This window comes from Rubrobacter tropicus, from assembly GCF_011492945.1.
GTDB classification, from domain to species: Bacteria; Actinomycetota; Rubrobacteria; order Rubrobacterales; family Rubrobacteraceae; genus Rubrobacter_D; species Rubrobacter_D tropicus.
The window spans coordinates 112,687-168,913 of sequence record NZ_CP045120.1 but is presented as its reverse complement, the minus strand read 5'-3'; the positions used below and the strand labels follow the sequence as shown (position 1 = coordinate 168,913).

At 70.6% G+C, this 56,227-nt stretch carries 59 protein-coding genes (2 of these 59 running past the window's edge); 16 read left to right on the top strand and 43 right to left on the bottom strand.

The window, feature by feature from the left end; all coding sequences use genetic code 11:
* The 5 genes from GBA63_RS22870 to GBA63_RS22850 all read right to left on the bottom strand — a co-directional run.
* On the bottom strand, window positions 1-170 hold the 5' portion of the coding sequence (locus tag GBA63_RS22870) for a hypothetical protein (RefSeq protein ID WP_166180835.1). Its footprint begins 88 nt before the window's first position; only the first 170 of its 258 coding nucleotides appear in the window; it begins with the start codon at window positions 168-170; its stop codon lies beyond the left edge, outside the window.
* Window positions 171-255: 85 nt separating this feature from the next.
* On the bottom strand, window positions 256-4,065 hold the full coding sequence (locus GBA63_RS22865) for a DEAD/DEAH box helicase (protein ID WP_166180833.1): 3,810 nt from the start codon (window positions 4,063-4,065) through the stop codon (window positions 256-258).
* 340 nt (window positions 4,066-4,405) lie between these two features.
* Window positions 4,406-5,515 (bottom strand): DUF6744 family protein, encoded by a 1,110-nt coding sequence (locus GBA63_RS22860; RefSeq protein WP_166180831.1) that lies wholly within the window; start codon window positions 5,513-5,515, stop codon window positions 4,406-4,408.
* 103 nt (window positions 5,516-5,618) lie between these two features.
* Window positions 5,619-7,286, bottom strand: a complete 1,668-nt coding sequence (locus GBA63_RS22855) for a hypothetical protein (protein WP_166180830.1) — start codon at window positions 7,284-7,286, stop codon at window positions 5,619-5,621.
* Window positions 7,271-8,512, bottom strand: coding sequence for an AAA family ATPase (locus tag GBA63_RS22850; protein WP_166180828.1), 1,242 nt, complete (start codon window positions 8,510-8,512; stop codon window positions 7,271-7,273). The genes GBA63_RS22855 and GBA63_RS22850 overlap by 16 nt, the downstream gene beginning before the upstream one ends.
* Before the next feature lie 212 nt (window positions 8,513-8,724).
* Between GBA63_RS22850 and GBA63_RS22845 the strand changes: the two genes are divergently transcribed.
* Window positions 8,725-9,609, top strand: coding sequence for a hypothetical protein (locus GBA63_RS22845; RefSeq protein WP_166180826.1), 885 nt, complete (start codon window positions 8,725-8,727; stop codon window positions 9,607-9,609).
* 5 nt (window positions 9,610-9,614) lie between these two features.
* On the opposite strand, the gene GBA63_RS22840 is transcribed toward GBA63_RS22845, so the two are convergent.
* The 24 genes from GBA63_RS22840 to GBA63_RS22725 form a co-directional block, all read right to left on the bottom strand.
* On the bottom strand, window positions 9,615-10,121 hold the full coding sequence (locus tag GBA63_RS22840) for a hypothetical protein (protein ID WP_166180824.1): 507 nt from the start codon (window positions 10,119-10,121) through the stop codon (window positions 9,615-9,617).
* A 14-nt stretch (window positions 10,122-10,135) separates the two neighbouring features.
* A complete protein-coding gene (locus tag GBA63_RS22835) occupies window positions 10,136-10,372 on the bottom strand; it encodes a hypothetical protein (protein ID WP_166180822.1) in 237 nt (78 codons plus the stop codon).
* A gap of 89 nt (window positions 10,373-10,461) precedes the next feature.
* A complete protein-coding gene (locus GBA63_RS22830) occupies window positions 10,462-10,824 on the bottom strand; it encodes a hypothetical protein (protein ID WP_166180820.1) in 363 nt (120 codons plus the stop codon).
* Complete coding sequence (locus tag GBA63_RS22825; protein WP_166180818.1) at window positions 10,824-11,498, bottom strand: hypothetical protein; 675 nt, start codon at window positions 11,496-11,498, stop codon at window positions 10,824-10,826. The genes GBA63_RS22830 and GBA63_RS22825 overlap by 1 nt, the downstream gene beginning before the upstream one ends.
* Entirely contained in the window at window positions 11,495-12,115 is a 621-nt protein-coding gene (locus tag GBA63_RS22820) for a hypothetical protein (RefSeq protein ID WP_166180816.1), read from the bottom strand. The genes GBA63_RS22825 and GBA63_RS22820 overlap by 4 nt, the downstream gene beginning before the upstream one ends.
* The gene (locus GBA63_RS22815; RefSeq protein WP_166180814.1) at window positions 12,112-12,348 is read right to left on the bottom strand and encodes a hypothetical protein; all 237 of its coding nucleotides are present in this window, start codon (window positions 12,346-12,348) and stop codon (window positions 12,112-12,114) included. The genes GBA63_RS22820 and GBA63_RS22815 overlap by 4 nt, the downstream gene beginning before the upstream one ends.
* An 18-nt stretch (window positions 12,349-12,366) precedes the next feature.
* Window positions 12,367-12,576 (bottom strand): hypothetical protein, encoded by a 210-nt coding sequence (locus GBA63_RS22810; RefSeq protein WP_166180812.1) that lies wholly within the window; start codon window positions 12,574-12,576, stop codon window positions 12,367-12,369.
* Window positions 12,570-13,277, bottom strand: a complete 708-nt coding sequence (locus tag GBA63_RS22805; RefSeq protein ID WP_166180810.1) for a hypothetical protein — start codon at window positions 13,275-13,277, stop codon at window positions 12,570-12,572. The genes GBA63_RS22810 and GBA63_RS22805 overlap by 7 nt, the downstream gene beginning before the upstream one ends.
* Window positions 13,274-13,855 (bottom strand): hypothetical protein, encoded by a 582-nt coding sequence (locus tag GBA63_RS22800; protein ID WP_166180808.1) that lies wholly within the window; start codon window positions 13,853-13,855, stop codon window positions 13,274-13,276. The genes GBA63_RS22805 and GBA63_RS22800 overlap by 4 nt, the downstream gene beginning before the upstream one ends.
* Before the next feature lie 51 nt (window positions 13,856-13,906).
* The gene (locus GBA63_RS22795; RefSeq protein WP_166180806.1) at window positions 13,907-14,422 is read right to left on the bottom strand and encodes a hypothetical protein; all 516 of its coding nucleotides are present in this window, start codon (window positions 14,420-14,422) and stop codon (window positions 13,907-13,909) included.
* A gap of 42 nt (window positions 14,423-14,464) precedes the next feature.
* On the bottom strand, window positions 14,465-15,736 hold the full coding sequence (gene dnaN, locus GBA63_RS22790; RefSeq protein WP_166180804.1) for a DNA polymerase III subunit beta: 1,272 nt from the start codon (window positions 15,734-15,736) through the stop codon (window positions 14,465-14,467).
* 97 nt (window positions 15,737-15,833) lie between these two features.
* Entirely contained in the window at window positions 15,834-16,106 is a 273-nt protein-coding gene (locus GBA63_RS22785) for a hypothetical protein (protein ID WP_166180802.1), read from the bottom strand.
* Entirely contained in the window at window positions 16,073-16,261 is a 189-nt protein-coding gene (locus GBA63_RS22780; protein ID WP_166180800.1) for a hypothetical protein, read from the bottom strand. Before GBA63_RS22780 ends, GBA63_RS22785 begins: the two co-directional genes overlap by 34 nt.
* Window positions 16,258-16,509, bottom strand: coding sequence for a hypothetical protein (locus tag GBA63_RS22775; RefSeq protein WP_166180798.1), 252 nt, complete (start codon window positions 16,507-16,509; stop codon window positions 16,258-16,260). The genes GBA63_RS22780 and GBA63_RS22775 overlap by 4 nt, the downstream gene beginning before the upstream one ends.
* Window positions 16,510-16,551: 42 nt before the next feature.
* The gene (locus GBA63_RS22770; protein WP_166180796.1) at window positions 16,552-16,884 is read right to left on the bottom strand and encodes a hypothetical protein; all 333 of its coding nucleotides are present in this window, start codon (window positions 16,882-16,884) and stop codon (window positions 16,552-16,554) included.
* Window positions 16,881-17,336 (bottom strand): hypothetical protein, encoded by a 456-nt coding sequence (locus GBA63_RS22765; RefSeq protein WP_166180794.1) that lies wholly within the window; start codon window positions 17,334-17,336, stop codon window positions 16,881-16,883. Before GBA63_RS22765 ends, GBA63_RS22770 begins: the two co-directional genes overlap by 4 nt.
* Before the next feature lie 35 nt (window positions 17,337-17,371).
* A complete protein-coding gene (locus GBA63_RS22760) occupies window positions 17,372-17,566 on the bottom strand; it encodes a hypothetical protein (protein WP_166180793.1) in 195 nt (64 codons plus the stop codon).
* A complete protein-coding gene (locus GBA63_RS22755; RefSeq protein ID WP_166180791.1) occupies window positions 17,563-17,817 on the bottom strand; it encodes a hypothetical protein in 255 nt (84 codons plus the stop codon). The genes GBA63_RS22760 and GBA63_RS22755 overlap by 4 nt, the downstream gene beginning before the upstream one ends.
* Window positions 17,818-17,986: 169 nt before the next feature.
* Complete coding sequence (locus GBA63_RS22750) at window positions 17,987-18,868, bottom strand: hypothetical protein (protein WP_166180789.1); 882 nt, start codon at window positions 18,866-18,868, stop codon at window positions 17,987-17,989.
* Window positions 18,869-18,906: 38 nt separating this feature from the next.
* Window positions 18,907-19,836, bottom strand: coding sequence for a hypothetical protein (locus GBA63_RS22745; RefSeq protein WP_166180787.1), 930 nt, complete (start codon window positions 19,834-19,836; stop codon window positions 18,907-18,909).
* Window positions 19,833-20,189: a hypothetical protein gene (locus tag GBA63_RS22740; protein ID WP_166180785.1), complete on the bottom strand. Its 357-nt coding sequence runs from the start codon at window positions 20,187-20,189 to the stop codon at window positions 19,833-19,835. Before GBA63_RS22740 ends, GBA63_RS22745 begins: the two co-directional genes overlap by 4 nt.
* A gap of 105 nt (window positions 20,190-20,294) precedes the next feature.
* A complete protein-coding gene (locus GBA63_RS22735; RefSeq protein WP_166180783.1) occupies window positions 20,295-20,813 on the bottom strand; it encodes a hypothetical protein in 519 nt (172 codons plus the stop codon).
* A gap of 222 nt (window positions 20,814-21,035) precedes the next feature.
* A complete protein-coding gene (locus GBA63_RS22730; RefSeq protein WP_166180781.1) occupies window positions 21,036-21,338 on the bottom strand; it encodes an MJ0042-type zinc finger domain-containing protein in 303 nt (100 codons plus the stop codon).
* Window positions 21,339-21,421: 83 nt separating this feature from the next.
* A complete protein-coding gene (locus GBA63_RS22725) occupies window positions 21,422-21,841 on the bottom strand; it encodes a hypothetical protein (protein WP_166180779.1) in 420 nt (139 codons plus the stop codon).
* A 302-nt stretch (window positions 21,842-22,143) separates the two neighbouring features.
* Here GBA63_RS22725 and GBA63_RS22720 point away from each other — a divergent pair, with 302 nt between their 5' ends.
* Window positions 22,144-23,469, top strand: a complete 1,326-nt coding sequence (locus GBA63_RS22720; RefSeq protein WP_166180777.1) for an AlbA family DNA-binding domain-containing protein — start codon at window positions 22,144-22,146, stop codon at window positions 23,467-23,469.
* A gap of 106 nt (window positions 23,470-23,575) precedes the next feature.
* Here GBA63_RS22720 and GBA63_RS22715 read toward each other — a convergent pair whose 3' ends face one another.
* From GBA63_RS22715 to radC, 6 genes are read right to left on the bottom strand one after another with little or no spacing between them, the layout of a single operon-like run.
* Entirely contained in the window at window positions 23,576-24,046 is a 471-nt protein-coding gene (locus GBA63_RS22715) for a hypothetical protein (protein WP_166180775.1), read from the bottom strand.
* A 26-nt stretch (window positions 24,047-24,072) separates the two neighbouring features.
* Window positions 24,073-24,396 (bottom strand): hypothetical protein, encoded by a 324-nt coding sequence (locus GBA63_RS22710; protein WP_166180773.1) that lies wholly within the window; start codon window positions 24,394-24,396, stop codon window positions 24,073-24,075.
* 10 nt (window positions 24,397-24,406) lie between these two features.
* The gene (locus GBA63_RS22705) at window positions 24,407-24,814 is read right to left on the bottom strand and encodes a hypothetical protein (protein WP_166180771.1); all 408 of its coding nucleotides are present in this window, start codon (window positions 24,812-24,814) and stop codon (window positions 24,407-24,409) included.
* Between the two features lie 49 nt (window positions 24,815-24,863).
* Window positions 24,864-25,361, bottom strand: coding sequence for a hypothetical protein (locus tag GBA63_RS22700; RefSeq protein WP_166180769.1), 498 nt, complete (start codon window positions 25,359-25,361; stop codon window positions 24,864-24,866).
* An 11-nt stretch (window positions 25,362-25,372) separates the two neighbouring features.
* Window positions 25,373-25,693 carry a hypothetical protein gene (locus tag GBA63_RS22695; RefSeq protein WP_166180767.1) on the bottom strand — a complete coding sequence of 107 codons (321 nt, stop codon included), beginning with the start codon at window positions 25,691-25,693 and terminating at the stop codon, window positions 25,373-25,375.
* Window positions 25,694-25,737: 44 nt separating this feature from the next.
* A complete protein-coding gene (radC, locus tag GBA63_RS22690; RefSeq protein WP_407690865.1) occupies window positions 25,738-26,424 on the bottom strand; it encodes a RadC family protein in 687 nt (228 codons plus the stop codon).
* Window positions 26,425-26,608: 184 nt separating this feature from the next.
* On the opposite strand from radC, the gene GBA63_RS23485 reads away from it, so the two are divergent.
* The 6 genes from GBA63_RS23485 (at window position 26,609) to GBA63_RS22665 (ending at window position 33,026) form a co-directional block, all read left to right on the top strand.
* Window positions 26,609-26,788: a hypothetical protein gene (locus tag GBA63_RS23485; RefSeq protein ID WP_207957268.1), complete on the top strand. Its 180-nt coding sequence runs from the start codon at window positions 26,609-26,611 to the stop codon at window positions 26,786-26,788.
* 188 nt (window positions 26,789-26,976) lie between these two features.
* The gene (locus tag GBA63_RS22685) at window positions 26,977-29,325 is read left to right on the top strand and encodes a Stk1 family PASTA domain-containing Ser/Thr kinase (protein WP_166180762.1); all 2,349 of its coding nucleotides are present in this window, start codon (window positions 26,977-26,979) and stop codon (window positions 29,323-29,325) included.
* 67 nt (window positions 29,326-29,392) lie between these two features.
* Window positions 29,393-31,198 (top strand): hypothetical protein, encoded by a 1,806-nt coding sequence (locus tag GBA63_RS22680; protein WP_166180760.1) that lies wholly within the window; start codon window positions 29,393-29,395, stop codon window positions 31,196-31,198.
* Between the two features lie 78 nt (window positions 31,199-31,276).
* Complete coding sequence (locus tag GBA63_RS22675; RefSeq protein WP_166180758.1) at window positions 31,277-31,606, top strand: hypothetical protein; 330 nt, start codon at window positions 31,277-31,279, stop codon at window positions 31,604-31,606.
* Window positions 31,607-31,923: 317 nt separating this feature from the next.
* Window positions 31,924-32,658: a DUF4417 domain-containing protein gene (locus GBA63_RS22670; RefSeq protein WP_166180756.1), complete on the top strand. Its 735-nt coding sequence runs from the start codon at window positions 31,924-31,926 to the stop codon at window positions 32,656-32,658.
* On the top strand, window positions 32,655-33,026 hold the full coding sequence (locus GBA63_RS22665; RefSeq protein ID WP_166180754.1) for a PadR family transcriptional regulator: 372 nt from the start codon (window positions 32,655-32,657) through the stop codon (window positions 33,024-33,026). Before GBA63_RS22670 ends, GBA63_RS22665 begins: the two co-directional genes overlap by 4 nt.
* A gap of 12 nt (window positions 33,027-33,038) precedes the next feature.
* Here GBA63_RS22665 and GBA63_RS22660 read toward each other — a convergent pair whose 3' ends face one another.
* Complete coding sequence (locus GBA63_RS22660; protein WP_166180752.1) at window positions 33,039-36,404, bottom strand: DNA polymerase III subunit alpha; 3,366 nt, start codon at window positions 36,402-36,404, stop codon at window positions 33,039-33,041.
* Window positions 36,401-36,844, bottom strand: coding sequence for a hypothetical protein (locus GBA63_RS22655; RefSeq protein ID WP_166180751.1), 444 nt, complete (start codon window positions 36,842-36,844; stop codon window positions 36,401-36,403). Before GBA63_RS22655 ends, GBA63_RS22660 begins: the two co-directional genes overlap by 4 nt.
* Before the next feature lie 313 nt (window positions 36,845-37,157).
* On the opposite strand from GBA63_RS22655, the gene lexA reads away from it, so the two are divergent.
* From lexA to GBA63_RS22640, 3 genes are all read left to right on the top strand, one after another.
* Entirely contained in the window at window positions 37,158-37,775 is a 618-nt protein-coding gene (lexA, locus tag GBA63_RS22650; RefSeq protein ID WP_166180749.1) for a transcriptional repressor LexA, read from the top strand.
* Window positions 37,776-37,888: 113 nt separating this feature from the next.
* Window positions 37,889-38,188 (top strand): hypothetical protein, encoded by a 300-nt coding sequence (locus GBA63_RS22645; protein ID WP_166180747.1) that lies wholly within the window; start codon window positions 37,889-37,891, stop codon window positions 38,186-38,188.
* 114 nt (window positions 38,189-38,302) lie between these two features.
* Complete coding sequence (locus tag GBA63_RS22640) at window positions 38,303-39,511, top strand: hypothetical protein (protein WP_166180745.1); 1,209 nt, start codon at window positions 38,303-38,305, stop codon at window positions 39,509-39,511.
* Window positions 39,512-39,539: 28 nt separating this feature from the next.
* On the opposite strand, the gene GBA63_RS22635 is transcribed toward GBA63_RS22640, so the two are convergent.
* Complete coding sequence (locus tag GBA63_RS22635; RefSeq protein WP_166180743.1) at window positions 39,540-39,896, bottom strand: hypothetical protein; 357 nt, start codon at window positions 39,894-39,896, stop codon at window positions 39,540-39,542.
* Between the two features lie 232 nt (window positions 39,897-40,128).
* Between GBA63_RS22635 and GBA63_RS22630 the strand changes: the two genes are divergently transcribed.
* Genes GBA63_RS22630 through GBA63_RS22610 form a run of 5 tightly spaced genes read left to right on the top strand, consistent with a single transcriptional unit; the run spans window position 40,129 to window position 51,302 of the window.
* A complete protein-coding gene (locus GBA63_RS22630; RefSeq protein ID WP_166180741.1) occupies window positions 40,129-42,066 on the top strand; it encodes a hypothetical protein in 1,938 nt (645 codons plus the stop codon).
* Between the two features lie 23 nt (window positions 42,067-42,089).
* Window positions 42,090-44,609, top strand: a complete 2,520-nt coding sequence (locus GBA63_RS22625; RefSeq protein ID WP_166180740.1) for a hypothetical protein — start codon at window positions 42,090-42,092, stop codon at window positions 44,607-44,609.
* A 19-nt stretch (window positions 44,610-44,628) separates the two neighbouring features.
* Complete coding sequence (locus GBA63_RS22620; protein ID WP_166180738.1) at window positions 44,629-48,390, top strand: helicase-related protein; 3,762 nt, start codon at window positions 44,629-44,631, stop codon at window positions 48,388-48,390.
* A 32-nt stretch (window positions 48,391-48,422) separates the two neighbouring features.
* Window positions 48,423-50,342 (top strand): hypothetical protein, encoded by a 1,920-nt coding sequence (locus GBA63_RS22615; protein WP_166180736.1) that lies wholly within the window; start codon window positions 48,423-48,425, stop codon window positions 50,340-50,342.
* 12 nt (window positions 50,343-50,354) lie between these two features.
* Complete coding sequence (locus tag GBA63_RS22610; protein WP_166180734.1) at window positions 50,355-51,302, top strand: phospholipase D-like domain-containing protein; 948 nt, start codon at window positions 50,355-50,357, stop codon at window positions 51,300-51,302.
* Here the strand turns inward: GBA63_RS22610 and GBA63_RS22605 are convergent.
* The 5 genes from GBA63_RS22605 to GBA63_RS22585 form a co-directional block, all read right to left on the bottom strand.
* Complete coding sequence (locus GBA63_RS22605; RefSeq protein WP_166180732.1) at window positions 51,297-52,322, bottom strand: site-specific integrase; 1,026 nt, start codon at window positions 52,320-52,322, stop codon at window positions 51,297-51,299. The genes GBA63_RS22610 and GBA63_RS22605 overlap by 6 nt on opposite strands.
* Before the next feature lie 2 nt (window positions 52,323-52,324).
* The gene (locus tag GBA63_RS22600; RefSeq protein WP_166180730.1) at window positions 52,325-52,891 is read right to left on the bottom strand and encodes a hypothetical protein; all 567 of its coding nucleotides are present in this window, start codon (window positions 52,889-52,891) and stop codon (window positions 52,325-52,327) included.
* A gap of 135 nt (window positions 52,892-53,026) precedes the next feature.
* The gene (locus GBA63_RS22595; protein ID WP_166180728.1) at window positions 53,027-53,587 is read right to left on the bottom strand and encodes an RES family NAD+ phosphorylase; all 561 of its coding nucleotides are present in this window, start codon (window positions 53,585-53,587) and stop codon (window positions 53,027-53,029) included.
* A gap of 35 nt (window positions 53,588-53,622) precedes the next feature.
* Window positions 53,623-54,282, bottom strand: a complete 660-nt coding sequence (locus GBA63_RS22590) for a hypothetical protein (RefSeq protein ID WP_166180726.1) — start codon at window positions 54,280-54,282, stop codon at window positions 53,623-53,625.
* A 481-nt stretch (window positions 54,283-54,763) separates the two neighbouring features.
* Window positions 54,764-56,227, bottom strand: partial view of an MMPL family transporter gene (locus tag GBA63_RS22585; protein WP_166180724.1) — the 3' portion only. Its footprint extends 927 nt past the window's final position; only the last 1,464 of its 2,391 coding nucleotides appear in the window; its start codon lies off the right edge, out of view; it ends in the stop codon at window positions 54,764-54,766.

Genomic DNA, 56,227 nt, shown 5'->3' with positions numbered 1-56,227 from the left:
CCGAGTTCGCGGAGGCCCTCGTAGAGCCGGTCGAGGGCTTCCTCGGGGTTGTGGTCGCTTCCGCCCTCGATCACGATCAGGCTCTTGAGGTTCTGGGGGGCGCAGTTCGCGACGTAGCGGTAGTCGTCGGGGCGGGCGAGGTCGGGCTCGCTGAGGTAGACGTCTGTCATCGAGGTGCTCCTTTGGTCGGCGGACTTGCCGGCGTCCGGGGCCCCGGACGCCCCGCAGGGCGTAGGCGTCCGGGGCTATTCGTCGTCAGGCGGAGAGGTCGAAGAGCGAGGGCTGGCCGTAGACCGGCTGGGGACCCGGGAGCAGGCCGGAGGAGCCGGGTGGGCGCTGCCGGATGCGGCGCGGAGGCATCGCCGGTCGCAGGGGCGCGACCTCGCGCCAGGCGGCCTCGACCTCCGATTCGGGGACCTCGTTGCCGGCGGCCTGGATGCCCCTCGCCTTCATGTTGCGCAGGACCTCGTTCCAGTCGATGGCCTCCTCGGGCTGGACGCTCAGCTCCCCGTCGAACGCCAGGTCGGAGGCCCCGCCCTTGTCCTTCAAGAGCTCCCACTTGTCCACGGCCAGGGAGCCGTTGGGGATCACGACGTAGACGGAGACGGGCTTCGGGGAGCTCAGGCGGTGTACGCGGGCGAGGAACTGGTCGAGGGCCATGAAGCTGTAGGGGAGGCCCAGCACTATCACGGTCGAGGCCGCGTGGAGGTCGTGGCCGAGCTTCATGGCTCCGACTCCCGCGCAAAGGACCTGGGCCTTGCCCCTGGCGAAGGCCTCCACCTCGCGGGCGCGCTTTCGGGGGTTTTTGGTGCCGACCTTGCCGGCGCGCTCCTCCGTTATGTGGACGGAGTTGACGCCCTTCTCCTGCAACCGCTCGGAGAGGAAGAGTCCGGTCCGGACGAGGTCGCTGCCGATCAGGACCTTCTCGCCGTTCTCGGCGTGGCTCATGGCGATCTCCAGCACCTTGAGCGTCGCCGGCGTGAAGTTGGAGAGCTCGGTGAGCTCGCCGGCGGCGTCGGGGTAGTGGCGCGAGGGCTCGTCGGCGGCCGGGAGGGTCGAGGCGTGCTCTAGCCTCCAGAGCAGGCCCAAAGTGGCGGCGTACTTCTCCACCAGGCCCTTCTTCACGAAGGCGTGGTGGGGGTCCTTCCAGCGGAAATACTCCGGGAAGTTGTCCATCCAGTAGGCGTGCATCTCCTGCTGGGCGACCCCCATCGGGACCCGGATCGGGTAGTACGTCCTCTCGACGAGGGGCTCGCCGGTCTGTTCCTTTCTGCACCTGCTGATCGAGGGTTGCGCCAGGCGCCAGAACTGGGAGACGTTCGTGATCTGGGGGAGGATCTTGCGGGACTTCTTGACGTTCTCCTCGTCGTCCTCCTCGCGGCCGTGCATGTGCTCGATCGTGCAGAAGTCCGACTCGAACTTGGAGCGCCCGCGGGCGTGGTCGTAGGGGAACTGCGGGGTCCCGAAGCCCAGGGACCAACCGATCGGGTAGTAGCTGTCCGCGAGGAAGTTCGAGAGCGGGGTTCCGGTCGCGCCGAACTTGTGAGGGCCCCGCCCGAGGGCGCGGACGGACTTCGAGCGCAGGGAGTCCTCGCCGCGGATCTCCGAGATCTCGTCGACGCAGGTCACGCCGTCCTCGAAGGCGGTCGTGATGTGGGAGTAGGCGCTCTTGACGTAGACGGAGCGGTGGACGTAGCCGCAGCCCCTGAAGACGCAGCCGATCCCGTCCTCCGGGCAGCGGCCGGAGTCGTGGGTCACGCAGCGCTTCGGGGCGTGGCAGACCTCGCCGGTCCAGCCGGCGGCGGTGTCGGCGCCGCACTCGGGGCAGGCGTCTCGGGTGCTGGGCCCGTGGGGGATCGCCTTGGGCAGGTAGTCGTCGTAGGGGTCGGGACCGGTGTTCTCGGCCTGGGCCGTCAACGTCCTCACTTCGGAGGCCGTGATCGCGGCCCGGCTCTTCTTCGCCCGCTTGTAGGTAAGGAGCCTCCGCTGGAGATCTTCGGCGGGCCTGAGGGGCGTGTGGGGCAGCAGCTCCTTCTTGCGGCCGACAATGCTCAGGGCCTCGAAGTAGGTCCACCACCACCCCGCCTCGCCGGCCTCGACGCGGTCCGCGACCCGCCGCGCCTCGCCGGGGGTGCGTATGACCTCCAGGCGGCGGTTAAAGAAGCGCTTGGATTCCCTCGCCCACTGGGCGCCGAGGTCCTGCGGCGAGACGAAGAGCGAGTAGGGGGCGGCACCGAGGTAGCGCAAGGCCTCGGCGAGCGCCATGAGCATGAGAGTCTTTCCGAGACCCTGCTCGTGGGCCAGCAGCCCGCGCCCCCTGACGAGGAGGCGGGAGAGGTGGTCTATCTGGAAGAGCTTGAACTCGAAGTTGTTCTTGCGCTCTATGTGCCTGAGGAGGGCGCGGCGGTCGCTTACGAGCTCGGGGAAGCGGCTCGCCACGCAACCTGGGTCCGGGAAGTCGAAGTGGTCGGTGAGGAACTGTATGTTCTCGTTGCCCTCGTCGAAGGTGTGGGAGCCGACGCGGACCTCCAGGAGCTTGCGTTCGGTGGTAAAGCGCCTGAGCTCGTGCTCGCCGCGGCGGTTCTCCACGACGCGCTCCTGGGTCTCGGAGGCGACCTTCGAGCGGGTGGAAAGCTCGTAGGACTCGCCGGCGACGAAGCCGTACTTGGGGTCGCCGCTGGTGCAGGCGATCCGGTCGAGATCCGCGAGCCAACCCAGTCGCATCTGCTTTTTCAGGGGAAACAGGGGCGTGCTTAGGGCCTCCGCCTCCTCGACGGCTTTCGTGGCCGCGCCGCGCAGGGCGGGGGAGATGGAGACCAGGCCGTCGGCTTCGAGCGTCTGGAGCTGGCGCCAGCCGCGCTTGTTCTGCGAGAAATAGCTGACGTGGTTGTTCGCGAGGAGCTGCACCTCGCGCAGGCGCGTCACGTTGGAGAGGGCGAGTTGGGTGTAGGCCGACAGTCCCACGGAGACCTTGCTGCCGCGCAGGTCGAGGTCGAAGTCCTGGGCGGCCTTCTTGGACCGGGCGGCCTTCAGGCGCCGGCCGTGCTCGCGCTCTACGGCGCGGAAGCCGTCGACCAGCTCGTCGAGGCGGGCGTGTGTCGAGACGTAGTTGGCGCGCGCGTCGCGGGCGGCCGTCACGGAGTCGGCGAGACCGGGCAGGCTCTCGCGCCGGGCGGTGAAGTGGGCCGGGGGGACCGCCGGCAGGCCGGTTTCGCCGCGCCGGGGCAGCACGGAGATCCCGTCCGAGAGGTCGTCGGGACGGACGAAGAAGGCTATGGAGGTGGGGAGCGCGACGCCCGGAAAGAGCGGGCCCTCCACGTCCACGACGGCGTAGACGCCGCGGCCCTCGGGGCGGGAGAGGACCTCCTTGGCGAGCCGGTCGGTGCCGCAGATCATGGCGCCCTGCCCGAACTGCTTGAGCAGGTCGAGCGCCCACAGGTAGGCGAGGGCGGTGGAGTTGATCTGCTTCTCGGCCCTGCCGCCCGCGTGGACGGCGTCGCGCCAGTCGAGCCCGAACGGGGGGTTGAGGACGATCGCGGGGAAGCGCACGCCGGCGGCGCGCAGCATGGGGATAACCCTCTGGGCGTCGCCGCCTATGCCGCGGTAGGAGACGCGCCCGTCGAGGCCGTCCTGGGCGGGCTCTGCGGTGCCGGTGTCGGGGACGTGGTCGGCGTCTATCTCTATGCCGAAGCGCTTGCCGGCGGGGTAGGGTTCCAGGAGCGCGCCCGCGCCGGCGGTGGGGTCGAGTACGGCGCCGGGGGTGTCCCAGCGGTCGCTCATCACGCCGGCGATGAGGTTGGCCGCCTCGGGCGGGGAGAACCACTGCTGGAGCCCGATGGTGGCGTTCTTGTTGCCGCGGGACTTGTGCAGCACGCGGCGGCTGGATGCGAGCGCCTCCTCGGTGAGGGCGCCGCCGACCAGGGAGCCGCGCTTCTGCGGGGAGCCGTTTACGGAGCCGTTGGCCGCGCCGTTCTCAGCATCCTCGCGGGGACCGCTCACGGGGACGCCTGGGGCGTCGGTCGGGGTGGCGGGGAAGAGGTTGGGGTCCGGTGTGGTCTGCGTCACGGTGCGGCTGGCCTCCTTCTCTTCGGGACGACCCCGTCGGGCGTTTCGCCAATGAGACGACGGGGGCGCGGGATCGGGTCGCGCGCATTAGGCGCGCGGCGCGACCCGATCCCAGAAGGGGAGTCCTGCTACCCGCTGATGGAGAAGCGGGCCGCCCGCGAACCACGTCTGCACCGTTGCAGGCGGTTGAAGCTGGCGACGGAGCATACGGGGCGGGTACGGCGAGCCTGGGCGGGAACGGAGAAGACGTGTGGCCCCGCGAGCCAGAACTCGGCGCCGGAGCGGTCGTCGCCGAGGTAGCGGGCGGTGCGGGGGATTTCCCGGGGGACGGCGGTCGGGTTCATGGCTCGATGCGCTGGAGGAGGGCCCTGGCCTCGCGGGTGGCGATGTCGAGCTTGGCGCGGGCCTCCGTGGCCTGCATCTGCAGGAGCTCCTCGTACTCGGAGACGTTCTCCTTGAGCTTTCTCACGCGCTCGACGAAGCCCCGGCCGCGTTTGCCGGAGACGGTCTTTCCGCCCTTCACCAGCGAGGCCATCTCCTTGATGAGGCTCTCGGCCTCCTTCTTCACGAAGAACTCGACGCTCTCTGCGAGGACCTCGCGGTACTCCTCCCGGTCGACGAGCGGGACCTTCATCGCCATCGAGGGGCGGGCTACTCGCGTGGGGGCGTTCTCCGCGCGGAGACGGACTTCCTCGACGAAGAGGAGGATCTTGCGGGCGAACTCGGCGTGGGCCTCGGGGACGAAGTACATGCCGCCGGAGTTCCTCAAGGGGACAGCGTTGGCCTCGAAGAGCACCCGCCCGAGCACCCGCCGGGCGGCCTCGCCGTCGTGGCGGTCCTTCTCGAAGGCATAGTGGGTCCGGAGGTCGGTTATGGTGTCCACCTCGGCCTCGAAGAGCTCCGCGTCGGGCACGTCGCCGCCTTCGGCGTCGCGCTCGACGGCGACGGTGCCGTCGGGCTTGCCGTTCTCGTAGCCCGGGGAGACCTTCGCCACGGGGCGGTACGAGAGGCGGGAGTTCGCGGCGTCGAGGACCTCGGTGACGAGCTGCTTGACGCCGCGGGAGGCGGTCCGGAGCAGCACGCTCACGTAGAGCTCCTCCTGGACGTCGTTGCCCGCGCGGTCCTTGGTGAGCTTGCGCCGCTTCACCTCCGCGGCCTCCGCGGCGCGGCTGAGGGCCGAGGTGGGGGAGGGCAGGCGCGGCACCAGGCGCTCCGCGTCGAGCGAGGCCGCCTCGAGGACGGCGGTGAGCGTCTCGGGCACGAGCCTGACGGCGTCGGAGACGGAGAACCAGACGAGCTCGCCGAGCAGGACGTCGTCGGATGCCGAGCCGGGGCCGTCGCCGTCCTTCAGGCCCCTACGGGCGTTGGGCCCGAGGGCGGTGATCCCGGAGTCCTTATCCGGGTCCGAGCTGTTCTCGAAGAGGTCGAAGGCGGCCTGGGCTGCTAACACGGGGAAGCTCCTTTCGTGGGTTGGGGCACGCACCGTTCGGGTGTATCGACGGGGCCGCGCGGGGCGCTTACGCTGCTGAGTGGAGGCGCCCCGCGCGGGAGGGCTAGAGGCTGTCGAAGAGGGCGCCGGCGGCGTCGCGAGCCCCGCTCGCGCGGGAGAGGTCCTGGGCCCGGATCACCTTGTCGCTGAAGGGCTCGACGGATCCGGCCCGGGCGTCGTCCCCGACGAGGACGGCGACGAGTTTGAAGCCGCGGGAACGTTTGTGTTCGCGCAGCTCCTCGGTATCGTCCTCGGGCAGCCTGCAGATCCCGTCCGTGACGAGCAGGAGGTCGGGCGTGCCCTCGGGCGTGTTCGGCGACTCGGAGATCAGGTCGCGGGCCCGCGAGATGGGGGGTTCGTACTTCGTCCCGCCGGCGGCGTCCACGGTGCCCACGGCGAGGAACTTCCTGACGTCCTTCTCGCCGGGGGCGAGTTCGACGTCGAGGACGATCCGGGCGTTGAAGAAGACGGCGTGGACGCGGCGGGCGCCGGTACCCGGTGATCCGCCGCCGGCCGCGGCGTGGGCGAGCGCGAGGGCGATGGCCGAGGCCCACTCCATGGGGGCTCCGGTCATGGACCACGAGGAGTCGATCATCGCGATCACCGGCCCCCGACCCACCGGTTCCTCCGTGCGGCGGGCGTAGGAGAGGACCTTCCGCTGGGAGAGGCGGCGGTAGAAGTCGAGCCTGCGGAGGGGGTTGCCCGACCCGAAGGCGCCGGCCCTCTCGGAGGGGAGGGAGCGGGCGATGTCGCCGGAGGTTTCGACGTCGTAGACCTCGTCGCGGTTCGCCTTTACCTTGCGGCGCTCGGAGGCGCGGCGGTGGTTGCGCATCCTGCCGAGGAGGTCCGCGAGGTCTCGCATCCGCTTCGTGCGAAGCTTGCGGGCGAGCTCGAGGCGCTCGGAGACGGGGACGGTCCTGAGGTCTGCGGGCTTCAAGCCCCAAGCGCGGAGTGCCGCGGCGTGCGCGGCGGCCTCGGCGGAACCCGCGGTGGAGGCGGCCCTGATTATCGCCCGCAGGTCGCCGGCGAAGTTGTCCGGGAAGTCGTCCTGGACGTCCACTGCCGGCGGATCGTCGGAGAACTGTTCCGGCTCGAGTTGAGGCGGAACGGCCCCCTCGCCGGCGTCAGGAGCTGGGGGGTCGTCCCGACCGGGCGCTTCGTCGACCTCTGCGGGCTCCTCTCGAGGCTCTTCTCCGGCCCGGTCGTCGGGAAGCCCGGCGTCTGGGGGCGCGGTCGGTGTCGCGGGGTCGTCGGGCCGGGGTTCGGCCTGGTGGTCCATCCAATCCCGGAGGGCCGGTCGGCGGAGGAGTTCCCGCAGAAAGCGCCTGGCGGCCTCGATCGTGGCGAGGGCGCTGGCGACCTCGTCTCTGGCGGTCGAGAGGCGAGCGATCAGGGTCTCCTCGTCCTCCCGCAATCTCTCGATAAAGGGCCGGTTCGCCCGGAGGTGAGGCGGGTCCACCGCGCCCTCCGCCACGAGCGCCGGGACCATCTTGTAGAAGGAGACGAAGAGGTCCAAGACGAGCGCGGCGAAGGTCGTCGGGGCGTCTTCGCCGGCGCGGTCCACGAGAGCCCGGAGCTCGGGTTCGGCGTCCAGGACGTCGCGGAAGAGGCCGGCCTCGAAGCGGTCCAGTTCGACGTTGTTCTTGACGAAGCCGCCCGAGAGGCGGCGCTCAGAGAGGATCGCCCGGAGCCTGTCGAGCTCGTCGCTGGGGCCGCTCATATCCCGAGGCACTTGCTGGTCACCTCCTCGTTCATCTCCAAGACCTTCTTCAGGAGGCCGTCGATCAGGCCGGTGTCGGCGCCGGCCGTCTTGGCGGCGTCGCGCAGCTCCAGGAGCTTGTCGGTGGTCTGCTTGAGGGCCACGTTCGCGTTCATGCCGGCGTCGGACTCGGCCCGCTGGAGCGCCTCGTCGCCGGGGTTACGGGCGGCCTCGCGGTGGGCGCGCATGGCGTTGTTGTAGGAGTCCGTGGCACGGTCGAAGCGGTCCCGGGCCTCGGCGGCGTGGGGGTTCGCCTGGCGCAGCACGACCTCGGCGACGGCGCGTATCTGGTCGCCGTCGGGGTCCTCCCAGAGCGCGTGGGCGAGGATGTCGAGGTCCGCCCTGGTGGCCGCCGTTCGGCCGTTCATGTAGGCCTGCGCCTTGACGAGGTGGACGAGGGCCTCGCGGCGCCGGTCGGACGGGACGATCTCGCGGTCGGCGAGCTCGGCGAGGATCTCGTCGATGGCGTCGAAGACGGGGGAGACGTCCACCTTTCGCGCCTCCTGGATGGCGGCGTCCACGTCCCTCTCGGTGAGGATCGGGGAGACTGCCTCTCGGGCGGCAGCTTCGCTGGAGTTGGCGCGCTCCATCATCTTGCGGACGTTCCTGCGGTCCTGGAGGTAGTCGACCTGGTAGCGCAGCAGGAAGCGGTCGTGGAAGGCGTCGAGGTTCTCGTCGCGGTCGGCGGGCACGTCGTTGGAGGTGGCGATCAGGAGGCGCAGGGGGACGCGCTCCTCGGGCAGGGTGCCGTTCTTGAAGAGGCCCTCGTTCATTATGGTGAGCAGCGACTTCAGGAGGGAGCCGGCGGTGTAGAGCTCCTCGAGGACCGCCAGCTTCGCCCGCGGGACCATGCCGGTGGTGTTGCGGCGGAAGGTGTCGTCCTCGAAGCCGGCGTTGGAGACGGGGCCGTAGATCTCGTCCTCGGTGGAGGCCGGGCGCAGCTGGGTGCGGAAGTAGGGGTCCTGGCCCTCGGGGACGCCGTCCCAGGCGATGAGGTCGCAGTAGAGGCGCGAGAGGGCGCTCTTGGCGCAGCCCTTCGGGCCGAGGAGGAGCACGTGGGCGCGGGCGAGGATGCCGACCGATAGTCCCCGGATGTGGACCTCGCGTTCGAAGACGCGTTCGGAGACGGAGCGCTCCGCGCGGAGCAGTTTCTCGCGGGGGCTCTCGTTCTGTTGGGGTGTGTTCTCGGCTGCTTGCATGCGGCGCTCCTCCTGGTTCTCTTCGGGCCAACTGAGATCGAAGGCCCGCCCGGAGCGCTCGACGAAGGGAATGGTGGTGATGAAGGGGTGAAAGGAGGGGAAAGCCCTTCGGGGTGCGAGCGTCCGGGCGGACGCCCAACGGGGCGGCCGGCGCTCGCGCCCTGCTGGGAAGCGCGGGTGCGAAGATGCGACGTTTGTTAGGCTGCCCGGCTATGGCCGCTGACCTCAAGGGGTTCTTCTCGAACTGCTTTATAGCGGGGGAGATCGGCGCGGCCGAACGGGACGGCCGCGCCTACCGGGACACCATCGAACTGTCGCTCGGCGGGCGCCGCGTGAAGCTGATCCAGCGGCCCGCGATCTTGGGTGAAAATCCGCGGGACTACAGGGGAGAGTTCGTCGAGACGACCACCGTGGTGGTCGCGGACGTGAGCGCGGAGGAGAGGGACGAGGTCCGGGAGATGCTTCTGGGCCTGTCGTTCCTGCTGTCTTTCGCCACGAGCTCCGACGTGGGCTTCTACCGGTGGCGCCACGAGCAGGAGCCGCGCCTGAGCGAGGGTTGGGCGACGGTGGCGCAGACCGGCTTCTTCCGGCCCGCCTTCGACCTTTCGGGCGGCAAGAGGGTGAGGGAGTTCCTGGAGGGGAGTTGGGACGGGTACCGGAGGCACGAGGAGGGCAGGCAGCTGCGGGCGGCCATACACCTGTACGTGATAGCCGAAACCAGGCTCTTGCCCGACGAGCTCAAGGCGGCGACGATGTTCATTTTGCTGGAGAACCTGAAGTCCACGTACGCCGCCGAGCGGGGCATCCCGTTCGTGGACGGGTACTACCGGAAGCCGAACGGTAAGAGCTGGCCGTTCAAGAACCTGTTGTACGAGATGTTCAAGGGCGTCGGGATGGCGCAGCCGGACCTGAAAAGGGCGGTCCTGCTACGCAACGAGATTGTTCACGCGGGGATAAGCCGGATGTCAGGTTCCCAACAGGAGGAGGTCTACGATCAGGTCCAGGACCTCGCGCGTGAGTACCTTCTGCGGTTGATGGGTTACCGTGGCGACTTCCGCCTCTATTCCGGGCGGGGCATGACGACCAAGCGGATCTGAGGGCGTCAGCGGTAGACGACCGAGACGGTCCAGTCGGAGTCGCCCAGTGTGACCTCCTGCCTGTTGGGGAAGGTCTCGGGGATGGCGGTCAGGTAGCAACCGTCGGCCGTCGGGTCGCGCAGGAGCGGGACGTGGTGGTAGCCCATAGCCTCAAGCGCCTCGCGGGCGCGGGCGGGGAGCGCTCCGTCGCCCGAGTTCGAGGAGACTATCTCTACGCAGTGGGGCGGGTCCTCAGCTTCGCTGGAGGCCCACTCGCACTCAAGGTCGTAGCCGTGGGCGCGCAGGCGCTTCAAGACGAGGCTTATCCTTTGCTCCTCGGTGCCGGAGATCACCAGGTCCACGTAGTCGCCCTCCGAGTTCGCGTCCTTCTCGTAGTGGAAGGTGAGCGCCTCGGGGTTCTTGGGGTCAGCGTGCTCGCGGGCGATCTGCTGGGCCACGGCCTGGCGGGTGGCCTGCTCTACGACGTAGAGCGGGTCGTAGGATTCGGTGCGGGTGAGGGTTATGGAGAGCACGGCTCGTCGCCTCCTTACTTAGAGCGTGGACATTCGGCGTGGGCCTCATCGTCTATCTCCTCGGGGCCATCTTCTCCTGTGACGAGGCCGCCGCAGCGGACGCAGAAGACGGCGTGGACGCCGTGCTGCTCGGAGATGTCGTGCAGGACGTCGCGGAGATGCTCCAGGGCCTCACCGCCCTGCCGGCCCTCGTCTAGGAAGCCCTCGTCGAGGAGTTCCGGGCCGCGGGTCTGCATGAGGGAGAGGGCCACGACGCCCTCGCTGGCTTCGCCTCTTCGCGTAGCGCTCCTCGGCGCTCATGGGCAGGCTCATCGGACCTCCTCGGGGATCGTCGAGCCGGCTAGGACTCGGATTGCAGCTCCCGCCTGGCCTCCTCGCCCCGGTCGAGGATCTCGCGCATGAGGCGCTCGGCCGCCTCGTGGCGCGACTTGTGGTACTCGCCGCCCGGCAGCGAGCGGCCGTGGGTGCGGAGGCCGCCGGGGGTGCGGCAGTCGTGCTCGCCCCCGCGCTTCACGGAGCGAAACGGGGGCGCCCCGCAGTGGGGACACGGGACGTCGCGGACGCGCAGCAGCCCCTCCCTGCGGACGCGGTCGGCGCGGGCCACGTCGCGCTTGAGGCGTTTTCGGCGCTTGCGGGCCTTCGAGGCGGCGCCGAGGAAGTCCAACTCGGGCTGGACGGCGGGCTCGGGGCGGCGCGCCGGCATCAGTCGGTGGGGGGCGCCGCCGCGGCGGCCTCCTCTTCGGTGATTAGGCCCTTCTCCTTGAGGAGGTCGAGCACGGCATCGCCGCGGGCGCCGGCGAGGGACTCGCCCAAAAACGATTCCTGCGGGACGGCGGAGAGGAGGGCGCGCCCGGCCTGGAGCGCGACGGATTCGATGGCGGGCGGGGAGACGCCGATGCGCTGGGAGAGGCGATGATAGGCCAGGGCGTCGCCGGCGAAGCGCGCCGCGAGCCCGTCCTCGTAGTTCTCCCCTTCGCGCTCGAAGGCCTCGTGCATGTATGCCTTCGCCGTGGCTTCGACGATCATCTGCCCGGCGGTCCCGTAGACGTCGCGCGCCGAGTATGAGCTCTGGGACGCGAAGAGCGGGGGTTGGCTGGCGTCGGAGGAGACCTCCTCGGGCTCGGGCAGCTCGTGGCCGTAGCGGAGCATGACGGTTTCCGCGAGGTCGGTCAGGTGAACGGGGTCCGGGGCCACCAGCACGAGGCGTACCTCGCCCTCCTCGATGCTCGTGGTGGCCGTGACGGGGCCGAAGGGTCCGAACATTTCGTTGGCAACGGAGAAGACCTGGGCCTGGAGGATCGCCCCCTGGGCGTCTTCGAGGAAGTTTAGGGAGGGCTGGCGGGATACGGTGGTGCGGTACAAGACGGGCTCGCTCACGGGGTTTCCTCCTGATATTCGTCGGGCTTGGCGGCGCCGGTCGAGACCTCGGGGCCCAAAGCCGGTGCGGCGGAGGCGCGCAGCGCGGCGGCCGTCTCTCGCAGCTCGACGGCGTGGGATCGGTAGCCCTCCACGGCCTCGGCTTCGTGGGGGAAGCTCTCGAGCTCGCGGGCGTCGTCGGAGAGGCGGCGGGCCGAGTCCTCCAGCTCGCCGGCGGCTTCCGAGAGCAGGCCCCCGTTCGCGACGGCGCGGCCGTCGAGGTGGTGCCAGAGGTCGTCGAGGGCGGCCGTCAGGTCGGAGGTGGATGCGCCCGCGTCGTTCACCGCGGTGATCTCGCGGTCTATGGCCTCAAGGCGGCGGCCGAGGTCCGGGGCGGGGGCCCCGATCACGGCGGGCGGGATCTCCATGTCCCAGATCTCGTAGCCGTCCGGCTCAAAGGCGGTGTTGGCCCACGCGACGAGCTCGTCCTCGTCGTTGACGGTGATCTTGGGATCGCCAGGTTCGTGCGAGGCGTAGTCCGTGAGGGTCATGGGGAACGAGACGAACTCGATCCAGGTCCCGCAAAGGGGGTCCGAGAGGTTGACGTCGCGGACGCCCGCGATCACTCGCACCTTCAAGCCGTTACCTCCTTGCGCTCGAGGAGGAACTCTTTCTCCTCCTCGGTGAGCTGCTCCGGGGTCATGGCGAGCCGTCCGCACGTGGAGCACGTCACGTCGCCTACGGTGCCGCCCAGCGGCTCGATCTTGGCGGCGTCGGGGGCGTCCTCGATCACGAACTCGTAGTGGTTCTTTACGGCGACCTCGAAGCGCTCGCCGCCGCACCTCTTGCAGGGGTGCATCTCGGTTATCATCGTCGCCTCCGGGTATCGCTAGCGGTCGTGGACGTCGTGGCCGCCGCAGGAGAGGCAGCGGTATGTTCTCGCGGCACCTAGCGGGTCGGTGATGATGCCCTCGTCGTCCTTGGGTTCGTCGGCCCTATCCACGAGGATCTCCCGGCGGACGTACTCCCGCCGCTCGAAGCCGGCGCCGGGGTCGTCCGGGCCGTTGGAGGGGCACTCGGAGTTCGCGCACGTCAACACGACGGGGCCTCCGGTTCGTCCTCCTCCTTCTTCGGGTGATCTCCTAGGGCTTGGAGGTCCTCCAGGGTGAGGTCGCCGAGGTCCGTGCCGCAGGCCCCGCAGCGGACCTCGCGGTAGCCCTCGTCGGAGACGGAGACGTCCTTCCAGGTCCGGAGGTCGCCGGTGGGGGAGAGGTGGGCGGTCGCCAGGGAGTCTGCGGTGGCGGTGAAGTAGATGTCGGGGTCGCCAGGGCCGCAATTTGCGTTCGGGCAGACGATGCGGCCGTCCCTGATCGGGACCCGGGCCTCCAGCTTCTCCCGGTCGTAGGCGCTGTCGGCCACGGCGTGGACCGCGCGGACCGCGCGGTCGAGGCCTTCGAGCGCCTCACTGTCGCGCTCGTCGGCCGCGCCGCCCTCACCGGCCAGGAGCTCGGGCAGCCTTCCGGCGGCGAGGTGAAGGTGGTGGAGGACGTCTTCGGCGCCGATCCTCCTGCGCCCCTCCGCCTGGGCGGCCTCCAGGGTGTCGAAGACCAGGACGGTGGGGTCGTAGCCGAGACGCCGCACCGCGCCTTCGAGCGCGGCGACGGCGGCTTCGGGGGTGGGTCCCTCCTCGACGCCGGTGAGGAAGGGCATGGCGCCCCAGACGACGCCGGCGGAGTAGGTGGGCGGCTGCTGGTCGCTGCGCTTCTGCACGAGCACGCCGAAGGTTCTGCGCTTGCTCATCCTCGTCCCTCCCAACTCTCGCCGGCGCGCATGGCGCGCGCGAAGAAGGCGATCACATCGCTCTCGGGGTTTTCGTCCTCCAGACGGTCGAGCGAGATCTCCAGAACCTCCGCGTCGGAGGGGACCTCGAAACCGAAGGCCTCCGCGTAGGAGCGGAGTGCCGCCTCCTCGCCGGCGCGGTGGTCGGAGTTCGGGGTGCCGTCGAATTTGTCCCCGAAGAGGACCTCCCTGTGCGAGGCGACGCGGGCAGCGATGATTCGCTCGCGGAGTTGCCGCGCCTGCCTGTAGCGTTCGGCGCCGGGGATTTCCCCGTCGCGCGGCGCTTCGGGCACCGTGGGGTTCTCGGCGCGGTAAGGGGCGTGTTCGTCCACCTCTTCGGGGAAGACGTGGGTCTCGAAGCCGTCGGCGAAGCGAACGAGAAAAGTGAGCGGGGCGTCCCGGTCGAGGTCGAGGTCGTAGCCGACGACGGCGCAGGCGTGGCCACGGCGGTCGGAGTGGACGTGGTCGCGCCCGACCGGCAGGAAGACGCCGGTGAAGCGGTACTCCGTGGGCCTGAGCGGATTGTTGATTACGGTCATGGTCGCCTCCTCGGCTTGCGGCGGGCCGGGATCGGTGGAAAGGCGGGCGCGTCAGTCGCCGGAGAGCCTCACGGAGAGGGAGGTGATCCGGCCGGCCTCGACGCCGGGCAGTTGCTGGCCGTCTTCGTCCAGCGCCTTCTTCGCGAGGGCCTTGGCCCGGGAGTTGTTGAGCTTGAGGTCGAAGAGGGAGTCGCGCCGGTCCGGGGGCACGGCGGCCACGAACGCCTCCTGGTCGGCGATCTTCACCGTGGTGCGCGCGGTGGTGGTGGCGGTACCGATGCCGGGGACGTTGAACTTCTTCCCGCCGTTGTGCTCGGTGAGGAAGGTGAGCATGGAGGAGCGGAGCCTCTCCAGATCCTCTTCGGCGTTGGCGAGGTCCGCCTTGATCTCCTCCTCGACCTGCTTGAGGTAGGCGGCGCCCCGCTCCTTACGCACTTCGAGGTCGGCCTTCGCCTCCCTGTACGAGCGCATGGCGGCTATCATGGCGGCGTCGTCGACGGGGGCTTCGACGGCCTCCGCGGGGGCCTGGGCGTCGAGGGCGTGCCGAACGGGGTCTTGGGTCTCCAACGTGGTCTCCTTTCCGGTTGGCGGGGGCAGAGAAGCAGAAGGCTACGAGCCGTTCCGGGACGGATCGCGCATGGGCATGATGAGGTGGAGGTAGCCGTCCGGCGGTCCCTCGGGGTCTGTGCCGGCCGATCCGTTCGTGGCCTCGGCCGCCAGTTCCGCGGCGGGCCTCAAGACGGCGGGCTTGAGGGACTCGTTGAGGCGCAGGGCCACGGTCTCGTCCGAGATCGAGGAGACGGCCTCGGCGAGGTAGTGCGGGTTGAAGCAGATCTCGAACGCCTTGCCCTCGGGCACGTCGGCGGAGAGGACCTCGGTGGCAGCACCCGTGTCGGCGGCCAGGGAGATGGCTACCTCCCCGCCTCCCAACGTGCCCTCCTCGTGGGAAAACGCCAGCTTGAGGGGGGGCGGGGGCGTCTGCTTGCCGGCGACGATCCGCGCCCGCCCGATGGCGGTGAGCAGGTCGTCTCGCTTCACGGAGAAGGTCTCCTCGAAGCCGTCCGGGAGGAGCCGCCCGTACTCGGGGTAGTTGCCGTCTATGAGACGCGTGGCGAGGGTGAGGCCGGCTTCGCCCGCGCGGAACATGGCCTGGTTCTCGGTGATGGCGACCTCTATGCGTCCGTCCTCGCCGGCCAGCGACGTCAGGCGCACGGCCTCCTTGAGGGCGCGGGCGGGCAGGATAGCGGTGGGCGCGCCCTCGACGGCGCCGTCGAGCTTCTGGCTGTTGAGGCCGAGGCGGTAGGAGTCGGTCGCGGCGAGCGTGGCCGAGCCCTCCGAGAAGGCGACGAGCACGCCCATGAGGACCGCGCGGCTCTCGTCCTTGCTGGCGAACGGGAGGACCTTCGAGACGGCCTCCGAGAGCGCCGCGGCGTCCACGGAGAAGGCCGCCGCGGTCGCGGTCCCGTCGGCGTCGGCGGAGCCGTCGGCCTCGCCGTCGGAGGGTTCGGGAAACTCGGGGAGGGTGGGGAAGTCGTCGGGCGCGTAGCAGTTCAGGGAGACGGAGGACCCACCGCAGGAGAGGGTGGCGTTGGCCCCCGACTCGTCGGTCTCGAGTTCGGCCTCTCCCTCGGGCAGGCTCTTGGCGTACTGCAGGAGCATCTTCGCCGGGATGGCGACCTTCCCGCCCTCCTCGACGGGGGTCTCGGCGGTCAGGGAGATGGATATCTCCATGTCCGTGGCCTTCATGGTGAGGAGGTTGGCGTCCTCGTCGGCCTCGAAGAGAACGGCCGAAAGGAGCTGGATGTGCGAGCGCGCGGAGACGGCCCTGGCGACCATCTCCAGAAGGCCCGAGAGCATGCCGGACGTGGAACGGATCTTCACTGCGGTACTCCTCCCTGTGGGGGAATTGTTTGTCGATGAGCGGTCGCGGCACCCGGCCCTCGCGCTGCGGGGCGGAGGGCCGGCTTCGGGCGCCGCGTCAGTCTTCGTCGGGGCGCATGATGGTGGCCGCCGGGCCCTGTCCTTCGTCGGCCACCACCACGACGGCCTCGTAGGGGCGGCGTCGGGCGGGGCCGGAGCGGAGAACGAGGGCGATCGGAACGCGCTCCCCGTAGCGCTGCAGGGCCCGGCCGAGGGCGGGCTTGCCCGCACGGAGGAGGTCGCGCAGCCGCTCGTCGGCATCCGCGCCGCCGGCGAACTCCTCGGGCATGGGTTCGGTCAGGTCGGCGTGTACGCCGTTGGTGACGGCCACGGGGACGGTGCAGCCGGCCTCGCCGGCGAGGTGCAGCCGGCCTCGCCGGCGAGCCCGCTGACGTCGACCAGGACGCCGTCGTCTATGGCGTCCTCGCGGGTGTAGGCGTCGATGATGGGCAGATCGTCCCAGAAAGGGTTACGGGGATCGCTCAAGAGTTCTCTCCCTCGCGGGCCGCGTCGTCGGGGTCGGCGTCCAGGTAGTTGTAGGCGTCGTCGATCTCCGCCCCGGAGGGGTCGAAGCCGAGCTCCTCGAGCCCGCTCTTGAGGTCGGCCAGGGCGTGCGCGGCCGTCGGCCCGTAGGCGACCAGGTGAACGGGCCTCTCGGTCCCGAGGCCGGTTGCCTCCGCCTTGTACTCGGAGTCGGGCTCGATGGAGTAGTGCTGCATGAGGTAGATCTTCACGCTGCGGGGTCCTTTCGGTCGGCGAGGAGGGCGCGGGGACGCTCAGTCGAGACCCAGCACCATGCCGGCCACCCGGTCGAGCTCCAGCAGGTCGTCCTCGAAGACGGCCGGGTCGCAGGTCTCGGAGACGTAGCTCACGCGGTCGTAGCCTTGGAGTTGCTCGCCGGCGATGCGGTGGACGGCCTCCCACGAGGATCCGGACCAGCGCTCCACGACGCCGGAGGACTGGAACCGGTAAGCGTTGTAGCGGACGGTGTAGCGCAGGTTCGTCCGGCCGTTCGTGCCCGCGGCGTCGTGGTGGTCGATGGCGATGACCTCGCGCCACCAGCTCTGATGGGCGTTGTAGGTCCTGTCGGAGACGATTTCGCCCCTCACGAGGAACCTTCCCGCTCGCTTCGGTCGGCCCGCCCGGTGGAGCCCGGAAGTTTCATCCAGGCGGTGAGGATGGGCAGGGAGAGGCCGAGGTCTTCGAGGCCTTGCTGGACGCGGGCCGTCGTCCGGTCCAGGACCTCCTCCTGGCGGGCGGAGTTGCGCCGTTCGTCCTCGGCGGGCGGGGACATCTCGAAGCCGTCGGCTGTGACGTAGGTGAGGGTGACGAGGTCCCGGCCGTGGGCGAACGCGGCTTGGACGCGCCTGGTGATTATCGGGATGCCCTCCTCCGTGGTGCGGGCGTGGCGGAGGGGCGCCACGAAAACGGCGCGGCGGGGGACGGTCTCGTCCTCGGAGGGGATGCGCTCGTCCTCGCGCCGGGAGAGGAGGTCGAGGAAGCTCTCCATCGTCCCGGCCTCTATCTCGAAGCGGCCGGGGTCCGTTGCGTCGGGGTTCATCGGGGGTCCTTTCTTGGGCTTGGGGACGGGACGAATCAGGGGCGCGGGCCGGGCAAGGGGACGCCGCAGCGCTCTTCCGAGCAGGAAGGGAGCATGGGCGGTTCCTTGGCGGAGCCGCCGCAACTCATACAGGTCTCGTCGAGGCGGTCAGGCTCGTGGCCCGTGCCGAAGCAGTCCGCGCAGGTGTCGTTGGCGCAGCAGACGGCGCAGATCTCGGGGTCGTGGGTCACCGGAGGCCTCCCGCGGTAGATTCGTCGGGCTCCGGCCGGTCGAGTTGGTCCTCCGCGCAGAGGGCGTGGACGAGGTCGAAGCCTCCGGGGTCGCCGTCGTTGTAGAAACGGCGCTCGTAGCCGATCTCCCCGTTGCATAAGGGGCAGACGGCGGCGGCCATGCGGCGGGTGTGGGCGCAGTCGGTGTGCGGGCAGGGTTCGGCGCAGGGGCCGTACTTGGTGCCGGGCGCCGCCAGGGTTGAAGCGGCCATGCGACCTCCCGGGTTGGTTGACGCTGCAAGGAGGAACGCCGGTCCGGGACGGGCGCCCTCGCGGGCGAGGGGCGCGCGGACCGGGCCGCGGACGTTTTTGGGTGAGGAGGGTCTAGACCCTACGCCCGGCCGCGAGAACGCGGGTGTGGAGGCGCTGGAGATCGGCGCGCTACGGACCGCCCGACAGGCGGGGGCTGCGCGTCTCTTCTTCGCGCAGCCCGTCGAGGGTGAGTCGGCGGCGGACGCCCTTTCTCTGGCGGCGCAGCACGGTGACGTCCTTGCCGAGGTTCTCGCGGAGGCGGCGCTCCTCGGAGGCGTGGTAGTCGTAGACGTCGGGCATCGTCTCCAGGAGCATGCGCCACTGGCCCTGACCGGCCTTGACACAGGCCCCGGAGCAGTTGGCGTGCTCGAAGCCTAGCTTGTAGAGCTCCTGGCGCTCGACGCCTCGCTCCTCGCCGAGCCGGTGCATCTCCTCTTTGGAGATCTCGGGCTCGTCGCACAGGGGGGAGAGGACCTCGTAGGGCCGCCAGCGCGCCCAGGCGCCGAGGTGGCGGTGGGCCTCCGTGCGGTCTATGCCGAGCACGAGCCGGCAGTCGTCGGGGGAGTAATTCTCCGTGATGTGCCGCTTGAGCAGCTCCCTCTTGAGGACGCGGGAGCAGGGGTCGATCCGGGAGTTGCCGATGAAGCGCTCCTTCTCGAAGACCTCCCAGACTGCGAGGCCTCGTGAGAGCCAGAGGAGGTTCGGGATCTCGCGGGCGGCTGCGCCAGAAAGCTCGGCGAGGGCCGCCTTGCGGTGGGGCAGGGTCTCGCGCGAGAGCGGGAGGAGATCGAGGGCCGCCCGGGCGAGCGGGGCTACCGCGCGCAGCGGGACGCCGGCGAGGTCGGCCGCGGCCTCGATCAGGAACCGGTAGGAGTCCGGGTGCTCGCCGAGGACGTCGGCGAACATGAGCACGAGGTCGTCTCTGGGGACCCCGCCGTCGAGGAGGCGCCGGGCGGCGGCGTAGGAGCCCACGCCGCCGGAGAGCTGGATCAGGTAGCGCGGACGTCGCACGGTGCCCCCTTCCTGCACAGCTGCGCGGGCGGAACGCTCTACCCTTCGGGTGTGGACGCGGCGCCGTCGAGGGCCTCGAGGATCCCCTCGCGCTGGCGCCTCTCGCGGGTGAGCGTGAGGTCCAGGGCAAACTGGTCCACGTGCCGGTAGACGGCGTCGCGGACCACCTCCTGGAGGAGGTCCGGCGGCATCGCCTCGGCCTGCGTGGTCTCCCCGGCCCAGCGCTTGCTGCGCGAGTCGGTGCTCTTGGGCGGGGCGGTGTCGAGGTCGTACTCCTCGACCTGGGAGCGGGTGAGGGCGACGCGCTCGGGGTGGAAGAAGCCCTCGACGCGGCCGTCGGCGGGGTCGGAGAGCGCCCCGACGAGCTCGGCGACGAAGGCGCCGGCGTCCTGGGCCATCGAGACAAAGATGGACTGCCCGCTCGGGTCGTGGTCGCCGACGTGGAGAAAGGCCGTCGGCGCGTCGGCGCGCGCCACCCGTTGGGCGATCTCGTGGGTGACGGTTACCGAGCTGAACCCGCCCGTCGAGTACACGGGGACGTGCCACTCGGAGACCATCCGCGCCAGCATCCCGGCCATCATCTGCGCCTCGCACCAGAGCTCGACCGTCTCGGGCTGGCCGTCCTGGTGGGAGAGCTCGAAGTTCTCCGCGGCGGAGCGGACGCTGCGCCAGAAGGACTCCGGGGAGGACCAGCCGCCCCCTCCCAGGGTCGTCGTGCCGTCGTCGCGGATGGCGTGGAAGGGGATCAGGCCCGCCCTGCGGGCCCTGACGAGGTGCTCGCAGAGCCTCTTGTAGGCCTTCTCGCTCTTCGGGAAGCCGTGCTGGCCGACCAGGCGGTAGAAGACCTGGCGGGCGGTCATGGCGCCGTAGCGGGCGTACTCCTCGAGGACCTCGCGGACCTGGGCGAGCACGATGAGGGTCTCGGGGGCAGGGTTCCACGGGGCGTAGCCCTTCGGCCGGCCGCTCAAGTCGGATCGAGGGGCGGGACGAGCGAGCCCTTGTAGCCCACGAGCACGCCGCACAGAGGCAGGGATTCGAGGTAGCGGCGCTCCTCCGGGCTCTCGAACTCGAAGAAGAACGACTGCGACGCCCCGTAGGCGTCGAGAGCGAGCAGGAGGCCCGAGAAGAGGCGCCGCCCGTCGGGACCTTCGGCTTCGAGGACCAGGAAGAGGCCGGGCTCTTCGTCGGCCGGTTGCATCCTCCTGTGGGGCACGCCGTCTTCGGCGGCCAGGTGTTCGGCCAGCTCCAGGCGCGCCAGCCGGAAGGCGCGGTCGTAGGGATCTTTCTCGCCGGGGTCGTAGTACAGATGGGCTCGGATCATCTCGTGCCTCCTCGGTCAGTCGTTGAGGGCAAGCGCTACCCGCCCAGGATGCAAACGTGGGGATCTCTCGACCCTTTGGTGTTCTCCGTCTTCCCGACCTCGTCCTCACGACATCGCCTCAAAAAGCGACGGTTGGGAGGGGGTAGCCGGGGAGCCCGCGGCCCTTGCCAACTCCCGCAACTCGCCGCTCCCGACCTGCAGGCCGCTCCCCGAATCGTCCAAGCCCGGCCTGACGGGCTTCCCTTTTTTGTCGCGCGGCCAGGCGTCGCGGAGCGCCGGCGGCAGGTCCCTGACCGAGATCCTTTTCGCCTCGACGTCGCGGTCTTGGGAGGAGATGTCGAACTCTTCGCCCGTGAGGAGGTCCAGGAGTTGCGTGGCGGCCGTGTAGGGCGGGTGGGCCCGTCCGTCCCCTTTGTGTGGGTGTGATGTCCCGGAGGAACCTGTGTAGAGGCCCGAGAGCATGGCGCAGATCCTCTCCGTGCCCGAGTCCCACCGAAGGCGGTAGAGGGTGTAAAGTCCGCCGCCGGCGTTGTCGGTCGCGGTCCTCGGGACTTGCTTTAGTGGAGGACGGTCGGGGTGGTCTTGGTGCCACTCGATGCCGTTGCCACGGTGCCAGCCTCTCACGCTAAACTCGCCCTTCTCAGTCGTTCGGAGCGCCCGTCAGCCTCGGCGAGTCGCTCGGCGACGTGGTCGGGCATCGGGTGGCCGCAGCGCCTATGGAACTCCGCGCTCGCTTTGAACACCTTCCAGTGGAGATCTTCGACGGCTTTGGGCCGCTCACAACCTCTCCTCGTCTATCTTGTCGACGAGCATGAGCCCGGCACGTGATGCGTTGCTGCGGAGGCGTCAGCGGATCGGGGGCGGCCAGCCGGGATCGACGTGGCCGGCCTCGAAGGCCCTCGCGTACCGGGGATCGTCGCGCTTGACGAAGACGCCGACGGTCGGGGGTTGGGTGGTGTCGAAGACGAAGTAATCGTCCGGGGCCTCAAAGTGGCCGGTCTTCGGCCCGTGCCGACCTCCGTCGACCCTGAAAAGGTGCCCACAACGGGACCCGCCGGCGAGCCCGGAGCCGCCCTCGACCACGCGGATGCGGGCGGCGCAGTAGGGGCAAACGAAGTGATCGTCGTGGGTGGTTATCGTCTGTGCCACGCGCACGGTCTCCTTTCGGCCGAAGTTCTGGGGAGGGAACCGGTCGGGGCGGGTCCCTCGCAAGGGCGGGGACCCGCCCCGGCTCAGATCAAACCGGAGTTGCCGCACACCGGGCAGGAGGGATGGCCTGTGTCGGGATCTTCGGAGAAGGAGCAGACGTGGCCGGTGAGCTCCTCGAGTTCTTCCAGGCCACGCCGCATGGCCTCTCCGAGGCGCTCGGCGGTGGAGCGGAAGGCCGGGTCGTCTTCTTTGGGGTCGTAGCCAGTGATCCGGACGTTCTGCTCGTGGCGCCTCGCCTCGTCCAGGAGGTCGTCGATGGCGTGCTCGGCCTTGTCGGCGAAGGAGGTATAGAGCACGTCTTGTATCTCTCCCTCGGCACCTTGCAGCGCCTCGCGGATCGCCGGCGCGCCGTGGGTCCGGAGGGCGGGCTTGGAGGAGAGGCGTCGGCGGACGATGGAGAGTACGGTGCTTGCCGCGTTCCGGCAGCGGGTTGCACGGTCCATGGTGTTTATCTCCTTTGTGTGTATCGGACGAGGGGTGCGCGGCCGTTCACCGGCGGAGTTTTCGGCGGGCTTGCGCACGACTGAGACTCCTTTCCTTTGGCGGGCGGCGGGGCTTCCCCCTCTGGGGGCCCGACGGCTCCACGCCGCCCGAACGCGGTTTGCGCGGCGGAGACGGGCGCGGGCCGTTTCCGGGTGAAGCGGCGGCGGGCGTGCGGGATAATCGGTGTCCGCTCGCGCGATTGTTGAGTCCCGGGGTGGGCGGCGAGCTTGACGGGAAAGTTGGCGGAAAGGCGGCTGGTATTTTGCTCGACGGCAGACCCCTCTCCCGGCAGATCCTAGCGGACGTCGAGGCGTTTTTGGCCCAGGGCCGTGCGGAGGACCTGACCCTGGACTACAAGCGCGAGCTAGGGAGCTCGAAAGGCGAGCGGGCCGAGATGTGCAAGGACGTCTCCGCCCTCGCCAACTCCGAGGGCGGGATGATCGTCTACGGGGTTGACGAAAACCCCGACCGGACGCCGAAGCTACCGGCCGTGGGGACGGCCCGCGCTTTCGGGCGTCAGAACGTCGAGGAGTGGGTGGCGCAGGTACTGCAGGGCGGGGTGCAGCCGCGCATGGACCTCGACGTCCAGGCGTTCCCGCTTTCGGGCGACCCGAGCCGGTGCTTGCTCGTAGTTAGGGCTCAGCCGAGCCGTTCCGCGCCTCACATGGTCACCCTCAACGGCGACAACCGCTACTACGGCAGGTTCTACAGGCGGGGCAACTTCGGGAACAGGATCGCCGAGGAGTACGAGGTGAGGGAGATGATGGAGAGGGCCCGCAGGCTGTACCTGGGACTGGAGGAGGAGCTAACGCGCAGGGGGTACGGCGACCCAACATCGGGAACCTTCGGGGACAGCCCCTACAACCGCCGCCTCTCGGCCCGCTCCCCGGACGGGGGCGTGGAGGCGGCGACGCAGTGGGCCAGTTTTCTCCTGCTGCCGACGTCGCCCGCCGAACCGGCCTTCGCCGACCGCGCGAGCCTCGTGGACTGGTTGGATCCGAATAAGCGTAGGTACGAGCCCGATCGGGCGCGATCGTACCTCCCCACGGCCGTACCGAGGCCCGTGCTCGGCGGGGTGGCGACGCTGGGCGTCGCCTACCAGGACGGGAGGCCGGTCGACGGCCGGGTGAAAGACTACGTGCGGGTGGGGTTCGACGGGTCCGTGGAATACGGGTTCGCGCCGGCGAGCGTGACGGGGTTGCCGGACGGGACGGAGGTACCGTACTTCATCGGGACCAGGATCGTCGCGAAGCTCTGGCAGACCCTGGGCTTCGCCGCGGACGTGAGGGCGCGGCTCTCGATGGCGGCGCCGCACCTCCTGAGCGTCAACCTCGCCCGGACGGAGGGCGCCATCCTCGCCGTTTTCGCCGAGGGCTGGGAGGACCCCAGGGGCGACTTCTTGGACCTGCAAGAGGCGCCGAGGTGCCTGGAGCCGAACGCGCAGATCAGGCGGGAACTGCGGGCGGAGGACTTCGCGGAGATCTCGGCCGCGAGCGCCACAGACCCTCCACCGCAGATGAGGGAGCTCGCCGAGGAGATCTGCTTCGCCTTCGGCATACCGCAGCCCGTGCTGTTTCCCCGAGCCTGAGCGTTCTTCGGGCGGCGATCGGCGCTCCGCTCTCACCGGAGGCCTGACGCGAGGGCACCGCGTCCTCGCGTTCCACGCAACGGGCGGGCAACCGCGGCGCTGCGGCCTAGAAGTCCGGGGGCAGCGGAGGCGGAGGCGATCCGGGGGTCAAGCTCCAGCCGTCGTCGCCCACGTGGTGATCTCGCTCGGCGTCGGTCCGGTCGAAGTAGCAGCACCGGTACGGGAAGAACTCGAAGTCGGGGTCTTCGCCCTTCGTCTTCGCGATCCAGGCCTCGAAGTCGTCTTCGCCCTGCCAGAGGAGCCGGAAGTTCTCGGCGGGTCCGATGGCGACGCCGCAACCCCAGTTCTCGTAGGAGAAAGAGGCGTCGAGCTCCATGAGGGCGTAGAAGTGGTGGCCCGAGGCGGTGAGGAGCTCGCCGCTCTTGACGGTGAAGCTCTCCTGCTCGTCGGCGATCATGCGTTCGGCGACGGCGTCGGTATCGCCCAGGGTGTAGAGGGCCGGCTCGGCGTTGCGGCCCTCCCCGTAGGCGAGCTCTATTCTGGCGCCCTTGAGGCCCTCGCGCTGGTCCTTACGCATGGTGCGTCTCCTTCGTTGGGTGTGGGTTACGGGAGCTCTTCGAGGAAGACGTGGTCGGGCAGGCCGATGCCGCGCACGAGCTCGCGCTCGGTGTCGTCCTCGACCTCGACGCGGAGCCCGAAGGTCTGGTAGCTCTGGTGGGCCTCGACGAGGAACCTGAGCAGGGTACCCACCTCTTTTGCGCCGCTGGCCTTTATCTTGATGCGGCGGGCGCCGAGTTCCCCCCAGGTGTCGTGCCTGAGGTGCAGCCTCTTGGCGCGGTGCTCCATGACGGCCAAATCGGCGTTGCGGTGGTTGAGCTCGAACGGGTCGCGCGAGGCGGGCCGCTCGCGGGAGGTCACGGTTGCCACGGCCGACCTCCTAGCCGCCGGCCGGGGAGGCGGGCCTCTCCGGCAGGGTCCTCCCCGAGAGGCGCAGCTCGTCCAGCGGCCTTACGAGGACGCCGACGGTCCCCTCGAGGAGCTGGTGGGTCCTGGCGCCGACGCTCGGGCTGGGAACCCCGATGTCCGGGAAGATGGCGAAGGCGGCGGCGCTGCGGGCGACCGGCGCGACGTCCTCCACCGAGCCGGAGGCCTCCAGCTGCAGGACGGTCGCGGGCGGCGCGTCCGGGGAGAAACGGCCGGAGGGGAACGTGCCCAGGCGGACGTCGAGGCCGGCGTCCTCGCGGAGGCTCAGGAGCTCGGCTAGGCCGCTCAGGTTGTCGGAGGAGGAGTCCTCGACGGGATCTATGATGAGCCCGTGAAAGAGGGTCACGGCGTCGGCTTTCAAGGCGTCTCCTTTATTAGAACGGTTCGCTGCGGCGTCGCGGACGGCGCGGTCAGGCGACGTCCTCCCGCCTTTCCTCGGCCTCCAGCTCTTGGTGGAACTGCGCCCAGACGGCCGGGCTGATCCTCGCGAGGTCGGCGCGGCTCCGCGGGGCGTAGAAGGTCCTCGTCACGGCGTCGAGCCGCTCCGGGGGGAGGACCGGGGCGCCGGTGGCGGCCTCGTGTTCCTGGCGCTTGGTCTCGACAAAGGCCAGGTACTCCCTGTAGACCTCGCCGGCGTCGCGACGGAGGAGCGCGGGGGAGTAGAAGCCGCGCTCGTTGCGGCGAGCCCACTGCCTCAGCCTGCGGTACGGGTTCCTGGGCGAGCGCTTCTTCGCCCACCGGATCAGGCCCAGCGCCCTGCCCACCGGCTCGCCTTCGAGGGTCTCGCGGATCATCACCCCGTCGAGCCGGGGGTCGCCGGCGGCGAGCTCCTCGGCGCGGAAGACGTCCACCCGGGCGGGGCGAGCACGGCCCGGTTCGGACGGGGAGTTCTTGGGTCCTACTACCATCTCGGGGCCTCCTAACCGAAGAGCGTGAGCGGCGCGTCGTCCTGCGCCTCGGGAGCCGCCGGTTTTCGTCCGGACGGAGCGGGGGGCAAAGGACGCCTCTTTTTGGGCCGTTCCGGCGCCGGTGGCTTCTCCGGCGGGGGTTTCGTCGGGGGTTCGGGCGCGGCCTCGACCCGGAGGGCGGGGTCTCCGAGGGCGAGCAGCCGCTCGGTGCAGTGAATCTCCTTCTGGACGTGTCCTGCGAAGCTGCAGGGGCGGTCCACGCCGGCGCCGCAGCGGGGGCAAAGGAGGTCCCGGGGGTGCAGGACGCGCCGGGGCTCATGGGGCGGGGTCATGCTCCTCCCCTCGATGGGTTCCGGGCGGGACGGCGAAGTTGCATTTAAAGGAGGCCGTGTTCCTTGAAGGAGAACGCGGAGTCCCCGATCACGACGTGGTCGAGGACCTCGATGCCGATGGTCTCCCCGGCCTCCACGAGCCTCCCCGTGACGTCCCGGTCCTCGCGGCTGGGCTCCGTCTTCCCCGAGGGGTGGTTGTGGACCAGGATCACCGCGGCGGCGCCGGCCTGGATGGCGGGCTTGAAGACCTCGCGCGGGTGGACCAGGGAACTGGAGAGGGTCCCGATCGAGACGATCTCGGTCGCGAGGACGGCGTTCTTGGTGTTGAGCAGGACGACCACGAACCGTTCCCTGTCCAGGTGCGCCAGGCGGCCCCTGAGGAGCGCGTCCACGTCGGCGGGAGAGGAGATGATCGGGCGGTCGGGCGTGCGCGCGGAGACCATCCTCTTGCCGAGCTCGGCGGCGGCCAGGAGGGCGGAGGCCCTGGCCTCGCCGATCCCGGGGACGGCCATGAGCTCGTGTACGGGGGAACGCAGCAGGCCGTGGAGGCCGCCACGCTCCGAGACCAGGCGCGCGGCAAGCTCCAGCGTGCGGGCGTCGCCGGTGCCGGGGAAAGCGGAGAAGATCACCGCCAGGAGCTCTGCGGGTGAGAGGGCCTCGGCGCCGGCCGTCCGGAGCCGCGTCCTGGGCCGGATCTCTTCGGCGATCGGCGCGCGTGGCCGGTCGGACACGTCGCGGGCCGCCTCCCAACCGGGAAACGACGGGCTCGCGGTCGGTAGTGCGGCGACCGCTTCTGCCACGCCGGGCGCCCCTCGCGTGACGGCGGCTCCGCCCTCGGCAAACTCGTCCATCGCGAGGCTCCCTTCGACGCGCCTTCCAACACGGCTCTACGGGAGGAATCGCGGGCGCTCGGGGATGATCGAGGCCGGCGCGTCCCCTGTCAGGGGACAGGACGCGCCGGTCGGCGGACCAGCCTATCCGAGCGCGAAGGGTCGGGCCAAGCCATCTGTTCGCGTCCTCCTCGGAGGGGGCGAGCACTCCGGCCGGATGAGGGAGAGCACGGTCTTCTTGCAATGGGCGCGCGGCGTGCTCTAGAATGAAGCATCGTCACACAACATTTATGATACTTACCCACCCGCGCGACGGTGGTGCCGGCCGTCGCGGCCTCCCGAACAAGAACCAGACCCGTTCGCTCGACCGAGATAACGCCTGCCCCGGGCCGCCCGGAGGCGGGTTCGGCGCGCTTCTCCGGTCCGACGCGCGGTCGGTCGAAGGGGTCCGCCGTGGCGGATAGGATGGAGGGGACCGTGCCCGAAGGCGGGGCCCGCGCCGGGGGAGGGGACCTCGTGGACGACCGCTACGCGTTGCGGGGGCTGTTGGGCAGCGGCGGGATGGCGGAGGTCTACCTCGCCTACGACGCGGTGCTCGACCGGGCGGTGGCGCTGAAGATGATGCACGGCCGCTACGCCGATCCCGGCATGCCGGAGGGGCGTGTGACCGATGGGGGCTCCGACCCCTCGATTAGCGCGGAGCTCAGGAGGGAGGTCGTGGAGCGCTTCCGGCGCGAGGCGCGGGCGGCGGCCGGCCTCTCACACCCGTCCATCGTGGCCGTCTACGACCAGGGCTCCGGCGAGGACGGCACGCCCTACATCGCGATGGAGTACGTGCCGGGGGGGACGCTCAAGGACCGGATCCGCCGCTACGGCGCCATCCCGCCGCTCGCCGCCGCGGAGACGGCGCTGCAGATCGCCAACGCCCTGGCCGCCGCGCACGAGCAGGGCATGATCCACCGGGACATCAAGCCGCACAACATCCTTATCACGGCCTCCGGCGACGTGAAGGTCACGGACTTTGGCATCGCCCTGGCCACGGCCGGCGCCGCCGCGGGCGCCATGGAGGGGGCGTCGGCGCCGGTCCGCCCGGGCCTGGGCGACGGCCACGACCTGACGGCGACCGGGGTGGTGATGGGAACCGCGGGATACATCTCGCCGGAGCAGGCCCTCGGCGAGCCCGCGGGACCCGCGGGCGACCTTTACTCCCTGGGCGTGACGCTCTACGAGATGCTCACGGGCGAGTTGCCGTTCAGGGCCGAGACGGCGATGGCGACCGCCGTCAAGCACGTCGGCGAGCCGCCCCGCCCGCCGCGCGAGGTGAACCCGGCGGTGCCCCCCGGCCTCGACGCCGTCACCCGGCGTCTTCTGGAGAAGGACCCGCGGGGCCGGTACCCGGACGCCGGCTCGCTCGCCGCGGACCTGCAGCGCATCCTCGACGAGCCCACGCCCGAGGGATCGGCTTCCGGGACCAAGACGGTAGCTCGGCCGTCCCGAGGTAGGCGGAAACGCGGACGGGGGGCGCTGGCGACGCTTGCGCTGGTGTCTATCCTCGGCGTCGCGCTGGCGGCCTACGCGTGGGCGTACGCGCCGGCCGGCGGGTTCGGTTCCGGCGAGGTGGCACGCGGGCCGCTCGGTGGGATCCGGGACGTGCTCGAGGGCGTCCCCGGGCCCGTCGGCGGGAGCAGGGCGAGCGCGAAGCCGGAAGCGAAGAAGCTCCCGGTGCCCGACGTGGTGGGGATGCCGCTGGAGGAGGCGCGCGGGGAGGGATCCCCCGCGGAAGGCCTGAAGGTCGTGGAGGAGGGCCGGGTCGCGAGCGGCGAGCCCGCCGGCGTCATCGTGGGCCAGGAGCCCGCGCCCGCGCCGGACCCGGACGCCGAGCGCCGCACCGTGGAGGAGGGCTCGGAGATCTCCGTGATGGTGAGCAAGGGCCAACCCGTCGAGGTTCCGGACCTCGTGGGCGACCCTCGCGAGGAGGCCGACGAGGCGCTTCGGGACGCGGGCCTCGAAGGGGCCTTCCGCGAGGAGAGGAGCGACCCCGAGGGGGAGGGTTCCGTCGTGCGCCAGAGCCCGGGCGCCGACGAGCGGGCGGAGCGCGGCTCCGAAGTGACGGTGACGGTGGGGACCGGCCCCGCCGAGGTCGAGACGCCGGACGTGCGCGGCTCGACGCTGGAGGCGGCGCGAGCGCTGCTCGAAGAGGCCGGCCTGCGGCTCGGGGAGACCGAGCACCACCCGAGCGGGGAGACGAAGGCCGGGGACCTCTACGCGCAGGACCCGGCCGCCGGGGAAACCGCCGAGGCCGGCGCGGCGGTGGACGTCTCGGTGAGCATCGGGCCGCCCCCCGTCGAGGTGCCGGACGTGGTCGGGCTGGACCTGGACGACGCCAAGCGGGCGATGCTCGACGCCGGGCTGGGTTACACCGCCGTGGAGGCGGCCCCGGGCCAGGCCGAGGTCGGGACCAGGATGGGCTCCGTCATCTCCACGAACCCGGCGGCCGGGACGGAGCTGGAGCGGGAAGACTACGTGGAGCTCGTCTACGCCGCCGACATCCCGGAGGTGACCTCTTCGGCCTCGTTCTCCGCGTCCCCGCCCGCCTCGCCGCCGGCGTCGTCGGCCGACCATCTGGCGGAGCCCTCTTCGGAGCCCTCTTCGGAGCCCGCGGCACGGCCGTCGGAGAGCACGGAGGCGGCGTCGGGGCCTCCACCGCCGCGCGAGGGCCGGTCGGAGCGGCGTACCGACCGGGACGGGGGGACGCCGCCGATCACCTCGGACGGCGGCCGGAAGGCCGGGCCGCGCAGGTGAGGGAGGCCGGCAAGACACCGATCAACGAAAACGGCGTGGAAACGAGAGCGAAAGGAGCGTTCTGGAGATGGTAAGCGCAACGCAAGAGGCGACCCGGCGGGTGCCGGTGTACGCGACGACCGGTCCCGCCTCGTGGGCCCTGGCCTACGAGCTGGCCGCGTTCCTGGTCGACCACGACGGGGGCGGCGAGCCGCTCCGCGTGGCGCTCGTGGACACTCTGGGGCGCGTCGAGCACCCCGGCCCGCAGCAGTCCTCGCTCGGCGCGGGGATGCCCGCCCTGCTGCGGGACGAGCGCCGGCGGATGGGCGTGCTGGCCTGCCCGGACGAAGAGGGGGCCGGCCGCGACGGGGGAGCCGAAAACGGTCCCGGGGGCGGCGCGGACGTCGGGGAGATTCTCGGGCGTCTGGACGAAAACTTCGACGCCGTCGTGGCCTGCTGCGGGCCCTCGCCCTACGGCCGCCGCTGGCTTCTGGCCGCCGACGGTGTGGTCGTCTGCGGTGCGCCGGGCGGGGAGCTCACGGAGATCACGGAGGCCACCACGGCGGGCTTCCGGCAGAGGCCGGGGCCGGCGGTGGTGCTCGCGCCGATCGGGGCGTCCGAGGCGGACCTCGACGGCGTCTTCGCCGCGGGCTACCCCGCCTGTCCCCTGCCGCGTGCGAGGGAGAGCGCCGACTTCCAGCCGGCCCTCGGGTCGCTCTCGGAGGGCCTCTTCGAGGCCACCGGCCGCCGGCCCGTCTTGCGTCGGGACGAAGGCCAGGACGGGGACCAGGGCGGGGACCAGGGTGGGGGTCAGGGTAGGAGCCGCGAGATCTCCTCTTCGCCCGCGCGCCGGGCGACGCCCCGGCTCGTACAACGCATGAACCGCCAGGGCGAGTGCCACGGCAAGCGTCGGGGGGCGACGTCGCCTTCCGCCGGAACGGCGAGGACCTCCACGGCGGAGACGCTGGAGAGGAGGCTGCGGCTCTCGCTGCGCGAGACGACGGTCGGCGGCTTCTCCCGCGTGTGCGTGGGCAGCCCGAAGGGCGGCGTCGGCAAGAGCTCGATAGCCTACGCGGTGGCGGGCTCCGTCGCCTACTACACCAACATGAGGGTCTGCCTGGTGGACGCGGACCCCAACTTCGGCTCCATCCGCCTGCTCGTGCCGCACCCCGTGGCGGACTCCGTGGTGAGCCTGGCCGAGGCCGCCGGCGAGATCGGCAGCCTCTCGGAGCTCCGCCGGTACGTCTCCCAGAACGAGCAGATGAGGCTGGACGTGGTCCTCGGCCCCGAGCGGGCCCACGAGATAACCCGCTTCGAGGACCTCGGCGAGGCCTACGGGCGCATAGACGCCGTGCTGTCCAGGTACTACGACATGGTGGTCTACGACCTGGGGCTGGGCTTCAGGGACCCGGCCATCAGGCGCGTCTTGGCGCTATGCAACGAGCTGATCTTCGTCAGCGACTCGGAGGTAGTGCCGAGCGCCATGCTCGCCGACGCCGTCCAGTACGTGGCGAACCTCGGCGTGGACCTCGGGCGCACGACGTTGGTCGTGAACCACCGCCTGCCCCCCAGCGACGAGTCGGCGGCGGCCGAGCAGGTGAGGACCGCTCACCAGGCGAGCCTTCGGAGGGTCACGGAGGTCCCCTACGACTCGCGGATGAGCCAGATGCTCAACCGGCGGTCGTTCCACGTCGAAGAGCTGGACACCCCGACCCGCCTGGGCGTGCTGACCACCGTGGCCGCCTGCCTCGAAGGCCTCAAGGAGGCCAAGACCGCGCCGAAGGCCATCGGCGGCGGACGGGGGAGCGAAGCGGGGGGCGCGGTTCGGGCGCTCGAGGGCGACCCCGAAGGCGAGAAGGTCGTGCCGGCGGCCCGGGCCGGGACGCGCGGGTAGCGCGCGCCGGCGAAAGCGAAGCCGGGCGTCCGAGGGATGGGAACGGAAAACGCAGAACGGAGAGGAGCGTGGCTGAAAGTGTACGAGTCGAGGCCCAGGCGTAAGGAGGGGGAGCCCATAGAGTCCCTCGTCGGAGAGGCGATAGAGCTGACGGCGTCGCGCGAGGGCGTGCCGACCGGCGCGGTCGAGGACGGTCCGGGGGAGCGCACACGGGCGGGACGCAACGCCGGGAGCGTCGCCGGTAGCTCCGCCGGCGACGAGCAGGCGGGGGGAGGGTTGTTGCTGGGTCTGCGGCTGCCGTGGGACTCGTGGGACCGGGAGCGGCTGAGCGGGGCGCTGCTGGCGGCCGTCGCCGTCGCGGCGCTGGAGGCGCTGGTGCTGGTGACGATCTTGCTGGCGGCGCTCTAGGACGGGCCAGGGGGTGTTCGTGGGAGGACGCGGGTCAAAATCTGGCGGGAGGTCTTCGGGCGGCGGCTACTCCGGCGGGAGCCCCAGGAGCGGAGGCGGGAGCCGAGGTTCGGGCCAGCGAAGCTCGCGCGGCGGCTCGTCGAAAGGCGGCAAGGGCGGTGCCGGCGGCGGAGGCCGCGGTGGCGCCGCCGGGGCAGTGATGGTCGGGGGCGTGGTCCTCGGCGCGACCTTCGGTGGAGGCGGTTCCTCGGGCGGCAAAAAGAGGCGCGGCGGGCGCCCGGGCGAGGGCTCCGGGCGGTAGGCGAGGTTCTTGATTCTTGAACGTCGAAGCTGAACTGCGCAGGGGCCACCCCCAGGGTTCGGTGGACGCGCTGAACACGGCGCGCGGGTTGGGCCTGGGCTTCGACTCGGAGGGCGGCCTGGGCATCCCGTCCATACCGCCGCCGGCGCGCGGGGCGGGGCTCCCGGACGTGCTCATCCCGCACAAGACGCGCCTCAACCACCAGCTCTCCCTCGAAGACGAGCAGTTCACGAGCGCCGTCCACTTCTTTCTCGAGGACTACCGCTTCGAGGCGGTCTGGAGCACACCGCTGAAGGGGATCTCCTACGTCAGGAGGGTGGGCTACGCGCTCTCCCCGGACTTCTCGCTCTACCGCGACTGGCCGCTGGCGCTGCAGCTCTTCAACGTCTACCGCAACCGCTGGTGCGGCGCCTACTGGGCCTCCGAAGGGGTGGAAGTGATCCCGACCGTCTCGTGGTCGGACGAGGCCTCCTACCCGTTCTGCTTTATGGGGGTGGGCCGGGGCTCGCCGGTGGCGATCTCGACGGTGGGCGTGAGGCTGTCTGACCCGGAGGAGAGGCGCCTGTTCGAGGAGGGGTGCCGCGAGATGCTCGAGCGCATCGAGCCGCGGGCGGTGCTCGTGCAGGCGGAGAGGCTGCCGCGGGAGCTTCTGGGGGGAAGCGGCCTCGACGGGGTCGAGGTGCGCCTCTACCCTCCGCGCTGGAAGTCCATAAGGGAGGCCCGCAAGCTCGCGGCGGGAGGCCGCGCGTGATTCGTCAGGGCGATCGCCGGGGGAACGGCGGAGGCTCCCGCCAGACCCAACGTTTGAAGGGCTTCCTCGACCACATACTGCTCGCCCTCATCGCCGAACGGCCGCGCTACGGCTTCGAGCTCCGGGAGATCCTCGGCGAGGTGCTTCCCGAACCCACGGTGGCCGACGGGAGCATCTACCCGCTGCTCTCGCGGCTGAGGGAGCAGGGCCTCGTCTCCTCGCGGACGGCTCGCAGCAGCGAGACGGGCCGGGAGAGGCGCTACTACGAGATCCTGCCCGAGGGCCGCGAGAAGCTGGCCGAGTGGGAGGGGCAGTGGGAGCGCTTCAGGGGGGCGATGGACTCGCTGACGGTGGACCGGACGCGGTAGGCCGAGACCGGCTCAGGCCACCCCCGCGGATCTCCGCTGCCGAATCCCGCGGCGCTGCTCGCGCCCGGCCTCGCCTCGCAGCACGGCGTCGAGGTCGGCCAGGCGCTCGACAATGAAGCAGAACCCGCGCCTCTCGTCCTGCTCCACTCGTCCCTCCAGCAGGTACGCGCTTGTCTCGTACAAAACGTGCCCGAACCGGTGGTAGGAACGCTCGAAGATGGTGCTCTGCAGGAGCCCGGAGGCGTCTTCGGTCAGCAGGAAGTGGACGAGCGCGCCGCTCCTTGTCGGGGGCGCCTGGAGGGTCTCCAGGACGCCGGCGGCGCGGGCGCGGGTCCCGTGCGGGAGGTCTCGCAGTTCGCGGCCGGGCACGACGCCCAAAGCGCCGAGCGCGTCGGCGTGCGCGGCGAGCGGGTGGCGGCGGAGGTTGAGGCCCAGCACGTGCGACTCCCACCTCTCGAGGTCCGTGAGCGGGGGCGGCAGGGACGCGACCGCCGCGCGTCCCTCCCTGGACTCCCACCAGGAGGTCGGGTGGGGGAGTGGCAGCTCCTGCTGGTTCCCCCTCCGGCGCTTGTTCGGCAGGCCGCCGGTCTCGGCGAGGAGCGCCGCGCGGTTCCGCCTCGGGTGAAGGCCGTCGAGAAAGCCGGCCCGGATGAGGTTCGCAAGGACGTCGCGTTCGACCGGGGTCCTGCGGTAGAGGTCGGCGGCGGAGGCGAAGGGCCGTCTCTCCCGCTCGGAGAGGATCGCCGCGAGCGCGTTCCCCGAGAGGCCGCGACAGTAGGAGAGCCCGGGCCTGAGGGCGCGGCCTTCCCGCTCCACCGAGAAGCCCTCGCCGGAGCGGCGGAGGTCCGGGGGCAGGACCGCCACGCCCCGTCTCCTGGCCTCGTTGAGGATCACGCGCGGGGAGTAGAAGCCCATCGGCTGGGAGTTCAGGATGCCCGCGGTCGTCTCGGCGGGCCAGTGGGCCATCATGTGGGCCGACCCGTAGGCGAGCTCCGCGAAGCTGGCGGCGTGCGCCGCGCTGAAGCCGTAGCGCCCGAAGCCTTCCATCCAGGAGAAGACCTCCTCGGCCTTGTCCCGCTCCACGCCGCGGCGCGTGGCCCGGCCCACGAACCACGAGCGCAGCTCACCGATCGCGCCCGGCCCTCGGTCCTTCGTCATGGCGCGCCGCAAACGGTCCCCCTCGGCCAGGGTGCAGCCGGTCAGCTTCGAGGCGACCTCCATGACGGACTCCTGGTAGATGAGCACCCCGTACGTTTCTCGCAGGATCTCTTCGATCTCGGTGAGCGGGTAGGAGACGGGCTCGCGGCCCTGCTTCCTGGCGACGTACGTGGTGACCAGGTCGGCCTCCAGGGGGCCGGGGCGGAAGAGGGCGACGCCGGAGACGATGTGCTGGATCCTTCTCGCGCCCAGGCGCCTTTGCAGGCTCATCTGGCCGGGCGACTCCAGCTGGAAGACCCCGACCGTCTCGCCACGACGGATCATCCGGTAGGTCGCGGGGTCGTCCTGGGGGAGGGAGAGGGGATCCACCCTCCGGCCGAGCCTCTCCGAGACCATGCCGGCGGCCTTGGAGAGGGCGGTGTGGGTCTTGAGACCGAGCAAATCCAACTTGGGCAACCCGACGAACTCCAGGTCGTCCTTGTCCAGTTGCACGCGCACGAGCCCGTCAGTGCCGCTGGGCTCGAGCGGGGCTATCTCCGAGAGGTGCATGCCGGCGGCTCCCAGGACCAGCCCGCCGAGATGGGTGCCGGGCTGGTGGAGCCTCCCTTCGAGGTCCTCCGCGATTTCCAGCAGCAGGGCGTAGCGCTCCCGGTCCTGCAAAGGATGGCCGCGCATCGCCGGCGAAGAGAGCGCGACATCCCACTCGGAGGCGTAGTTCACCAACCGGTCGCGGTCCCTGATCCTGCGCGGCACGTTTTTCGCGAGCGCGTCGACCTCGGCGGGGGAGTAGCCCAGGGCACGGCCGGCCACGCGAACGGCGCCCCGGAGGGACAGCGTGTTGGCCGTGGCCGCCACCGCGGCGCCCACCCCCGAGTAGCGCCGCATCAACTCGGAGCGCACCGCGTCCCGCCTCTCGGAACAGAAGTCCAGATCGACGTCGGGAGGGTCCTCGCGGCCGTCGTGGAGAAAGCGCTCGAACAACAATCTGTGGGCGAACGGGTCGGGGGTTGTAAGCCCGAGGCACCGCGCCACCAGCGAGTTCGCCGCCGAGCCGCGGCCCGTGACCGGCGTGCCCAGCGACCGCGCTATCCCCACCGCCTCGTGGGCGATCAGGAAGTAGCCCGAGAAGCGCATGCGGGCTATGACCCCGAGCTCCTTGTTCAGGCGCGAGCGCACCTCCGACCCCGAGGGGAAGGCGCCGTCTTCTCCACGGAAGGTCGCCGGGTAGAGCTTCTTCGCCCCGGCGAGCGCCAGGCGGGCGAGCCGGCCGTCTTCGGTCTGGCCTCCCTCCAGGTTCGCGCCGGGGACCAGCACGCCCCGGCCGAATCCGCCCAGCAGCGGGACCGCGCCGGCGCATCTCTCGGCCACCAGTGCGGCGTTCTCCAGGGCATCCGGCCTGTCGGCGAAGAGGCGCGCCATCTCCCCGGGCGGGCGCAAGAAGAGTCGATCGGTGGGCCGGTAGCGGGGCGGCGGGAGCGGGGCGAGGTCCCTGGCCGCCGCCAGGGCCTCCGAGAGCCGATGATTGCGCGGGCGCAGGTAGGTGACCTCGCCGGCGGCGACGGTCGGAACCCCGCAGCGACCGGCGAGGAGCTCGACCGCCCGCATCCGCCTCCTGGAGCCCTGCGTCCCGTCGTCGGAGAGCCCCACGTACACGTTCGCCCGCCCGAAGGCCTCCGCGAGCAGCGCGAGGACCTCGGCGGCCCTCTTGCGGAGCGCCGCGTCGGGGGACAGCGCCAGCGAGGGGACGAGCCCGAACGGGACCGCGCCGGTCAGGCACACCAGGTCCCCGCCGGCGGCGGCGGCGTGTTCGAGGAGCGTCTCCGAGGGACAGGCCGGGTTCCTCCTCTCGGCCGCGGAGGGCCACGAGGCGCCCTCCGCGGGCAGCAGGTAGGCTGTGAGCAGCCTCGAGAGTGTTCGGTAGCCTCGAGTGGAGGCGGCGAGCAGGACCACGTGGCCGCGGGCGGCGCCGGCGCCGTCCCCGACCTCCACGGTGACCTCGGCGCCGACGAGCGGGGAAATACCCGCGCCTTCACAGGCATTCAAGAAGCGCGGTATCCCGGCCAGGGTGTCGCGGTCGGTGAGCGCGAGCGCGCGCATCCCGAGCTCCACGGCCGACCCGACGAGCTCCTCCGGGCTCGCCGTGCCCAGCCCCCAGCTGAAGCCGCTGCGGACGTGGAGGTGGCAGAAGACCCCGGCGGGACCACCGCCCGGGTCGTTCAATCGAGGACGCGCAGGAGGGTCCATGACCCGGCGTGGTCGAGGGCCAGGTCCAACACGGAGCCACCCGCGAGTTGCACTCTGAAGCAGAGCCGGTCGGAGCCGCGGCCCGGCGTCCACCACCCCCGCACCTCCCGCCAGCGCTCGATCACGCGCTCGACCCGGCTCCTGCTCGCGCGCCGGCGGCGACGCCGGCACCCCGGCCGCCTGGCGAAGCCGCGCACCAGGTGGGCGCTCCCGTCCGGCCTCGCGAGGACGTGGCAGACCTCCCCGGTTCCTTCGAGCCCGCCTTCCCGGATCTCGCCCGCCCTCCGCAGCCAGGCCGCGCTCTGGCGCAGGTGCTCGGCTATCTCCTTCTTGTCGCCGGGGCCCAGGAACAGCGGCTCCTCGAAGCCGGCCGGTCTGAGCGGGTGGCGGTGGATCTTTGAAACGCTCGCCTCCACGGGCGCTCCTCCTCTCGTCTACGAGGAGCGCCCGAAACCCGGCGACCGGTGCCCGATCGGGGTCGAGAAAACCGCCCGAATCCGGTAAAATTACCGGTAAGGGCGAGCGCTTCCGCGACCTCTCGAAAACCTCCACAGACCGGCTCGGTTTGGCGACAGGGACCGGTCTTCCGGAGGCCCGGGGTTAGGAGGCGCTCCTCTTTCTGTCTTTACCCTTTCCATCATAGACCAAAAAGATTTTTGACCGCAAGTGCGAAACGCGCTAGAGTGGTGTCGAGCGGAGCTGGGCGGTGCTACCCGGAGGTTTTCGGAGATGTTCCCGAGGAGGCTCGAGATCCTGAAGTTCCTGGCCGGCGAGGCGGGGGAGGGGAGGAGCCCGACGATCCCGGAGATCGCCGACGCGGTCGGCGTTTCGAGCACCCAGACGGTGCATCACCACCTCAAGGCGCTCGAAGAGGAGGGCTACGTGACACGCTCGGCGGGCAAGGCCCGCTCGGCGGTTCTCACGGAGAAGGGTTTGGACGCTGCGGGCGGGGGGATCCCGACGCTCGGGCGGATCGCCGCGGGGCCGGGGATCGAGGCGGTGCGGACGGAAGAGGCCTCGACGGTGGCCCGCGAGCTCTTCGGCGCGGGGCGTTTCTTGCTGGAGGCCAGCGGGCAGTCCATGACCGGGGCGGGCATAGAGGACGGGGACCAGCTCCTCGTCGTCGCCGACCCCTCGCCCCCGGACGGGACGATCGTGGCCGCCTTGCTGCAGGGCGAGCGGGTGACGGTCAAGCGGCTCTATCGGGAGGGGAACGTGATACGGCTCAGGGCGGAGAACGGCGAGCACCGGGACATAGTGGCGCCGGCCGAAGACGTCGAGGTGCAGGGCAGGGTCGAGCTGATCCTCCGCCGGCCGTGGCGCGGCCAGGGCCGGAGCCGGCGCTGATCGGGAAAGGTCGGGGAGGGCCGGTACAATCCCGGCCATGCGCCCCGGTACGATCGCCGATGCACCTCGCCAGTAGCCACGTGCAGCCGACGCCGCGGGGCGGGCGCTGCCGAGTGAGAATCTTCGAGCCGGACGAGGAGGGCGAGTTGCTCGGCGACAGGGTGGTAGTGGTCTGCTCGGAGATCGAGGGCAACCCGGGCGCGGGGGTCACGGAGGCCGCGGAGTCGATCCGCGGGGCGGTGGTGGAGGCGTTCCGTCTGGTGGACCCGGTCTGGATCGAGCACCACCCGCCGGCTGCGACCGACGGCCGCACGGAGACGTGGGAGCTCGTGGTCTTCCCGACGACGGGGAGGCCGTCTTGGAAGGCGCTCGACCGGGGGGCGGTGGAGACGCTGGTGGGGCGACGCTTGTGACACGGAGGGGTTTTGGCCGGCGGCTTGTCGCGCGGGGGAGCGGGACCCATCGTCGCCTCATGAGAGCGCCCGCGCAGACAGGCGGCGCCTCCGGTGGGCCGGCGGCGGCGTAGCATGCCGCACGAGGTCCGCCTGCCGGGCGAGAACCCCACGCTCGGGTTCGCCATCGACTCCGCGGCGCGCGAGGGCGAGGAGATCCGCGTCAGCTCGACGGAGTTCACGTCCTCGGGGGACGGCGAGATCTTCGTCTCGCGCCTGGAGGGCCTCGCCCAGGAGCTCCTCTCGGCGCTGCCGCAGGGGGCGCGCGTCGAGCCCTCTCAGGTTGACCACCTGGTGGGGATCTACCGTAAGGACATGACGGCCACCGTCTACCTCAACGAGTGCGACATCAGGGCGCAGGTGAGGTCCGCCCGGCCCTTCGGGGCGCGTGAGCCGCTGGGCGAGGACGACATGGTGGACGTGGCGAAGGTCGCCTTCGTGGTGCGTGAGACCGAAGAGGAGATCGTCTTTCCTCCCGACGCGGGCGTGGTGGCCGTGTTCTCGTACGGGTGGCGCAAGGGCATCTTCTTCGACCTGGCCCCCCTGCGCGAGGGCGTCGGGGAGAGGGACTACGACGTCGCGGGGCGGCTCGGCTCGTGCATGGCGTACCTGATGAATGCGGAGATCGCCTCGATGGACACGGAAACCTGGGACTTCATGATAGGCCGCGGATGGTTCCCCTTCATCGGGCTGCCGAGGCGGATCTCGCGGAACCTCGTCGGCTTCGCGCGCTCGCGGATCGACCTCGACGTCGTGCTGCCGGAGGTCGTCGAGGCCGTCGGGGCCGCCGTGCCGCGCTTCCGGGAGGCGTGGGAGCAGGCGGAGCTCTTCGGGCCGCACCGGGACCTGCTGCTGCGCGCGCTCGAGCGGTTCGAGGCGGGGGACTACATGAGCTGCACGGCGCTGGTCCACTCGCGCATAGAGGGCATCCTGCGCTCGATCCACGAGGCCCTGGGCGGGACCGGGAACCCAAAGCAGAGGGTGCTCGCGAGGACGGGAACCGCGGGCCGGCGCTCGTCGCTGCACGAGAACAGCTGGCTGCTCCCGGATGGGTTCGGAAGGTTCTTGGAGGAGGCGTACTTCGCCAACTTCGAACCCGGCAAGCCCGCCACCCTCTCGCGCAACAGCGTGGGCCACGGCGTGGCGAGCCAGGAGGAGTTCGGCGAGAAGGGCGCGTGCCTGAGCTTGCTCATCGTGCACCAGCTCTTCTTCTACCTGCCGGAGACCGAGGTGGTCGAGGAGCCGGCCCCCGGCGCGGACGGGGCTCCCGCCGGCGAGGACTGAGCCGGGACGGGCGCAGCCGTCCCGGTCTTCACGGGCCACGGGCCGCGCGCTCCATCGCCCGGACGACGAGGTTCCGCAGCTCAGCCTCGTCGCGAAGCGCCGCCGCGCCGGGATGCCCCTGCTCCTCCTGGACGGCCGCGGCGTTTCGTAGGCGGGTGAGGCGTCCCAGCTCGTGGTCCAGCAGGTTTTTCACGGCGTTGGGCCCGAGGCGGCGAGCGGCGCGCAGGCGGAGCGCCGGCACGACGACGTAGTCGGCCGCGAGGTACGCCAGGGCGATCGCGACGCCCGCGCCGGCGGCCAGGAGCGCTAGTGTCCGGTGCTCGATGAAGATTTCCATTCCCAGGCCGATCAGGGTCTCCTCTTCGGTGGTGTGGACGGCCATCACAAGACGTTATCGACCCAGTTCGAAATAGCTTTAGGCCGGGGGAAAGCAAGAGAGGGGGAGAGGATCGTCCAACCCCGCGGGCTTTCGTGCAACAGATACTCGCCCTCGCTGCTCGGCCATCTGCCCGTCGTCTCGCAATCCGCATCCCCCTCCTCCCGGCCCACGCAGCCGAGCATACGCGCGTGGGGGACCGTACCGAGCCGACCAGATTGCATTATCATTCGTCACTAGCATGGGGAGCGTTATCGACAAGGTGCCGTGGGGAGAGGTCGACGAACGCATCGGCGTGCAGCGCACCAACAGGGAGGCGCATTCTCCGGCGATCTCCGTGTTCCGTTGGTGGGCGCGCAGGCAGCACCCGGCGATGGGCGCGATACTCGACGCGGCGCGGGAGGAGCTCGGCGCGGAGGGGCTCGTGGTCAGCGATCCCTTCAGCGGCGGGGGCACCGTCGCCATAGAGGCCGTGCGCCGGGGCCTTCCAGTCTACGCCCAGGACCTCTATCCTTGGCCCGTGCGGGGCCTGGCAGCCGCGCTCAACCCCGCAGCGCTGGAGTTGCTCGAGGACGCCGCCGACCGGTTGCTCGACGCCCTGGAGCCTTACCGCGCCTGGTACCGACGTCAGGAAGGCGACGTAGTCTGGGAGGCCACTCATGTGCTCAGGGTCAGGGTGATCCCGTGTCCCCACTGCGACGTTCCTATCCACCTGTTCAGGGAACCGCTGGTATCTGTGGCGTCACGCGGCAAGGACGAGAAGTTCGCGTTCTTCGGCTGTCGCTCCTGCGGGACCGTGAGCCGCAGGCGAGCAAGCGTTCGCAGCTTCGGGTGCGCCGGGTGCTCGCGCAGGTGGCCCGTCGAGAAAGCGGGGAGGCCCCGTCCTGACGAGTTGGTGGGGTGTCCGCACTGCCGGCGCGGCGTGGCGCGCTCCTCCGTCAGCTGGGGGTCTGCGTCCTGGCGGCCCGTGCTGGTGCAGGAGAGATCCCCTTCGTGGAGCAAGAACGCGTCTTCCGTCCTGCGGCCGGTCGGGGAGGGCGATCCCGTCGGCGACGTGGCAGAGTCGCCCGAGGAAGAGGAGGCTCTGAGGCTCGACATCCCGGATGGTCTCGAGACCAGGCACTTGGTGCTCTCCGGGTACCGCACGTGGGCCGACCTGTACACCCACCGCCAACTGAGGACCCTGCTGCGGGCGTTGGACCTGGTTCGCGAGTTCGACTACCCCGAGGGCGTCAAAGACCGTCTGGCCCTGGCGGTCCTCGGGGCCTCGGAGATGCCAGGGTACCTGTGCCGGTGGGACCGGCACAACCCGAAGGTCTTCGAGGCGATTGCCAATCACCGCTACGCGCGTTACACGCAGGTCGCCGTCGAGGCCAACTTGCTGTCCCCGATAGGGAGAGGCACGTTGCCCAGACGGCTCCAAGCCGCCCAGAGGGCCCTGAAGTGGCTGGTAGAGAGCGCCCCCATGCCATCGCGGATCGGCGTCCGGCAGAATGGCGCGCCGCGCCGGAGGTTGGGGCCGGGGGAAGTTCTCCTCGCCACGGGCACCAGCGCGGAGCAGGGCCTGGAGGACGGTGGCGCCCGGCTCGTGCTGACCGATCCCCCGTACCACGACGACGTCCAATACGGGGAGCTTGCGCGCCTGTTCCACGCGTGGTTGGGCGCCTACGACGGGGTGCAGGCGAACCCGGACGAGCACGCCGAAGCCGCGCCTAACCCGACGCGCGGGGCGGACACCCAAAGCTACGAGGACACCGTCGCCGGGTGCCTGGCGGAGAGCCGCCGCACGCTGACTGGGGACGGGCGTCTGATCCTGACGTTCCACAACAATGACATCGCGGCGTGGGAGTCCCTGAGCAACGCCCTTCGCAGGTCCGGCTTCCGGGTCGTCGGGCTCGCGGTCGTCGACTCGGAGAACGCGGCGGACCACAGCAAGCGGGGCAAAAGGGCGTTCCTCTGCGACCTCGTGATTGAGTGCGTGGCGTCCGCGGAGGCGGACACGCACCCGGGGGCGCCGCAGGTGAGCACCCGGGCCGACACCGACCAGCGCAAGAACCTCCTGGCCGCCGGGCTCGCCGTCGCCGAGGCGTGCAACGGCCGCCATGCCGACGGGCTCGGGGTTATCTACCGGCGCCACCTGGACGGGCTGGGCGGGACGCCGCCGGTGCTCATAGGGTAGCTAGAAGATGCGCCGGGGTTGCCGTGTGGGTTGAAGACCTCGCCCTCCTCGGGGAGGGCGAGACTCTGGCCGCGGCGATGCTCAAGGACGAGATCCCCTTGCGCGAGAACGGGGCTCGGCTGGTAAGCACGGTCGTGGAGCGCGTGAGCGGGGTCTTCTGCGCCAGGCTGCCCGTCCGCTCACGCGGGGTTGGGAAGCGCCTGATCGTCGTGGCTCCCGGCGCAACCCAAAGCCTGGGCCGGTACCTGGCGGTCAGCCTGCTGCTCGCCGACCTCGTTCATCGGGAGGGCTCTCGTGTGGCGGAGGGTGAGCGCGGCCCGCTCGTGCGCGGCGATCTCCTCCTGGTGACGCAACGCATCCGCCGTTGCGCGGAGCTCTTGCGGGCCCTGCGCGTCGGGTCGCTCGCGCTTTCGGATTACTGGCAGATGGAGGTCCTCTCCAAGTACTCCCCGTCCCCAAGGGGGACCAGGCCGCGCGTGTACGTCGCGAACCCGGGCTGGAAGCCCCCCTCCGGGGGGACGCGCGCCTTCGGGTGCGTCATCATCGACGCCACCCATCCGCGCACCGCGGCGCACCTGGAGGAACTGCTGGAGCACCCGACGGTCCGATCGGCTCGGGCGCAGGTGGTCATAGTTCCCCCGTGGGAGGAGGGCCGCCTGGCCGCGCTCCGCGAAGCCGAGGGGACGGACCACGGTTGCTGGGCTTGGGATCCCGCGGCCGTGAGCGCCGTCGCAGGACGACTTTCGGCGGAAAGCGAACCCGTTGAGGGAGGCTCGGTCCCGGCCGAGCCTCCGGAGCGGACGATCCACGTGTGGGAGGACGAACCCGTTAACGAGGCGTTGCTCCGGGCTCACGAGGTCCTCGCCGGGGCCGTGAGGGTTGGCGGCGTTGGTGCTTGGGTTCCGGCGCTGCGGGAAGGGTGGTCGATCTACCACCGCCTCCGGCAGCTGGCGGTGCCGCTCATACAAGCAGAGGAGCAACGGCGGCTGACCTACGGGACCGTGACCTTGGCTCGACGCCTGGCCTTGCTCGAGGAAGACCGGCCGACCGCCGCGGGCCGCCTCGGCGCCTACCTCGATGTGTCTTGGCCCGTGCTGATTCGAGCCCTCAAGGACGCCTACGATCTGCTCATCAGGCGGTCGGAGCCGGTGAAGTTCTGGGCCGCGGCGAGCCTGATCGAGGGCCATCTCGAGGGGAGGGTGCGCGGGTCGTACGGGGGGCTGTTGCGGGTGGTCGCGCCCACGGAGCACGAGGGAAACCTTTTGGCCTCCCTTCTAGGCGAGGTGGTCGACGGGTGGTCCGAGGCGCTGCAAGACGGCCTGGTAAGCCTGAGCACGGCGCGCGGCGAGCCGAGGCTTATCGCGGAGGGCGAGCGGGCAGAGACCGTCTTGCTCGGCTACCGCACGGGAGAAAACCGGTACCTGGACGTCTACCCGGGGGTGCCGGTCCACGTTTTGGCCTACCCCTACGAGGCGGTGATCGACGCGGCGAACCAGGGCCGGGCTCACGCCCCGATCGAACGGCTGCAGGACGACGGCGTCCGCTCGGCGATGCTGCGAGAGATGGCGCCCCCGTCCGGAAGGGAGCCGGCGCGACCCGCGGGATCAAACGGCCGCACGACGCTTCGGGACGCGCCCTTCTCGCCTCGAGCCCGCATAGTCAGGCGCGCCGAAGGGGGAGGGAAGACCCGACTGGTGCGGCCGGCCGAACCCGACGCCGTCGAGGCGCTCGATCTCGGCGACCTTTCGACCGACCAATTCTCTTGGGCGGACGAGACCGTGGTCGGGGTCCCGAGCCGTTCGGCTTCTCCTGGGGAGCCAAGAACCCCAGACGCGAGGCTCGTCGAGGTACTGGACGAGGAAGGAGAGCGCGTCGTCTACGGGGAGCGCCACCTCGTGGACGTCTACTACCCGGCGACGGAGAGGTTCGACCGGACGGCCGCCAATGACCTGCGCCCGGGGATGCTGGTCGTGGCCCTGGTCGACGACCGCTACGACGACCTCTTTCAACGCCTCGTCGAGGCCATGAGGGACGAGCGGGGATTGGAGGTCCCGCTGATCCTGGACCTCTGGCGGCGGGCCAAGCAGGCTGCACTCGCCAAGCACGGGGGCAACAGGCGGCGCTTGTACCGGGAGCTCGCGGGGCGCGGCCTGTCCGTCAACTACGAAGCGGTCGCCGGGTACTACGCCTCCGGGGCGAATGAGGCTCTGGCGCCGGACAGGTACGAGGACTTCGAGCTGCTGGCCCGGGCCAGCGCGATGTACGCCGACACCGGCGGCATGAGGCTGGCCTTCGCCGGCATCCAGGCCGAGAGGAGAGCCCGGCGCAGGTGGGGCAGGCGGCTCCACGGGGTCCTCCGACGCCTCGCAGGAGGGGCAAACTACGAGGCGGCGCTCGAGAGCGCGGATGCGCTCGGGACGCCGGTTGAGGAAGTCGTGGCGGCGGTGTCCTTGCGGGAGGTGCGAGCCGTCCGTCGGCTGGACGACGGCCCGCCGGACGCGGCAAGGGGCCGAAGCTCCAAAGACCAGCCAACCCTGTTCTGAGCGATACGAAGGAGACGCCGTGACCGAAACACGCGCACATAAGTCCCCGGACCGGGAGCCGTTCTCTTACCAAGACGAGTTGGTGCTGGTTCGTCACCTGGTCGATGACCTGGAGCGCCGGTTGGCCGGGAGGCACGAACGGAGGGTGCTCAGAACCCTGCCGAGCGACCACTGCCATCTCGGCGTGCTGAGCCCGCGCGACCCCGACGTCGCGCAGCCGGAAGCGCTGGAGGAGGAAGCGGAAGACGGGACCGGGATGGGGGCCGTCGCGGAGGGCGGCGCCGGCGTCGGTAACGGCCCCTCCGGTCCCGCCGGCCCGGAAGGGGCAGGGGACGCGGCGCCGGGCGAGTCGGACGCGGAACGCTCGGACGGAGAGGGCGAGGAAGAGGCTTCATTCGGTAGCGCCGAGCAGGCCGAGGCGGAGAGGCGGGGGGCCGGACGGGACGCCACCCGCCGACCCCCGTCGTCTCTGGGCTTCGAGATCGAGGCAGAACCAGGCGAGGACGGCGACGGCGAGTTGACCGTCTCCGGGAGCTTCGCCGTCTACACCCAGCACTTCCCGACCTTCGAGGAGCAGCGCCGGCAGCTGGGCGAAGCCGACGGGGGGGCCGGGCATGGCGGGGCGAACAACTCGCCCCGTGCGCAGGTGTCGCTCCTCGAGGTGTACGAGCGGCGCCGGGTGGAGGTGCCCGCGCTGACCTTCCGCCTAGAACACGGCCGCGGCAAGGAGCGCCTGACCGACGACGGGCAGGTGCAGCGTGCCCTCGACTCGGTGCTCGACTCGGCGGTCGCCGAGCCGGACATCCGGCGGGAGTTGCGCGGCCCCGCCACCGTACCGGCCCAGGCGCTCGCCGCGCCCGAGGATTACGAGCGGCACCTCCGGGGAGCTACGCACGGGGGGCCGATAAGGCCGCCCTTGCGGGCCAGCCTCGATCTGCGGGTGAGCCCCGCCGACGGCGGGGGGATCCGCGTGAGGTGCTACCTCAAAAACGACACGCCCAGGGATCCCGTGCGGCGCTCCGTCGACCAGCGCCACGTGCTGGCCGACTGTCAGCTGGAGGGCTGCGTGACGCGCGGCGAGCTCCGCCCGGTGGAGATCCTGCCGGTGCCAAAGGACTACCAGTACGACCGACAGGTGTGGGCCGTCGGGCACGGGGCGAGCGCCGAAGTGGACGAACCGTCCGCGGCGGGAGAGCCCCGCAGAAAGGTTCGGACCCGGACCCTGGCCCGCTACGAGCAGCCGCGCCAGACCACCGTGCGGGAGCCGGTCGCGCGGTTCGAGGACCTCGCCCGGGACCCCTTCGGGGCGTTGGAGCGGATTCGGCGGGCGATGGCCGAGTACGCGGCCGACTGGCGGGAGCGCGTGGTCGAGGGCAACGAGCTCGGCCTCGACCCCGAGGGGCTGGCGCAGTGCCGGGAGGATCTCGAGGCCTTCGTGGACGAGGAGTCGCGCTTCGCCGCGGGGATAGCCGCCCTCGCGGCGGACGAGCGGCTCTTGAGGGCTTTTGTCTCCATGAACGAGGTGTTCGGTCGTACCTCTGCCGGCCGATACGACCGGTGGCGCCTCTTCCAGATCGCCTTCATCGTCACGCAGCTGCCGGCCCTCGCGGTGCGCGAGGGCGTCTCCCGAGGTGAGTGGCCTTCGGGGGAGGAACGTTCGTGGGAGAACGCCCTGGATTGGGCGGATGTGCTGTGGTTCCCCACGGGCGGGGGCAAGACGGAGGCCTACCTGGGCCTCATAAGCTGCGCCGCCCTCTACGACAGGCTGCGGGGCAAAAGCTTCGGCGTCACCGCGTGGTTGAGATTCCCTTTGCGCATGCTGAGCGTGCAACAGCTGCAGCGGGCCGCGAAGGTTCTTTACGAGACCGAGCAGCAGAGGCGCTCCCTGCTCGGGGAGTCGAGCCGGGACTCCGACTCCATCAGCCTGGGCTACTTTGTCGGGGGTACCAGCACGCCCAACCAGTTGAGGACCGACGGGGGGAGGTGGTCGTTCGAGCGGCTGGAGAGGGACCCCAAGCTTCGCGAGAAGCTCTTGCTGGTGGGCGACTGCCCAGCGTGCGGGCGGGCCGAATCCGTGGAGGTGGTCCCGGATCGCGCGGCCCACAGGATTCGTCACGTCTGCGCGGAGTGCCAGGCTGAGCTTGCGGTCTACGTCTCGGACGACGAGGTGTACCGCTTTTTGCCGACGGTGGTAATCGGCACCATCGACAAGATGGCCGCCGTGGCCTGGAATCCGAAGTTCGGCATGCTGTGGGGTGGCGCTGCCTGGCGGTGCCCGGAGCACGACGAGCACGGGTACGGTCTGGGAGACTTCTGCGTCTACGGCTGCCCGACGAACCCCACGAGCGGTAGGAGCCGGCCGAGGGTGCGCACCGTCGTCACCCCATACGACGGCGCGCCGAGCTTGCACGTCCAAGACGAGCTGCACCTCCTGCAGGAGGAGCTGGGGGCCTTCGCGGGTCACTACGAAACCCTCGTGCGCTCCTGCGAGGCCGCGGTAGGCGGCCTGCCGCCGAAGACGATCGCGGCCACCGCCACGATCGAAGGCTTCGAGCACCAGGTCCGGCACGTCTACGGCGTCCCGCACGCGCGCAGGTTCCCCGGACGGGGCTACAACCGCCTGGGAACCTTCTATGCCGCGCCGGACCGAGAAACGCTCCTGACAAGCGAGCGTAAGGCGAAGGCTCCGGCGGAGGCGTTCGAAGGAGGGCCGAAGACGGCGAGGCTCTACGTGGCATTCCGACCACCCCATCTGCACGCCGCCGACGCGGCCTCTCTGTGCGCGCGCCTTCTGCACGAGGAGATAGTCCGGCTCTACGAGGACCCGTACGGAACGGCCGCCTGGCTCCCCACGGCGCGAACCGAAGAGGAAGTCCGTGCCCTGCTCCGCTACTACAGCACCACCCTCACGTACGTGGGCTCGAAGGCCCGGGGGTTGAGGGTGCGCCAGGGCCTGGACCGCGAGGCCGGACGGATCAGGCCCGGCGGCGCGAGGGACCTCTCGACGGAGTTCCTCTCGGGGGACTCGAGCCTCGCGGACATCGCCGGCACGGTGCGCAAGGTCGAGGCCCCCCCCGATTGGGCGCAAGAGGGGCACCTGGACGCCACGGTGGCGACCAGCGTCATAAGCCACGGCGTGGACGTCGAGCGGTTCAACCTCATGGTAATGGACGGGATCCCGGAAGAGACGGCCGCCTACATCCAGGCATCCTCGAGGAGCGGACGTCGCCACGTGGGGCTGGTCCTGGCGGTGCTCGCCTCCTACTCGATCCGCGCCTCCAGCATCTACCACAGGTTCAACGAGTACCACGCGCACCTCGACAGGCTCGTTTCGCCCGTGCCGGTCAACCGGTTCGCCAAATACGCAGCACAGCGCACGGCGCCCGGGGTGCTCACCGGGCTGCTCCTCGGACGCTACGGGGTGCAGTCCAAGAGGAGCAACCTCGGCAAACGCAACGTGGCGGCCGAACTGCTCACGCCCTCGGAACGAACCAGATTGCCCTTCCAGGTCGCACCGGTGGATTTCCTGCGCGACGTCGAGACAGCCTACGCCCTGGCGGACGGTGTCTACCCGGAGGGCCTGGAACTGGCGATGGACGAGGTGCTCAAAGAGCAGACGAGGCGGTTCGTGTTGCGTGTTCGGGGAGGACGCGAGGACAAGGTCGTCGACGTTGTGCGGCCCGCCCCCATGACGAGCCTGCGCGACGTGGACGTGGGCGTCGGTTTCCAGCCGGCCCCCGACTCCGATTGGCAAGAACTCCAGCATTTCCGCCGCTCGTAGCGGCGCGAAACGCGAGATCCGAGGAGGACGTGGTGGCTTTCAGCAGGGGTCAGACGCAGGTTTTGTACGGGTTTCTGCCGGGCTCGGTCTTCGAGCACGACGACTACGGGTTCTGCCGGGTGACTGGGGTGGAGCTCCGCGAGGAGGGGGTGAACCGAAACGCGCTCTTCGACGCCTTAAGCGACGTTTTGTACCAGCGACAGGACGAGTCTTTGAGGGCGGGCTTCGCGGACCCGCGGGACGAGCGCAACCGCAACGGCTACGTCGTCGGCAGGCCCACTAACGTCAAGTTCGAGCCGTACCCTTCGCTGCTCGAGTGCCGGAGCTGCGGGCGGGTGTATCGGCTGCGCGATCTCGTGGGGCGGCGCGAGGGCGAGCCGGGGCGGTGCCCGGCCTGCGGCGGGGTGCTGGCGCAACTGAGGTACGTGCAGGCCCACAACTGCGGTCGCCTGGAGCAGTTGCACTACCCCAGGTGCCGGATCCACGGCGCCTCGTACGTGCGTCTCTTGGACACCGGGCGCGTCACCTCTGCCCGCTGGTTGTGCGGGGCCTGCGGCGGGGCGGAGATCGGAAGGTTGCGGATGACGCCCTGCAACTGCGCCTACAGCAACAGGGTGGCGCAGAACCAGTGGGAAAGGGGCCTGAAAACGGTGCCGGTGACGGACCCAGCCCTGCACCTGGGGCAGGTGGTCCCCTTCGTCAACTTCGACGAGCAGCAGGAGGGGCAGCTGTACAACGAGCCGCAAACGCTGGCGCTGATCCTCGCCCGGACGTGGGGCGTCCTCTCGGAGGCGGTCCCGGCGGTGCTCGAGCGCCGCAGGAGCCGCCGCGCGAGGGGGGCGGAGAACGGCGAAATGGACGAGACGGTGGCCGCGATGGCCCGGCAGCTGGAGGAGATCGAGCCGGACAACCCCCTCGTCCGACAGTGGCGGGAGCAGCAGGAGCGGGCCGCCCACCCGCCCGGGTCGGAGGCCGTGGACCGCGTCCGTGCGCTGCTCGGCCCCGCCGCGCCGGCGGACGACGCGGCACCGCCGCGCCAGCTGGTCGAGCACGTGGCGGTGCTGGACACCCTGCGCACCACCGACGCGCCGACCGCCGCGGGCTGGGCGCGGGCGCGCGGGGACCTTGAGGGGGCGGAGGGCCTCGAGGAGGCGGTCTCCGGCGCGAGCAGGGACCTCGGCATAGCCGACCTGAGGGTGGTCAACGACTTCCCGGCGGCCCTGTGCGCGGTGGGCTACACGCGGATCACGCGGGACCCCGGCCGCAGCATCCTCGTCCCGTTCCCCCCCGACGACCTCGAAAACAAGACCCCGCTCTACGTGGTGGCCGCGGAGACCGAAGGGGTGTACCTCCGCCTCGACCCGGTGCGGGTGTCCTCGTGGCTGGTGGAGAACGCCTTCGTCCAGGGGCCGTCGCCCGCCACCGAAGAGGAGGCGTGGGCCTGGCTGTACGGAGTGGCGCCCGGGCTGCTGCAGAACCGGTGGGAGCCCGAGTATGGCGAGGGTCCCGCGGTCGCGGTGCGCACGCTCTTGCACACCGTGAGCCACGTCCTCCTGAGGCACGTGGAGTGGAGCGGGTTCGGCCAGAACAGCGTCGGCGAGTACCTCCTTCCCGGCGCCCTGGCCGGCGTGCTGTACGCGAACCGGTACGCGGACACGAAGATAGGCGGGCTCACGGCCCTCTTTGAGCAGCGGCTGGGCACCTGGCTGACAAACTCGGCCTCCTCCGGGCGGGAGTGCGTCTACGATCCCTTCTGCACCGACGAGGGCGGCGCGTGCGTCGGGTGCCTACACCGGGAGCACAACTGTCCCTCCTTCAACGGCGAACTCTCGCGCGCGGCGCTCTACGGCGGGCCGACCCCGCAGGGGGAGTCAGGGAACCTCTCGCTGGGCGTCCCCGTCATCCGCCACGGGTACTGGGAGAACGCGCGAACGTACCCCGCGGCGGTGTAAGAAGGGGCGATTTTGCGACGGGAAGACGCTTCTGAGGAGCCGAGACCAGCTCGCGGCGACGGAACCGGCGCCGTAGACCGACTACTCGAGGCCCTCGCGGCCGACGAGGCCCTTTTGGCGCGATTCGCGGCGCCGCTCTGGGCAAGGGTGGGACGGACCGTGGATTTCGGGAACCTCCAATGGGCGCAAAACCTCCTCGACGACGAGCGGGCCCCGGACTTGGTCCTGCGCACCCTCGTGCGGGAGGGCGCCTTGCCCGGAGAAGAGATGCCCGCGGTACTGGAAGCGGGTCCCCTATCGCGGCTGCTCCTCCGACTGGCAACGGGAGAAGAAGCGGCAACCCCCGCTCGTGAGGAAGCCTCGTCGCAAGTGGTATGGACTCTACCCGCCGCGCTTCGCGTGGGCGGCACCGGCGGTCGCGGCGCCACCCCAGGCGCGACCTCGTACTTCGAGGCGGCTGTTTCGCTCATAGCCGGTGCTCGCGACCGCGTGGTGCTGCTCTCCCCTTACGTGGAGGCGCGCGGAATGGGTCTGCTGTTCGAGCGGCTCGCCGATGCGATGGTCAGGGGAGCGAAGCTCGTCCTCGTGACGCACGAAGCCTCGGACTTGGGTTCGGTCAACAGTCACGCCATCGAGGAACTGCGGCGGGCGGCGGAGCGGGTAGGCGGAGATCTGGCGGTGTTCTCTGCCGGAGGGGCGGGCCTCGGCGGGGACCGTGCTACTCACCCCCTCCTTCATGCGAAGATGGTGATCGTCGACGAGAGAATGGTCCTTCTTGGCTCGGCCAACCTGACCCGGTACGGATTGGGAACGAACCTGGAGGCGGGAACGAACCTGGAGGCGGGAACCGTCCTGGGACGAGAAGCGGCTGCCACATCGGCCGCCGTAGTAGATGCGCTGCTTGAATCGGGCCTCGTCGAACGGGCCTTCTCGACAATCAGAGACGCGCCCTCGTTATAGGCCCAGGTAGTCGGCCGCGTTGTTCTTGAAGAGGCCGCTCCTCCTCTTGTAGCGGTTGACGGTCGCGAGGTTCGAGTGCTTGGACTGGTCCATGATCGTCTTGTCCGAGGCACCCCCCTCGGAAGCCCCGGTGACGAGCCCCGCCCTCAGGGAGTGCCCGGTGTAGCGTTCGGGGTCGAGCCCTGCGGCCTGCGCCCTCTTGGAGACAACCCTGGAAACGGAGTCGGCGGCCATGCCACCCTTCCTCAGGTTCCCGTAGCGCCCCACGGCGCAGAAGAGCGGGCCGGCGTGGCGGCCGGTCTTTCTCAGCTCCCCGATCCAGGCCCTGAGGTGGGTGACGGGGCAGGTCTCCGGGCGACGGCCGTGCGGTATGCCCTTGAAGGTCCCCGCCTGCTGCTGGTCCGTCTTGGAGCCCCTGAGCAGCACGACGGCGCCGCCGTCCTCGAACTCGACGTCCTCGACGAACAGCGAGGCGAGCTCGCCCACGCGGTAGCCGCCGGCGAGCCCCGCGAGCAGGATGGCCCGGTCCCTTTTCGCCGCCGGGCCGTGCTCGCCGGCGAAGGCCGAGAGGACGCGCCTGACGGTGGGCCCGAGCATGGGGGCCTTACCCTCCTGGTAGGATCCGATCTCGCGGACGATGCCGCGGTAGGTGTTCTTGACCGCCTTCGTCTTCGTCGGGTCCTCCAGGTCCGCCTCCTGGTGGAGCTGGGCGATGGAGGCGACGCGGCGCCGGATCGTCGACGCCTTCAGGCCCCGGCCCGCGAGGTCCGCCAGGTAGAGCGCGACCGTCGCCGGCGCGGCGGGCAGCGGCGGGAGCCCGCCGGCGTCCACCTTGCACCACACCTCGAAGTCCGAGACGTCGTGGCGGTAGGCCTTGATGGTGTTCGGGGCGCGGGCGGAGCGGAAGTAGCGCTCCGCCCGCCCCTCCAACTCCGCCAGGGTGCCGGGCGGCGGCGTCCCTGGGACCAGCGCGATCTCGCCGGCTCTCCCCTTCGCGGTTCCCGAGGCGTCCGCGGCCACCGCTACCAGGGCTCCAGGTCTGGACGGGCCTGCTTGAACGCCTCGAAGGCCTCGCGCGCATCGGGCGCGAGCTCCCTCTGGACCTCCTCGGTGTGATCGGGATGCCCGAGCGACACGAGCGCGGCGCCGGCGAGGCCCCAGTCGAGTAGGCGATCGTTCCAGTGCTCGACCTTCATGCGCTCCAGCCGCCGGTCGCCGGCGGAACCCTTGTCGGCGATCACCTCACGGACCGCCGCGCGCAGGCCGTCGGTGACGTCGGCGGCGCGGCGGAAGAACACCTTCGGCCTGTAGGCGACGTTGTGCAAGACCCACCCGGGCTCTAGCTCCAAAAAGGCCGCGACCGCGCGATCGAGGGGCAGCGCCCCCTCCGCGAGCACGTTCCCGGAGAGGGTCTGGCCGACGAAGCGCCCCGGGGCGCGCTTCTGCAGCCAGCCGAGGGGCTCGGCTTCCCGGGAGATCCCTTCCGGTCCCGCCCGGTCGCGGAAGAGCTCGACGTTGGCGCCCTCGCGCATGTGGGCGAGGAAGCCCCTGACGACGTTCGCGTCGAACGGGCCGTCCCACCTGTCCAAGAAAACCTCCCCGCCAGAAGCCAGACGACGCGCACATCCTACACGATCGGGGCCGCCAACGTCGGGTAATTGTTGCTTATCCGACGTTGGAATTGACGAAGGATTACTCGACAGGAACGTGGACCGTGCGCGGCCTCAGATGTACTTGTGGTACTCCTGGAGCAGGTCTGCCAGCAGTTGGTCGTTGTGGGGATCGAGGAGGCAGCCGCGGTCTTCGGGCACGACCGCGTTCTTCGTACGACGCCGCTCGAACAGCGCGACCCCGATCCGGCTCGGATCGTACTTCACGCGGTAGAGGATCCCGTCCGGCGTCGCCGGGTGCTCGTAGATCTCGCGCGAGAGCGGCTGCGAGAGGGAGTAGTCCCCGGTTACCCTCTCGGGGTCTATGCCGGCCTGCTGCAACCCCGGGCCCGTGAGGTCCACGAGCCGCATGCGCCGGGCGATCTCGAGCTCCGCGAGCCTGCGCGCCCTGATCTCTGTGCGGTCCACGAGCCTGAGTTCCGGGTTGCGCAGGAAGGTCTCGACGAAGGCGCCGTACTCGTCGGCGCCCGCGTAGAGCACGCCGTACTCGCCGTTCGGGTCGTCGAAACGGTACTTCTTCTTGCGGCCGAAGTACACGGAGCCGAACCCGGCCCCGTGGAACCGCTGCCAGGGACCGCCGACGGGGCGGATCGGCAGCTCGTCGTCGAGCGGCAAGGGAAGCCGGGCCCGCCGGTGGGTCGCCGACGCCCCTAGCGGGCGCCCTGCTCGCCGTAGGAGGCCGCGAGTAGCCTCACGGCCTCGGCGTCCCCTTCGGAGAGCGCGTCTATCGCGCGCCGGCCGCCGAGCTCGTCGTGGTGGGCGAGAAGGAACTCCGCGCGCATCCAGGGGCTTTCCACGCCGAAGCCCTCGAGCACCTCCCTCAGGCCCGGCAGCAGCCCGTGCCGGGTGTCCTCGTCGAACTGCCAGACCGGGTAGACGTACTTGTTGGCCCTGGGCAGGGCGAGTATAGTGCCGCGCTCCCTGCGCTTGTCGAGCGCCGCCCGGCTCGTCAGCCGCCCGGCCGCCTGCTCGGCGCTCAGCCAGCCTCCCTCGGCGTCGAGCAGCTCCTGGCGGCGTCGCGCCCCGCCGATGCGGGCGCGCACGAGCGCCGGTTGCTCGCTGCGCTCTATCAACACGCGCTCGATCATGGCCGTCAGCGCCTCCCCGGGTTCGGGGCTCGCCAGCACCTCCCTGACCTCCCGGGGGTCCAGAGACTCGACGCCGCGCCCGAGAAAGGAGAGCGTGCGGGCCGCGAGAAGCTCCTCGTCCGCGCTTCTCGGGGCCGCGAGAAAAGCGCTCGCCGCGTTCACCAGATCGGGCTCGACGCCCTCGGCCGCCCTCCTCAGGTTCTCGACCTCTGTTGTGGCCATCCGGTTCCCCTCAGGTTGTCGATTACGTCCGAGGGACCATTATACGAGACGTACTCGACATAATAAAGAGGCGCGCGGGTTTGATAGAGATTTCAATTACTTTCGAGTGCGGGGATCTCGTAAAAAACGTTAGGGGGCCGTCTCGTGGCGCGCAGGGTGTTGGTTGGCGTCGTTTCAGGGTTGTTCGTCCGCTTTTCTTCTGCGCTACTTGATTTTCAGCGCTATCCGTCGTTCGGGATCGCGCGTTCGGGCCCTTGGCGGCCGAGGCTTCGCGCGTTCGGCTACCTCGGGCGGGCCCCTGGTTCGTGCGCCTGTAGTCCTCGGCCGCGGCTCACGGGTAGGGTACGCATCGGACGACGAGCCTGCCGGCGGGGACCGCGAGCTCGGTCGTCTCGGGGTCGCCCTCCTGGGCCTCTCCCACCGCCACCACTCGCGTCGACGGGGTGGCCCCGCTCCGCGACGGCGGCGAAACCGGGTCCGGTCACAGCCGCTCCCTCGATCGCGGCCTCCCGGGCCGGCCAGGAGCCCGCGTCCCGCGGTTGGAGCCCGCCTCTTCCGGTCCCGGCGACGACTCCGGGCCGCGTCCTTCGACCGCGGGCAGCGGCCCTCCCGGCCGGCCCGGCAGCCACCACAGGCGATCGCCGGCCAGGCGGAGCAGGGCCGGCACGAGCACGAGCCGGACCAGGGTGGCGTCCAGGAGCACGGCCGCGGCGAGCCCGAAGCCGAGCGCCTGCACGGCGGCTAGCTCGCTCGTCAGGAAGGCCGCGAAGACCACGAGCATGATGAGGGCGGCGAAGCTTATGACCCGGCCCGTGGACGACAGGGCCCGGCTCACGCTTTCGGCGACGCCCCGGCCCGCGAGGTGCTCCTCCTGCACCCGCGAAAGCAGGAAGACCTGGTAGTCCATCGAGAGGCCGAAGGTGACGGCGAAGACTGTGACTGGCAGGATCTCCTCCAGCGAGCCGAGCCCGCCTTCCGGGAGGCCGAAGAGCCCGCCGCCCACGCCCTCCTGGAAGACCAGGACGAGGAGGCCCAGGGCAGCCCCGACGCTCAGGGTGTTCATAAGGATAGAGAGCAGCGGGACGGCGAGCGAGCGGAAGGCCAGCAGGAGCAAGACGAAGGTCGCGCCGAACACCGCCGCCACGGCGAGCGGCAGGCTCCCGTTGACGGCGGCGGCGTACTCCAGGTTCTCGGCCGGGAAGCCGCCCACCATCACCGCGCCCCCCCCGGGCGCCCCCGCCTGCGCCGCTTCCTCGACGCGCCCCACGAACGGCCCCGCCTCTTCGGGCCCGAGGCGCCCCTCCGGGAGGACCTGCAAGAGCACGTAGCGCCCGCCGGCGCCCAGGGTCGTCTTTGCCAGGTCGGCCACGGGGCTCGCCGCTGCTGCGCGCTCCGAGGCGTAGAAACGCTTGAGGAACTCGGCGGGTACGTCGTCTTGCTTGCCGGTGGTGGTTGTCGGGCCGACCACGAGGTCCACCCCGTCGAGGCCCTCCAGGTCGCGGGCGAGGCGGTCCACGTCCGCCACCGCGTCCGAGCCGTAGAAGCTCTCGCCCTCGCCCAGGTCCACGACCACGTCGAGGGCGTCCATCGTGCCGCCGAGCCCGAGGCCGTTCAGGACCTCGAGTCCCTGGCGCGACTCGGCGGCGGTCCCGATCTGCCTCTCGGCCGGGTTGTAGATCCGGGCGCCGAGGAGGGGCAGCGCGAGGGCCGCGAGGAGCGCCGTCACCGCCAGGGCGTAGGGGACGGGGCGGGAGAGGACCGCCCCGGCGAGGGCGCGCCAGAAGCCCTCGCCGCGGGTCCGGGCGGTGAGGCGGTGCAGGAAGCGGGGGGCGTTCACCCGCCCGCCCAGGAGGGCCAGCATCGCCGGGACGGCCGTGACCGAGGCGGCCACCGCCGCCAGCACGACCAAAAGCCCCGCGACGCCTATCGAGCGGACCGCCTCGAC

Bases quoted from the DNA above. Each gene is read 5' to 3' on its own strand.
- GBA63_RS22590 (WP_166180726.1), bottom strand. From the start codon at position 54,282: ATGGCCACAACAGAGGTCGAGAACCTGAGGAGGGCGGCCGAGGGCGTC.
- GBA63_RS22630 (WP_166180741.1), top strand. From the start codon at position 40,129: ATGGGGAGCGTTATCGACAAGGTGCCGTGGGGAGAGGTCGACGAACGC.
- GBA63_RS22845 (WP_166180826.1), top strand. From the start codon at position 8,725: ATGGCCGCTGACCTCAAGGGGTTCTTCTCGAACTGCTTTATAGCGGGG.
- GBA63_RS22815 (WP_166180814.1), bottom strand. From the start codon at position 12,348: ATGATAACCGAGATGCACCCCTGCAAGAGGTGCGGCGGCGAGCGCTTC.
- GBA63_RS22715 (WP_166180775.1), bottom strand. From the start codon at position 24,046: ATGCGTAAGGACCAGCGCGAGGGCCTCAAGGGCGCCAGAATAGAGCTC.
- GBA63_RS22725 (WP_166180779.1), bottom strand. From the start codon at position 21,841: ATGGACCGTGCAACCCGCTGCCGGAACGCGGCAAGCACCGTACTCTCC.
- lexA (WP_166180749.1), top strand. From the start codon at position 37,158: ATGTTCCCGAGGAGGCTCGAGATCCTGAAGTTCCTGGCCGGCGAGGCG.
- GBA63_RS22850 (WP_166180828.1), bottom strand. From the start codon at position 8,512: ATGCAAGCAGCCGAGAACACACCCCAACAGAACGAGAGCCCCCGCGAG.
- GBA63_RS22680 (WP_166180760.1), top strand. From the start codon at position 29,393: ATGGTAAGCGCAACGCAAGAGGCGACCCGGCGGGTGCCGGTGTACGCG.
- GBA63_RS22640 (WP_166180745.1), top strand. From the start codon at position 38,303: ATGCCGCACGAGGTCCGCCTGCCGGGCGAGAACCCCACGCTCGGGTTC.
- GBA63_RS22700 (WP_166180769.1), bottom strand. From the start codon at position 25,361: ATGGTAGTAGGACCCAAGAACTCCCCGTCCGAACCGGGCCGTGCTCGC.
- GBA63_RS22740 (WP_166180785.1), bottom strand. From the start codon at position 20,189: ATGATCCGAGCCCATCTGTACTACGACCCCGGCGAGAAAGATCCCTAC.
- GBA63_RS22800 (WP_166180808.1), bottom strand. From the start codon at position 13,855: ATGACCGTAATCAACAATCCGCTCAGGCCCACGGAGTACCGCTTCACC.
- GBA63_RS22805 (WP_166180810.1), bottom strand. From the start codon at position 13,277: ATGAGCAAGCGCAGAACCTTCGGCGTGCTCGTGCAGAAGCGCAGCGAC.
- GBA63_RS22765 (WP_166180794.1), bottom strand. From the start codon at position 17,336: ATGAACCCCGACGCAACGGACCCCGGCCGCTTCGAGATAGAGGCCGGG.
- GBA63_RS22695 (WP_166180767.1), bottom strand. From the start codon at position 25,693: ATGACCCCGCCCCATGAGCCCCGGCGCGTCCTGCACCCCCGGGACCTC.
- GBA63_RS22830 (WP_166180820.1), bottom strand. From the start codon at position 10,824: ATGCCGGCGCGCCGCCCCGAGCCCGCCGTCCAGCCCGAGTTGGACTTC.
- GBA63_RS23485 (WP_207957268.1), top strand. From the start codon at position 26,609: ATGATCGAGGCCGGCGCGTCCCCTGTCAGGGGACAGGACGCGCCGGTC.
- GBA63_RS22755 (WP_166180791.1), bottom strand. From the start codon at position 17,817: ATGGCCGCTTCAACCCTGGCGGCGCCCGGCACCAAGTACGGCCCCTGC.